The organism is Paenibacillus sp. JJ-223, assembly GCF_927798175.1.
Classification (GTDB): Bacteria; Bacillota; Bacilli; order Paenibacillales; family Paenibacillaceae; genus Paenibacillus; species Paenibacillus hubeiensis.
In genome coordinates this window covers 287,256-344,926 of sequence record NZ_CAKMMP010000005.1, presented here as the reverse complement: position 1 = coordinate 344,926, position 57,671 = coordinate 287,256, and the positions used below count along the sequence as shown (strand labels likewise).

General features: G+C 52.6%; 56 protein-coding genes (2 of these 56 cut by a window edge). 54 read left to right on the top strand and 2 right to left on the bottom strand.

Annotated features, from left to right (window positions below; translation table 11 throughout):
- From L6H98_RS12015 to L6H98_RS11775, 49 genes are all read left to right on the top strand, one after another.
- Positions 1 to 76 carry the 3' portion of a VOC family protein gene (locus tag L6H98_RS12015; RefSeq protein WP_236415338.1) on the top strand. Its footprint begins 377 nt before the window's first position, so only the last 76 of its 453 coding nucleotides appear in the window; its start codon lies beyond the left edge, outside the window; it ends in the stop codon at positions 74 to 76.
- A 32-nt stretch (positions 77 to 108) separates the two neighbouring features.
- The gene (locus tag L6H98_RS12010; protein ID WP_236415336.1) at positions 109 to 783 is read left to right on the top strand and encodes a VOC family protein; all 675 of its coding nucleotides are present in this window, start codon (positions 109 to 111) and stop codon (positions 781 to 783) included.
- Positions 784 to 1,259: 476 nt separating this feature from the next.
- Positions 1,260 to 3,110, top strand: coding sequence for a DUF4127 family protein (locus tag L6H98_RS12005; protein WP_236415335.1), 1,851 nt, complete (start codon positions 1,260 to 1,262; stop codon positions 3,108 to 3,110).
- 391 nt (positions 3,111 to 3,501) lie between these two features.
- The gene (locus tag L6H98_RS12000) at positions 3,502 to 4,437 is read left to right on the top strand and encodes a hypothetical protein (RefSeq protein ID WP_236415333.1); all 936 of its coding nucleotides are present in this window, start codon (positions 3,502 to 3,504) and stop codon (positions 4,435 to 4,437) included.
- Positions 4,438 to 4,522: 85 nt separating this feature from the next.
- Positions 4,523 to 4,723, top strand: coding sequence for a hypothetical protein (locus L6H98_RS11995; protein WP_236415332.1), 201 nt, complete (start codon positions 4,523 to 4,525; stop codon positions 4,721 to 4,723).
- Positions 4,723 to 6,186 carry a phage tail sheath subtilisin-like domain-containing protein gene (locus L6H98_RS11990; protein ID WP_236415330.1) on the top strand — a complete coding sequence of 488 codons (1,464 nt, stop codon included), beginning with the start codon at positions 4,723 to 4,725 and terminating at the stop codon, positions 6,184 to 6,186. The genes L6H98_RS11995 and L6H98_RS11990 overlap by 1 nt, the downstream gene beginning before the upstream one ends.
- A gap of 330 nt (positions 6,187 to 6,516) precedes the next feature.
- Complete coding sequence (locus L6H98_RS11985) at positions 6,517 to 6,924, top strand: phage tail tube protein (RefSeq protein ID WP_236415328.1); 408 nt, start codon at positions 6,517 to 6,519, stop codon at positions 6,922 to 6,924.
- Positions 6,925 to 7,062: 138 nt separating this feature from the next.
- On the top strand, positions 7,063 to 7,497 hold the full coding sequence (locus L6H98_RS11980) for a hypothetical protein (RefSeq protein WP_236415326.1): 435 nt from the start codon (positions 7,063 to 7,065) through the stop codon (positions 7,495 to 7,497).
- A gap of 188 nt (positions 7,498 to 7,685) precedes the next feature.
- The gene (locus tag L6H98_RS11975) at positions 7,686 to 9,287 is read left to right on the top strand and encodes a hypothetical protein (protein ID WP_236415324.1); all 1,602 of its coding nucleotides are present in this window, start codon (positions 7,686 to 7,688) and stop codon (positions 9,285 to 9,287) included.
- A gap of 54 nt (positions 9,288 to 9,341) precedes the next feature.
- The gene (locus L6H98_RS11970; protein WP_236415404.1) at positions 9,342 to 9,971 is read left to right on the top strand and encodes a LysM peptidoglycan-binding domain-containing protein; all 630 of its coding nucleotides are present in this window, start codon (positions 9,342 to 9,344) and stop codon (positions 9,969 to 9,971) included.
- A complete protein-coding gene (locus L6H98_RS11965; protein WP_236415322.1) occupies positions 9,968 to 10,954 on the top strand; it encodes a phage portal protein in 987 nt (328 codons plus the stop codon). The genes L6H98_RS11970 and L6H98_RS11965 overlap by 4 nt, the downstream gene beginning before the upstream one ends.
- Positions 10,947 to 11,357 (top strand): hypothetical protein, encoded by a 411-nt coding sequence (locus L6H98_RS11960; protein WP_236415320.1) that lies wholly within the window; start codon positions 10,947 to 10,949, stop codon positions 11,355 to 11,357. The genes L6H98_RS11965 and L6H98_RS11960 overlap by 8 nt, the downstream gene beginning before the upstream one ends.
- Complete coding sequence (locus L6H98_RS11955) at positions 11,350 to 11,811, top strand: DUF2634 domain-containing protein (protein WP_236415318.1); 462 nt, start codon at positions 11,350 to 11,352, stop codon at positions 11,809 to 11,811. The genes L6H98_RS11960 and L6H98_RS11955 overlap by 8 nt, the downstream gene beginning before the upstream one ends.
- Before the next feature lie 3 nt (positions 11,812 to 11,814).
- Entirely contained in the window at positions 11,815 to 12,954 is a 1,140-nt protein-coding gene (locus L6H98_RS11950; protein WP_236415316.1) for a baseplate J/gp47 family protein, read from the top strand.
- Positions 12,955 to 13,149: 195 nt separating this feature from the next.
- Positions 13,150 to 13,710, top strand: coding sequence for a YmfQ family protein (locus tag L6H98_RS11945; RefSeq protein ID WP_236415403.1), 561 nt, complete (start codon positions 13,150 to 13,152; stop codon positions 13,708 to 13,710).
- Entirely contained in the window at positions 13,710 to 14,867 is a 1,158-nt protein-coding gene (locus L6H98_RS11940) for a phage tail protein (protein WP_236415314.1), read from the top strand. Before L6H98_RS11945 ends, L6H98_RS11940 begins: the two co-directional genes overlap by 1 nt.
- 12 nt (positions 14,868 to 14,879) lie before the next feature.
- Positions 14,880 to 15,170, top strand: a complete 291-nt coding sequence (locus L6H98_RS11935; RefSeq protein ID WP_236415312.1) for a hypothetical protein — start codon at positions 14,880 to 14,882, stop codon at positions 15,168 to 15,170.
- A complete protein-coding gene (locus L6H98_RS11930) occupies positions 15,170 to 15,316 on the top strand; it encodes a hypothetical protein (protein ID WP_236415310.1) in 147 nt (48 codons plus the stop codon). The genes L6H98_RS11935 and L6H98_RS11930 overlap by 1 nt, the downstream gene beginning before the upstream one ends.
- 82 nt (positions 15,317 to 15,398) lie before the next feature.
- On the top strand, positions 15,399 to 15,884 hold the full coding sequence (locus L6H98_RS11925; RefSeq protein WP_236415308.1) for a phage holin family protein: 486 nt from the start codon (positions 15,399 to 15,401) through the stop codon (positions 15,882 to 15,884).
- An 8-nt stretch (positions 15,885 to 15,892) separates the two neighbouring features.
- Complete coding sequence (locus L6H98_RS11920; protein ID WP_236415306.1) at positions 15,893 to 16,072, top strand: hypothetical protein; 180 nt, start codon at positions 15,893 to 15,895, stop codon at positions 16,070 to 16,072.
- A gap of 128 nt (positions 16,073 to 16,200) precedes the next feature.
- A complete protein-coding gene (locus L6H98_RS11915; protein ID WP_236415304.1) occupies positions 16,201 to 16,629 on the top strand; it encodes a DUF6838 family protein in 429 nt (142 codons plus the stop codon).
- A 47-nt stretch (positions 16,630 to 16,676) separates the two neighbouring features.
- Positions 16,677 to 16,991, top strand: coding sequence for a hypothetical protein (locus L6H98_RS11910; protein WP_236415302.1), 315 nt, complete (start codon positions 16,677 to 16,679; stop codon positions 16,989 to 16,991).
- Positions 16,992 to 18,308 (top strand): phage tail sheath family protein, encoded by a 1,317-nt coding sequence (locus L6H98_RS11905; RefSeq protein WP_236415300.1) that lies wholly within the window; start codon positions 16,992 to 16,994, stop codon positions 18,306 to 18,308.
- A 1-nt stretch (position 18,309) separates the two neighbouring features.
- Complete coding sequence (locus L6H98_RS11900; protein WP_145320645.1) at positions 18,310 to 18,768, top strand: phage tail tube protein; 459 nt, start codon at positions 18,310 to 18,312, stop codon at positions 18,766 to 18,768.
- A 253-nt stretch (positions 18,769 to 19,021) separates the two neighbouring features.
- Entirely contained in the window at positions 19,022 to 19,444 is a 423-nt protein-coding gene (locus tag L6H98_RS11895; protein WP_236415298.1) for a phage portal protein, read from the top strand.
- Positions 19,445 to 19,644: 200 nt separating this feature from the next.
- Positions 19,645 to 21,720, top strand: coding sequence for a hypothetical protein (locus tag L6H98_RS11890; protein ID WP_236415296.1), 2,076 nt, complete (start codon positions 19,645 to 19,647; stop codon positions 21,718 to 21,720).
- Positions 21,721 to 22,422 (top strand): LysM peptidoglycan-binding domain-containing protein, encoded by a 702-nt coding sequence (locus L6H98_RS11885; RefSeq protein WP_236415294.1) that lies wholly within the window; start codon positions 21,721 to 21,723, stop codon positions 22,420 to 22,422.
- 16 nt (positions 22,423 to 22,438) lie between these two features.
- Positions 22,439 to 23,410: a hypothetical protein gene (locus tag L6H98_RS11880; RefSeq protein ID WP_236415292.1), complete on the top strand. Its 972-nt coding sequence runs from the start codon at positions 22,439 to 22,441 to the stop codon at positions 23,408 to 23,410.
- A 5-nt stretch (positions 23,411 to 23,415) separates the two neighbouring features.
- Entirely contained in the window at positions 23,416 to 23,670 is a 255-nt protein-coding gene (locus tag L6H98_RS11875) for a DUF2577 family protein (protein ID WP_236415290.1), read from the top strand.
- Complete coding sequence (locus L6H98_RS11870) at positions 23,667 to 24,083, top strand: DUF2634 domain-containing protein (RefSeq protein ID WP_236415288.1); 417 nt, start codon at positions 23,667 to 23,669, stop codon at positions 24,081 to 24,083. The genes L6H98_RS11875 and L6H98_RS11870 overlap by 4 nt, the downstream gene beginning before the upstream one ends.
- Positions 24,076 to 25,134 (top strand): baseplate J/gp47 family protein, encoded by a 1,059-nt coding sequence (locus L6H98_RS11865; protein WP_236415286.1) that lies wholly within the window; start codon positions 24,076 to 24,078, stop codon positions 25,132 to 25,134. The genes L6H98_RS11870 and L6H98_RS11865 overlap by 8 nt, the downstream gene beginning before the upstream one ends.
- Complete coding sequence (locus tag L6H98_RS11860) at positions 25,131 to 25,676, top strand: putative phage tail protein (protein ID WP_236415284.1); 546 nt, start codon at positions 25,131 to 25,133, stop codon at positions 25,674 to 25,676. The genes L6H98_RS11865 and L6H98_RS11860 overlap by 4 nt, the downstream gene beginning before the upstream one ends.
- A gap of 1 nt (position 25,677) precedes the next feature.
- Positions 25,678 to 28,317 (top strand): hypothetical protein, encoded by a 2,640-nt coding sequence (locus tag L6H98_RS11855; protein ID WP_236415282.1) that lies wholly within the window; start codon positions 25,678 to 25,680, stop codon positions 28,315 to 28,317.
- Between the two features lie 12 nt (positions 28,318 to 28,329).
- Positions 28,330 to 28,848, top strand: a complete 519-nt coding sequence (locus L6H98_RS11850; RefSeq protein WP_236415280.1) for a hypothetical protein — start codon at positions 28,330 to 28,332, stop codon at positions 28,846 to 28,848.
- Positions 28,841 to 28,984: an XkdX family protein gene (locus tag L6H98_RS11845; protein ID WP_236415278.1), complete on the top strand. Its 144-nt coding sequence runs from the start codon at positions 28,841 to 28,843 to the stop codon at positions 28,982 to 28,984. The genes L6H98_RS11850 and L6H98_RS11845 overlap by 8 nt, the downstream gene beginning before the upstream one ends.
- A 183-nt stretch (positions 28,985 to 29,167) precedes the next feature.
- Positions 29,168 to 30,112, top strand: coding sequence for a glycoside hydrolase family 25 protein (locus L6H98_RS11840; RefSeq protein WP_236415277.1), 945 nt, complete (start codon positions 29,168 to 29,170; stop codon positions 30,110 to 30,112).
- 767 nt (positions 30,113 to 30,879) lie between these two features.
- Positions 30,880 to 32,532, top strand: a complete 1,653-nt coding sequence (locus L6H98_RS11835; RefSeq protein ID WP_236415276.1) for an ABC transporter substrate-binding protein — start codon at positions 30,880 to 30,882, stop codon at positions 32,530 to 32,532.
- Between the two features lie 387 nt (positions 32,533 to 32,919).
- A complete protein-coding gene (locus L6H98_RS11830; RefSeq protein WP_236415275.1) occupies positions 32,920 to 33,924 on the top strand; it encodes an ABC transporter permease in 1,005 nt (334 codons plus the stop codon).
- Between the two features lie 24 nt (positions 33,925 to 33,948).
- Positions 33,949 to 34,845, top strand: a complete 897-nt coding sequence (gene nikC / locus L6H98_RS11825; RefSeq protein ID WP_236415274.1) for a nickel transporter permease — start codon at positions 33,949 to 33,951, stop codon at positions 34,843 to 34,845.
- 656 nt (positions 34,846 to 35,501) lie between these two features.
- Positions 35,502 to 37,382 carry a molecular chaperone HtpG gene (gene htpG / locus L6H98_RS11820; RefSeq protein WP_236415273.1) on the top strand — a complete coding sequence of 627 codons (1,881 nt, stop codon included), beginning with the start codon at positions 35,502 to 35,504 and terminating at the stop codon, positions 37,380 to 37,382.
- Positions 37,383 to 37,674: 292 nt separating this feature from the next.
- Entirely contained in the window at positions 37,675 to 38,223 is a 549-nt protein-coding gene (locus L6H98_RS11815) for a MarR family transcriptional regulator (protein ID WP_236415272.1), read from the top strand.
- Positions 38,224 to 38,246: 23 nt separating this feature from the next.
- Positions 38,247 to 39,713: an aryl-sulfate sulfotransferase gene (locus L6H98_RS11810; protein ID WP_236415271.1), complete on the top strand. Its 1,467-nt coding sequence runs from the start codon at positions 38,247 to 38,249 to the stop codon at positions 39,711 to 39,713.
- 34 nt (positions 39,714 to 39,747) lie between these two features.
- Complete coding sequence (locus tag L6H98_RS11805; RefSeq protein ID WP_236415269.1) at positions 39,748 to 40,773, top strand: ABC transporter substrate-binding protein; 1,026 nt, start codon at positions 39,748 to 39,750, stop codon at positions 40,771 to 40,773.
- Between the two features lie 29 nt (positions 40,774 to 40,802).
- Positions 40,803 to 41,579: an ABC transporter ATP-binding protein gene (locus L6H98_RS11800; RefSeq protein ID WP_236415267.1), complete on the top strand. Its 777-nt coding sequence runs from the start codon at positions 40,803 to 40,805 to the stop codon at positions 41,577 to 41,579.
- Between the two features lie 13 nt (positions 41,580 to 41,592).
- A complete protein-coding gene (locus L6H98_RS11795) occupies positions 41,593 to 42,369 on the top strand; it encodes an ABC transporter permease (protein ID WP_236415265.1) in 777 nt (258 codons plus the stop codon).
- 288 nt (positions 42,370 to 42,657) lie between these two features.
- The gene (gene dgt, locus L6H98_RS11790) at positions 42,658 to 44,073 is read left to right on the top strand and encodes a dGTP triphosphohydrolase (protein WP_236415263.1); all 1,416 of its coding nucleotides are present in this window, start codon (positions 42,658 to 42,660) and stop codon (positions 44,071 to 44,073) included.
- A gap of 193 nt (positions 44,074 to 44,266) precedes the next feature.
- Entirely contained in the window at positions 44,267 to 45,295 is a 1,029-nt protein-coding gene (locus L6H98_RS11785) for an MsnO8 family LLM class oxidoreductase (protein ID WP_236415402.1), read from the top strand.
- Between the two features lie 257 nt (positions 45,296 to 45,552).
- Entirely contained in the window at positions 45,553 to 47,265 is a 1,713-nt protein-coding gene (locus L6H98_RS11780; protein WP_236415262.1) for a methyl-accepting chemotaxis protein, read from the top strand.
- A gap of 41 nt (positions 47,266 to 47,306) precedes the next feature.
- Positions 47,307 to 48,284, top strand: a complete 978-nt coding sequence (locus L6H98_RS11775) for an RsmD family RNA methyltransferase (RefSeq protein ID WP_236415260.1) — start codon at positions 47,307 to 47,309, stop codon at positions 48,282 to 48,284.
- 73 nt (positions 48,285 to 48,357) lie between these two features.
- Here L6H98_RS11775 and L6H98_RS11770 read toward each other — a convergent pair whose 3' ends face one another.
- Positions 48,358 to 49,314 carry a D-2-hydroxyacid dehydrogenase gene (locus L6H98_RS11770; RefSeq protein WP_236415258.1) on the bottom strand — a complete coding sequence of 319 codons (957 nt, stop codon included), beginning with the start codon at positions 49,312 to 49,314 and terminating at the stop codon, positions 48,358 to 48,360.
- 238 nt (positions 49,315 to 49,552) lie between these two features.
- Here L6H98_RS11770 and thpR point away from each other — a divergent pair, with 238 nt between their 5' ends.
- Both thpR and L6H98_RS11760 read left to right on the top strand, forming a co-directional pair.
- On the top strand, positions 49,553 to 50,116 hold the full coding sequence (gene thpR / locus L6H98_RS11765) for an RNA 2',3'-cyclic phosphodiesterase (RefSeq protein WP_236415256.1): 564 nt from the start codon (positions 49,553 to 49,555) through the stop codon (positions 50,114 to 50,116).
- Between the two features lie 125 nt (positions 50,117 to 50,241).
- Complete coding sequence (locus L6H98_RS11760) at positions 50,242 to 51,096, top strand: cell wall hydrolase (protein WP_236415254.1); 855 nt, start codon at positions 50,242 to 50,244, stop codon at positions 51,094 to 51,096.
- A gap of 275 nt (positions 51,097 to 51,371) precedes the next feature.
- On the opposite strand, the gene L6H98_RS11755 is transcribed toward L6H98_RS11760, so the two are convergent.
- The gene (locus L6H98_RS11755; RefSeq protein WP_236415252.1) at positions 51,372 to 52,586 is read right to left on the bottom strand and encodes a glycosyltransferase; all 1,215 of its coding nucleotides are present in this window, start codon (positions 52,584 to 52,586) and stop codon (positions 51,372 to 51,374) included.
- Between the two features lie 353 nt (positions 52,587 to 52,939).
- Between L6H98_RS11755 and L6H98_RS11750 the strand changes: the two genes are divergently transcribed.
- From L6H98_RS11750 to gltB, 3 genes are all read left to right on the top strand, one after another.
- Positions 52,940 to 53,521, top strand: a complete 582-nt coding sequence (locus L6H98_RS11750; protein ID WP_236415250.1) for a TetR/AcrR family transcriptional regulator — start codon at positions 52,940 to 52,942, stop codon at positions 53,519 to 53,521.
- Positions 53,522 to 53,719: 198 nt separating this feature from the next.
- Positions 53,720 to 56,005, top strand: coding sequence for a YhgE/Pip domain-containing protein (locus L6H98_RS11745; RefSeq protein ID WP_236415248.1), 2,286 nt, complete (start codon positions 53,720 to 53,722; stop codon positions 56,003 to 56,005).
- A 704-nt stretch (positions 56,006 to 56,709) separates the two neighbouring features.
- Positions 56,710 to 57,671, top strand: partial view of a glutamate synthase large subunit gene (gene gltB, locus L6H98_RS11740; protein WP_236415246.1) — the 5' portion only. Its footprint extends 3,637 nt past the window's final position; only the first 962 of its 4,599 coding nucleotides appear in the window; the start codon lies at positions 56,710 to 56,712; the stop codon falls past the right edge of the window.

The window sequence follows — 57,671 nt, the reverse complement described above, 5'->3', positions numbered from 1 at the left end:
GATGCTGCCTGACGAAGCCAAACCCGAGCTGGGCATGGTGCCCTGGAAGAAATGGGAGCGAATGCACGGACGCTGAAATCTTACAACATTCGATGAGGAGGAGACAGCATGATTATTGAAGAAGTCCGGTTATATACGGCACATATGAAAGAAATGCGGCATTTTTACGAAAACGTGCTTGGCCTGCCAGCGGTGACGATTACGTCGGATTCGTTTTCGCTGCAAATTGGATGGACGCGCATGGTTTTCGTGGAAAGCCCGGCGGCCTATGAGCCGTTTTACCATTTCGCCTGGATGATTCCGTCAAACCGCTTCCGCGAGGCGAAGGCTTGGATCTCGGAGCGTACGACGCTGAATGTTCACGAGGGCCGGGATGAAACGTATTCCGTCAATTGGAACTCCCATTCCTTGTACTTTGAGGACCCTTCCGGCAATATTCTGGAGCTGATCGCGCATCATACGGTTCTGAACGAAAGCGATCATGCCTTCGGGGCAGGGGATTTGGTTAGCGTATGCGAGATTGGGCTGGTGAGCGAAGACGTATCCCAATCCGTGCTTGAACTCGGTCGGCAGGGATTGGAGCCTTGGCGTGAGTGGAGCGATACCTTCGCACCGATCGGCGACGTCAATGGTTTGTTCATCGTGGTGAAAAAGGAACGCATCTGGTTTTTCTCCGATAAACCGGCGCAAATTTTTCCAATGACCGTGACCATTCGAGGTGTGGGCGCGATGCATTTGGGAAGCTGGCAGCAGCTGAAGGAACAGCGGACGATCGAAAAATAAAATAGGTGGAAAAGGGAGGACATGGCTTGATTCGTCAAGCGGGGGTCCTCCTTTTTTTATGTAAAACCCCACGTTTTTCCGACTTGGCCCCGACGATATTCGTACACAATTCAGGCGTCGAAGCGGCAGCGCCAGCGCGGAAAAAAGGTAAGATGGATTTATCCGATCGGCAGGGATGAAGGCATTCCTTAGCTTTTCGGGTAGTAATAGAAGAAAATATTGATTATATAAGTTGAACTATACATTTTACACGATAACGGAGAGGGCAGAACGAATCTGGAGAAGCGAAGCGTTCGTTTAAAAGCTTTCTGAAAGAAAGCTGCATCGGAAGCATGGGTTTATCACCGGATTTTCCCCTTGAACAAAGGGAATCAAAAAAATCTGGGGATAACAGCGATCGGAAGATGGTTCTGACCACGTAGTGGCTCCGTGTAGAAATCATTCGTTCAACTTATATAGACAGGAGGTTTCATGATATGAAAACAGTAGTGTATGTTCCGCTCGATGATCGTCCGGCAAATCTGGATGACGTCATCGTGCAAGGAAAAGCAGCCGGTCTCCATATCGTTGCACCGAACCTGAACGATATTGAAAATCGGCTGGACTCGGAAAAAAGCGTGGATGGATCGATGCTGCTTGGTACATCGACCCCGACGTACGGCAAACCGTCCCGAATTCGCGATTTTATCCGAAAGCATGCGGCAGCGGCCGACGGATTCGTTATTTCTGCCGATATGCTGGCCTATGGCGGATTGATTGGCAGTCGTCAGCTGCGCGACCACGGCGGGGCGAATTACCCGGATTATGATGCAGAAACGACAGCGCTGCTGGACGTGATCCGGGAAATTAAGGAGAAGTATCCTCGCAAGCCCGTTTACGTGATGGATACGATCATGCGGCTGGCGACGACGTCCTTTGCGGATGGTTTGACGTTGGACGCCTATAATGAGTCCCGCACCTTAATGCAGCAGCCGCGCAAGGCGTTCACGTCGTTCGAGGATATTATCGCGGGGTACAACGTGTCGCCGGACGGCGTGGAGTATGGGGACACGACCTATTTTGACAAATCCCGGTACTATAATACGAGACAGCATAAATTCAAAAGCAATCGTTACATTCTGGAACGTTTGGCACGTGAGGGATATATCGATTTCCTAGTGGTCGGCGTAGACGACGCCAACACGCAGGGTGTGCAAATCAATGAAATCCGCTATGTGGAGCAGCGCATTAACGAATGGCTGGGCGGAATCGACGGGCAAAACCCGGAACGCGCCATCATTTTGCCTGACGCGGATGGACTGGGGCATTCCCTTGTCGCCCGCATGGCGAACCAGCTTCATCGCAGGGGAAAGAAGACAACCTATGGCGTCACGTATTACGGGCCGCACGGCTCCACGATCATCAACACGTATGAATACATGGACGTGCATCAAAATTTGGTCCGGCATGTGGACATTGTCGGCGGCAAGCTGGTGACAGACTCCGCTTCTCCCGAGGTTGAGACAGAAACGGAAACGGCCGCCGCAAGCGTAACCAGGGAGAGCGGAGTCGGTAATCCGGGTAACGAAACGGACGGATTCAGCGTAGACAGCGAACTGGATCGGATGACCGGCCAAAGCGCGGGAACGGCGAAGCATCGGTATCCCGATCTTTCGATTATTGCGATCACGGCCGAAAATCGGATTCAAGAGGCCATGGCCCATCTTGCTTCGAACGGCGAAAAGGGTGTACCGACCCTCGTGATCGATTTCGTGGGCAAGGGGCCGGCGAATCCGGCTGTAGCCGAAGCGCTGCTGGATTCGCCGCATACTGGGAAACTGCTCGGTTACAGCGCATGGAACACGCCGGGCAACAAAATCGGCATGGCCGTGGGCATGGGACAGTCCCGATACGCTTTTTTGACCACAGAGTCGCATCCGCGGGCGCTGGCCAAAGCGATGGATGCGCAGGGGTCCCTGCTCTTCAAACGTTTCCTAAAAGATTACTATTACAAGGCGGTAGCCATCGCCGATATCCGGACTTATTCCAGAGCGCATGCGCTGTACACCAATGTGGCGACGTTATCGGACCAGAACATGCTTCTGTTCAATTCGGCTGAGGACTACGCGTATTTGCAGCGGCTGCTGCGCGACCTGATGCAGACGCACACGGCAGCGCTCGGAGCCAAGCCGGCCTTTGCTGCCGGAAGTAAGGCCATCTTCCGAATTTGCCATGGCGACGCTTTTTATGCGGAATATCTCCGCACGGAGCTGGCATACGACAATCCGGATTTTATCTGGTGGCGTGCGTTCGAAATTACGTTAAGCCCTCAGGCCAAGCTGAAGTAAACCCAAGAACCTTGTTTTCCGCAGTACTGCGGGAGACGGGTTCTTTTTTTTGGTTGATCATAATATCGATTTTCCCCTTCCGCAAAGCGTCGTCTTTTTTCCGCCGATCCGCCTGCCGAATCCGCACGGAAGTCGGACGGAACACCATCCGCGCTAGGAACGGAACGGTGTAAGATTGTATTATCGGATCAATAGCAAACGGGCACCACCGAAAGCATATACGCTAAGTATGAGGACCAGCCGGCGGCTGGTCTTTTTCATGCGGTGAGGTTGCCTAACTGTTGATCCGGTACCAAACCAATGCAAGGAGTGAGCCTCCAATGCCCCTTGTTGCTGCGCAATGGGGATTAAGCCAAATCGGCAGCCGAAAGGGGAGAAAACGCATGCAGACATGCAATACAGTATGAGCGATGCAGCATATACAGCAGGCAACCCGGGATCCATGGATACGGGAAACGTCGGCTCGTTGAGCGCACGAATCAGGCAAACCCTCAAGCGCAGACTCGCGGAGGAGATTCCTGCCTGGAACGGTCGTGTCGGGGATATCCCGGCCCCGGGAGAAGTGTTAAGCGGACCTTGCGCGGTGGTTGCTTTTGCCGAGGAGGTGCCGAAGTCGGCCTGGGCGGGTTATCGGCGTATCATCCACGTTTACCCTTATGCCCGTTCGGAAGACGGAGGCGCGGAACAGGTAGAGGCTTGGTCAGCGCAGCTGATCGCAGCTTTACATCAGGCACGGCTTGAGGATGACGAGGGCGGCGCGTTCACCTGCATCTATGTCGGCTCGCGGGAATGCGACCGTATCGATCAGGCCTCCGGCATGATTACGCGCAGCTTGCGCTTCGCCGTTTACGTGCCGGAACCGGCCGATCACGCTCCGGCTATTCCGTCTGATCCGTGGATGCAGGCGATGCTGGATTGGACGAGCAAAGAGCTTGGCAAGGATTGGGCGGTGTATGCGGATGTATGGCCGCGAGGCTATGAGAACCAAACCGTTTTGTGGCGGCTGGCTGGAAGCAGCACGTCTGCGTCAGGGACGAATGCACTGGAACTGCGCAAGCAATGGATCGGCCACATCGTGGCATCGGGGGAAGAAGAGACTCGGCTTGCCGTTACCCGGCTGGTGGAGCAGTTTGGCGTACAGGCGCGCATTCCTTTGTCCATTGCGGGTGGTACGCGGTACGCGACTGTGGATGAAGTATCCGCAGACCTGCAGGCAGATGCCTACCTGAACGGTCAGATCCGGTTGACGCTCCAGCAGCGCATTCGCCGATCTGAGGTAGACGCGCCGCTGATGCAGGCAATTCATCACAAACGTGTGCTGGAATAGTCCCGGTGGCGAGGGACTTCAGCTTCATGAATGCGCAGCGGATCAGGCACGCAATAAAACTTATGGATAACGAGGTGAGATGCCCATGGCAGGCACGGTCAAAAAAAATGCGCAGGCAGCCCCGAAGTATACGCGGGCGGAACTGATGAATCATGCGGAAGCCCTCTTTGCCGTCAAGGCAGAGGTGCTGCATGGTGCGCTGTTTGAAGCGGCGCAGCAAACATTTTCCATCCAAGAGGTTCAGGAAAGCATCAATCAATTTATGAAAGCGAAGGTGAACGGATAATGGCAGGCGGAACTTGGGAGCAAACGAATCGTCCGGTACTTCCGGGCTTGTATATGAATTTTCAGGCGGCAGCGGCATCGGCCATTCAGGCCGGATCGCGGGGGACCGTCGTTGTTCCGGTCAAGGCGAATTGGGGCCCGGCAGGCACGTTTGTGGAAGTGGGCAGCGAAGCGGCGATCGGACAGATTTTCGCGGCAAACGCCTTGGATAACGGGACGGCCTATGCGTCCTTGAAGCTGGCACTGTTGGGCGGGCCGAAGAAGTTATTGGCATACCGCGTAACCGGGGAAACGGCGAAGGCGGCAAGCTTGGTGCTGAAGGATGGCAGCGATGCGGACGTACTGCAGCTGACTGCCAAATATCCGGGCGATCGCGCCAACGGTTTCTACGTGACGATTCAGCCGGGCGTCATCGACAACACGAAGCATGAGGTGCGTCTGTTTGAGGGCAACAAAATGCTGTATGCCTTGCTGACGGCAGACATTTCGGCCGCGGCGCTGGCCGAGCAGATCAATGCGGATGAGAGCAATCTGTGGATTACCGCACAGGCGGTAGGCGATGGAACGGGCACGGTAGCGACGGTGTCGGGAGCTGCTTTCAATGGCGGTGTGAGCGGCAACGAAAGTATTGCCAATGCGGATTACATTGCTTTGCAAGCGGCGCTGGAGGGACAAACGTTCGATGTGCTCGCCCTGGATCATGCGGCGGATGCGTCTTTATTGGCGAGCTTTGCAGCGTGGGTGAAACGTGTGCGCAGCGAAGGCAAACCGGTGATGGCCGTGTTTGGCGGTTCTTCCGCGGACGATACTTCGGCGAGTGCGGCGCAAAAGGCGGCAGCGCGCTCCCTCACGCTGAACCATGAAGGCGTCATTAACGTGGGGACGGGCGTACGTTTGGGCGACGTTGATTACAGTTCGGCGCAAACCTCTGCGTACGTGGCGGGTCTGATCGCCGGGCAGCGTTTGAACGAATCGACGACGTATGCCGCGACTCCGTTTGATGATGTGACGCGCAAATGGACGCGTGCCGAGCAGGAGCAGGCCGTGCAGAACGGGGTGTTCATTTTCATCCATGACGGCCGTCAAGTGAAGGCGCTTCGCGGTGTGAACACGCTGGTTACGCCTGAGTCGGGTCAAAACAATGCCTGGAAAAAAATCCGTTCGATCCGCGTGATGGATGCGATTAACACGGATTTGCAGCGTTCCGCGGAAGACAGCTACATCGGCAAAGTGAACAATACCGAGGAAGGACGCTTGGCGCTGATTTCGGCCATGAAGTCCTACCTGGGGCTATTGGCGCAAAGCAATGTGATCGAAGCGTCCGGTTACGATGTCGTGCTCGACCCGGCATATTACGGCGACTCCCCGGTATTCAAACCGGAGGCGGATCAGGTATACCTCCAGTGGAATGTGAAACTGACCGATGTGATGGAGCAGTTGTTTGGCACATTTTATGTGCAGTAATTGGCGTTGGGATTAGGGCGTGGCGAACCTTATACCACGAGACTGATCGCAGAGGGCATGAGATGGAGCATTCGAATTTTTAATGAACCTGACGCACGTCATTGGCTCCAAATCGATGTGGTTGGCACTTTAACGAACCTCAGACGTCTTAATTGCCCGAAAACGGGCGTTGTTGCTTGTTTCCGGCCCGAATAGCGTGGCTGAGGTTCGTTACATTGTGGCATGCGTGATTTATCTCCAAATAAGGTGTCTACGGTTCGTCAGAACTACGCAAATGAATCAACGAAGAGGTGTGGAGCCTCAACACATATAACCAAGGAGGAATTTTACATGTTGGATGCATCAAGAGTTATTCTCGGTACCCACGGTCAGCTGCATATCGATGGTGTGTGGCAGACTAATATCAACAAACTGGAGGCCAGTGTGGAGATCGAGAAGCGCGAGCTGAACCTGGTCGGCAACGACTGGAAGGTGCACAAAAACGGCGCCAAAAAAGGCACCGGCACCATGACCGGTTACAAAGTGACATCGGACATGATCGTGCGCGGTTTTACCAAATTCGAAATTATTTCCTCGCTGAACGATCCCGAGTCCTATGGTCATGAGCGGGTGCTGCTGAAAGGCTGCATGGTCGACAAAATCCAGTTGGCCAACTGGACGGCCGGCGAGGAAGTGCCGGAGGAGACCGGTTTTACCTTTGAAGGATTCGATCTGCTTGATCCGATTGTAGCCAGATAATTCGAGCGGAATCTGAATGGGCTGGGACGTTTCCCGGCCCTTTCATTGACCATGTGTAAGAGATGAGAAAGTGTGCTGGTGAATGGATCAAGTTGAAACATTGAATTTATACACAGTCAAAAAAAGGAGCTAACAACCATGAGCGTAAACGAACATTTGTCGGAAGAACAGATTTTGGACCAGCTGTTTGAAGCAGCCGAACGGCTGCCGGAGGAAAACGTGCGCATTCAGCGCCTGGATCTGCTGCTGACCCTGCGCGGCCTGACGTCCTCGAAGGTCGATCAGATCCGCGAACGCTGCACGATCCGCAAAACGGTCAAAGGCCGTACCGAGGAAAAAGTAGACACGGAGACATTCAATGCACTGCTGATCTCGGAAGCGACGGTCAAGCTGAAGGTACGCAGCCTGGAATTGTCCGGCTGGGGAGACAGCCGCATCACCGGACGCATGAAGCTGTCCGGCGGGGAGCAGGCGGTTCGCCGCATGCTGCTGGCAGGCGAATTGGATGCGGTCGGCGACAAAGTACTGGAGCTGTCCGGCTTCGGCGTGGAGATTGAAGACCTAAAAAACTGATTCACTCCGGCGGAATGACGACGTATCTGTATCATATGTGGGTGCGCCATCATTTGCGTCCCGGAGAGTTCTGGGCACTGCCAAGAGGAGAGCGGTCATTGCTGCTCGCTTTTAGTGAAGAGGAGATGAACGCTTTGGCCGCGACAGCCAATCGATAGAGGAACAACAATACGTCAGGAGGTGAACGAATGGCAGAAACGATTATTGGTTTGTCCCAATCGAATGCGCAGATGCGAACGACGATTCGTTATCTCGACCAAATCCAGCGTTCCACGGATCGGTTGGGCCGAACGCGATATCAGAGTTTGATCAAGACCAACAACGAGTTGCGGACAACTGGGCGACGTTTGGAGAGCATATATAGCACGGCGGTACGATTGAGCAGGTTACGGATTGCCCCACAAGTTGAATTTGCTGATCGAGCCACGCCAGCTTTAGAAGGATTGTTGAATAAACTCAAGTCTATTCGATCAGGGATTTTGGACGCTTCAGCCAATGTAAACTATAAGGTTAGTCACCAAATCTCAGGTGTATCCGTCGATGTAAACTCACAGCCTTTGATAGATGCCTTACAAGTGAACACGCAATCATTAAACAATCTAACTAATAAGCTGGACTCCATAAATATCGGGGCAGCTGGAGGAGAAGAAAAACCTAAAACATTTTTGCAAAAAATGAAAGGTATGTTTGATCGGGGGAAGTCACTCTCGTCTGGAGTAACGAAAGCTTTCGATGCAAGAAGCAGCGGGAAAAAACTGTGGAAAGAAATAAAAAGACCCTCTACACCAGGAAACAGGTGGAAAAAGGTGTTCAAGGTTACAAAACGCGGAGCTAAGTTTGTCAATGACTTCTCTACAGCAGGCTCTGATTTAATTGGTGGTATTGATGGATTGTGGGGAGATGTAAAGGGATTATTTGGTGGTGGAGGAACAGAAGGCGGCGGGGGCTCGGGCCTTATTAGCAAAATAGGCAGTGGAGTCGTCAAAAAAGCAGGAAAATTTCTGGGTCCTCTCAACACCATGATGAGCGTGGCGGATTTTGCCACCGCTTCACCAGAACAAAGAGGACGTGCCGGTGGATCAATGATCGGTGGTGCTGCTGGAACGGCCATTGGTAGTGCAATCGGCACCGCGCTACTGCCAGGCATTGGAACCTGGGTTGGCGGTGCGGTTGGTGGCTGGGCTGGCAGTGAAGTCGGTGGGTGGATCGGAGATAAGGCGAAAGACATTGGAAACGCTTTGTCCGGCGCTGGTAATTTTGTAGCCGAGAAGGCGAAGAATATCTTCGGCGGTATCACCGATTTCTTTGGAGGCTCCAAAATAGAAGAACCTCCTGTGGCGCCAGCGCAACCAGCCCCCGCTGCCCAACCGATGCCTGCTCCAGCCTATATCCCATCCGCTCTCTCGATAACCGGTCCGAATGCCTACTTGTCCGGCATGGGCGGCGGCCCAACGGCGGCAGCACTCGCTGGACCGAACCTGATGCAAATGCAGGCTATGGGCATGGGGACAGGTGCAGGTGCGCAAGCACAGGCCGCGGGCAACGGCACACCATCCACGATGACCGTGCAAATTTCCGAGGAACAGATGAGCAGTCTGGCTGGTTACCTCACCGATTTCAAAACTGAGGTCACCAACCAAGTCTCTGTCAACGTGCCTGCGGGAGCGGTGCAAGTGACGGTGCGCGAAAACGCGATCGATTACGATGCCCTCGCCCTTCAGATCGGGGGACGCCTCTCGAATGAATTGCGCCGTGCCATGGAAAATCGCCGATCAACGGTGATGGCTTAAAGTGGAAGGAGGTCAATCATGGCATTCATTGAAGATACACCCGAAGGTTTGGACATGCTCTTTACCTTGAAGGACGGATCGACCACTTTCGAGTTTCCGGTCAATCCGGAGGAGGTAAGCATATCCCGTTCCAAAGGGTACGAAACGATCAACATGCTGGAGCATGGCGAGTTTGATTTTGCGATTGGGGAGAAGGTGAAGGAGATCACCTTCTCTTCTTTTTTTCCGAAAGAACATAACCGATCCTTCTGCCAAACGACGACGGTTCCCGATCCGCGTGTGGCGATGAACGTACTGAATACGTTCCTGGTGTCCAAAAAACCGCTGCGCTTCATTATCTCGAACACAGGCGTGAACGTACCGGTATACTTAGTCACCCTGAACACCACCTTCCGGGGAGGCGAGCCGGGGGACATTTATTTCGACCTGACCCTCCGCACTTGGCGGGATTCGAAAGTGGAGAAGCTGGGTGCAGGAAGGGCGAGCAAATCATCGTCCTCCCGGACCGACCTGAAAAAAAACAGCAAAACGTATACCGTCAAATCCGGTGACTCGTTATCGAAAATCGCCAAGCTGGAGCTGGGAAGCAGTTCAAAGTGGAACGAGATCTACCAGCTCAACAAAAAAACGATCGGCAACGATCCTAACCGAATCAAGCCTGGGCAAAAGCTGGTGCTGCCATGACGTACAAAGTCATTGTCGAAGACAAATACGATGTCACCAAGCTGGTCGAGACGATTACGCTTAAGGATTCGCTCGACCAAATTGCCTACCAAGGCAATGTTCGGCTGGCAGTATCGGCAACTTCCGGTTTGCCTGCGATATCGCCGGGCATGGCGGTGCGGATCAACGGGGTTCCTTTTGGCGGCACAGGTATGGCGACGTTGCTGCATCCCGCAGTCATTTGGGAGGCGGAAAGCTCGAACGGCAGCGTCAAACGGTTATCCCTGACGATCTACGACCGGATGATCTATCTGGAAAAATCGGAGGACGAGTTTCTGCTGCCCAAAGACCAGACGGCCACGCAGCGGCTCAAAACGTATGCCAAAGAGTGGAAAATCCCATGCGCCACGCTGCCGAATACGGCGACAAAGCTTAGCAAAGCGGTGTACCGATCGCAGACGATCCTGTCGATGATCTATGCCGATCTGAAAGAGACGGCCAAATCGGGCGGGGACATGTACCATCCCCGGATGACGCCTGCCGGGCTGCAGCTGTTCAAGGTGGGCAGCAATGCCAAAGTGCATGAACTGGACCGGCTGATCGACCTGTCGCAAATGCGTACATTGGAGGGCGCGGTAACCAAAGCAAAAGTCATGGCAGCCTCCGAGTCCAGCAGCGGCAAGGAAGTTCCCTCCAAGGTGTTGGCGATTGAGGAACAGGGCATTGCCGAACTTGGCACACTGCAAAAGCTGTTCCAGGACGATCAAGTCAAAACGGCTGCGGCCGCCAAAAAGCTGGCCAAGAGCAAGCTGACCGGCATCCAGGAGACGTTTACGGTGACGGCGCCGGACATCAATACGATTCGTGCGGGAGACGCGGTGCTCTTGAAAGGGATAAAGCTGATCGTTATGTCGGTCAGCCGGGATTTGTCGGCAGGTCCGGGCACGATGACGCTGGAACTCGGCACGGCCGAACTGGTGAAAAGGAGGTATTACCTTGAATAAAGATGATCCGTATGGGCATTTTGCCGATGTGATGCGCGGCGCGATGAGCAACCATACTCGCCAGGCCGTCAGCGGCCTGGGCGCGGTGCTGGGCACGATCACGTCGTCCGGCGTGAAGCTGGACGATTTCAAACATGAGGTACAGGACTATTTTGTGGCCGAATACCCCGGCACTTTGGAGCTGCCCGAGCGTGAAACGACGGGTTCAATCTCCGGTATCAGCGAGGTGGCGAACGGAGGAACGACGAGCGAGGGACGCTTTCTTTTGCAAAAAGAAGAAGTGGAAGAGGCGATATTATCCCTGGGAAAAGGGATGAAGCCAGGTGACCGGGTGCTCGCGATGCGGGTGAACGGCGGCAACGACGTCGTGGTGCTGTGCAAGGTGGTGAGTGCGGGTGCCTAGTTTGTTTCCGGAAATCGGGATGGTGTGGGGCGACGAAGAAGATTGGTCCGGCCATGAGGCGGAGTCGGTAGAGGTGCAGTTTGGCCGAAGCTGGCGTTTCGATTACGATGCCGGGGAATTCGTGCTGACGCCGAGCGGCAAAGTTGTCGCGGCAGACGGTCATGAAGCGTGGGTGCAATGGTGCAACAAAGCGGTGCGCACGCCACGATACCGACATGTCATTTATTCGCGCAATTACGGCTCGGAGCTGGAGGACCTTATTGGTGGTGGCGACAGCCGGGGCGTGGTGGAAAGCGAAATCGTTCGCATGGTGACGGAAACGCTGCTGGCCGATCCACGCACGGAGACGGTGGACCAGTTTGCGTTTGATTGGGAACGGGAAGTGTGCCGATTCTCTTGCCGGGTGACGAGTGTGCAGGAAGAGTCAATGATTTTGGAAAGCGAGGTGATCTGACGGATGGCAGATTTTCCGAATTATTTGGAAGAACAGACCGAAGAGCAAATCATGCAGCGCATGCTGGATCGGTTGCCCGTCGATTTGGACAAGTCGGAAGGATCGTTCCTGTGGGATGCGCAGGCACCAGTGGCTTTTATGCTGTCGGAGGCGGCAGTTTGGGCGCAGGAGCTTTTGCGGCGAGGGTTCGCGAGTACGGTGGCAAGCGATGACCCGAATTTCCGTGCAGAGGAGCTGGACCTGCGGGCAGGCGAGCATGGCATTACGCGGCGTGCAGCGGTGGCGGCACAGGGAGTGGTGCGTTTTGCGGGAACGCCGGGCAAAGTAGTGCCTGCAGGCACCGTTGTCGCTACGCTCGCGGACGAGATTTCGGGCGAGGCATCGCTGGAATATGAAACGACAGGCAGCGTGGAGCTGGATGCGGATGGTTCAGGAACCGTGGGCGTGCGTGCATTGGTTGCTGGAAAAGAGAGCAACGTGCCCGCAGGCACGGTCGTTGTGCTATCCACGCCTGTGAGTGGCGTGACGTCCGTGGTGAACCCTGATGCGATCAAGGGCGGCGCGGATATTGAAACGGATATGGCGCTGTTGGAGCGCTTTTATGCCAAGATCCGCAACCAGGGGACGAGTGGCAACAAGGCTCAATACATCCAGTGGGCGAGCGAAGTGCCCGGCGTAGGCGCGACACGCGTCATTCCGCTCTGGCAGGGGCCGGGCACGGTTGGGCTGTATTTGCTCGATACGGACAAACGGGCGGCTGGCCCGGATCTGGTGCAGGCGGTGCAGCAGTATATCGATCCGACGCAGGATGGACAAGGCGAAGGCGCTGCGCCCGCAGGACCAATCGTTAGCGTGATGCCGGCCGAGGAAGTGCCGATGAACATTGAAGTCAAACTGACGTTGGCGAGTGATGTCACATTGGCGGAAGTAAAGGAGCAGATCGAGCGCGGGGTGACCGCGTATTTGAAGCAGCTTGCTTTTGCAGATCCATTGGTGCGTTACACCCGCATCGCCGCGATTCTGCTCGACATTCCACCGATCATCGATTATGCGGATCTGACCGTGAACGGCATGAGCGACCAGAATATTGAAATGACGTCAAGCCAGGTTGCTGTGCTAGGGACGGTGGACGTGCATGAGTAAGGTGCTCAAGGAGCAGCAGATCATGGATGACATGTGGACAGCGCTGGAGATGCAGAAGGAATTTTCAAGGCAGGACTCTGGCGGAGCGGAAGGAGGTGGCCGGATGTGAGTGCTGCTGCGATGAGTGACCAAATGGATGGCAAGAGCAAAGAATTTGTTGTTCAGAGTGAAGGGATTGCCTTCAAAAGCGTAGATATTTCGAGTGCCAAAGGGCGTGAGCTTTTTTCCTATCTCCCCGGGTACTATGAAACTTCGCGCGTAATGCGTGCCGATATGCAGGCCAAGGGTGCGGAGATGGACATGCTGTACCAAGCGCTGGAGGAAACGTTGGACCAATTTTTCGTGCGCACGGCGACGTGGGGACTGGACTACTGGGAGCAAGAATTGGGTATTGAGACAGATCGTCTCAAACCCGTGGACCAGCGGCGCGCCGTGGTGGAATCGAAGCTGCGCGGTGCAGGAACGTTTTCGGGCAGGCTCGTGAAAAGTGTAGCGGAAGCCTATGCGGGCGGCAAAGTGGACGTGACGTTTCAGCCAGAGGCGTGGAGTTTTACGGTGAGCTTTGTGGATACGATGGGCATTCCGCCTAATATGGAGGATCTCAAGCGAGCTATCGAAGAACTGAAGCCGGCTCACATGGCTGTAGAGTATGAGTACCGTTATCTGAACTGGGATGATCTGGACCGCAAGCAAGTGACATGGGATGAACTGGATGCTGCGTCATTGACGTGGAATGAACTGGAGGTGTGGGCGTAATGCCAATGGAAACGGATCGATTGAAACTGCCGCTGCCCTTGGGGAACGAGAATGTGACCCGGGAAAGCATTAATGCGATTTTTGAAAAGATTGACGCGGGTGTAGCTACGCAGGAGGAGCTGCATAAAGCGGTAAGTGAGATGGATATACCGGATGCGTCGCTGACGCAAAAAGGGAAGGTGCAGCTGTCGAGTAAGACAAATGGGACATCCGAGACGCTAGCGGCGACGGAGAAGGCGGTTAATGTTGCATTTGCTGAAGCGCAATCGGCAAAGCAGCTTGGAGTTGAGCAGAAAGCCAATGTGGTTGCCGCTCTCAACTCCATTGGGGTAGCGGCATCCACAAGTGAGTCATGGGCGCAGCTCATTACCAAAATGGCATCGGTGATACGGGCCACGGGTAATGCTACGGTTGGACAGGTTTTGGCCGGGGCAACGTTTAGCAATGCTACAAGAAATGGCCTAGTGGGAACCATGCCAAACCGCAGCGCCCAAAGCGCACATCAATTGGCTAAATTGACAGAGGTGTGGGTCGGAGATCGAGCTTTTATGATGCCTCCTGACGGTTATTACGATGGTCAATCGTGGGTATATGCCTTAACGCCTGACCTCCGGCCCGAAAACATATTGCTAGGGAAAAACATACTCGGTGTAGTAGGGTCGTATGCGCCAAATGAGGTCCAGACCTTGGCAGGCTCAATGGGTAAAAACGGTACAACGAATGGGGCTAATTTCGACACTTTTATTACAAACGTTCCAAGCAATAAGCTAACGGTCATGACAAGCGTAGCAGGCATGGTGCTGGAAGTGGTTACAGGTCCATATCCCGATAATATGGCCAGGACGCTGATCGTGCTCAAAGATAATGCTGGCAATGAGATGTGGGTGTTTAATGACATTTTGATAGGTGCAGACCTATCCAGATGGAGTTATGTACTCAAAGTGGTCATCGACCCTATTAACCGTAGAGCTAGAGTATGTTCCTACAATAATACCGACACTACCATACGTGGTACCTCATGGACGGCATTTCCTGCTTCGTTGTCTACCAACGGATTACAGCTATTTCATCGTGCGATAGTTAATGGCACAGACTCATACAGAGGTCGAGCCATGATGAGTTATCCTGACGAGTCCACATGGCTATTAAAATTTTAAGGAGGGTCACCCATGATTTTAATCAAGCACGCACCTGCAAAGGACCAGGCCATGGTCTTGTCCATCACACATGCACCGACCGCGTCAGCAGGGGAAAACGAAATCCTGACTGATAATAACATCCCTGTCGTAGATGAGATTCCTGGCATGACACCGATCCTGTTTATCAACCTGGAATCGAAGGAATTGTATTTCAATTACATCAAACAGCAGACCGTCGAAGACACATTGAATGATTTACAAGACCAGCAAACCATCATCAAAAAGGCGATGGATGACATGATTATAGGAGGTGCATTGTAATGGCAGTATACATGGGACTAAGGATCATAGAAGGGGCCTACTCATACGAATATGTATGTGGGAAGAGGCCTGATCTAAAAGATGGGATTGATGCATATCTGGTGCAACAAGGAAGAGAAGAACTGATTCAGAAAGATAAAGTTTAGTGATGCGTACCCAAGTAGTGCGCTATTTTTTATCTCTGGAGTAGTCAGGGGAATTATCCTATTAAAGAGGTAGGAGATTATAATGGAAAACTTCATTAAATGGCTTCTCGCCTTCCTCACCAGCACCGCCACCTACTTCTATGGAGGCTGGTCAGGCGTACTAGGTGTTCTGCTCGTCTTCGTCATCCTTGATTACGTGACCGGGATGGCGGCGGCTGCGGTGGAGGGCAGGTTGGAGAGTAATGTCGGCATATTCGGCATTGCGCGCAAGGTATTTATTTTTGCCATGGTATCGGTGGCTCATCTGGTGGACGGTGTCCTGGGAGACGGACATATGTTCAGGGATGCGGTCGCCTTTTTTTATATCGCGAATGAGCTGTTGTCCATCATCGAAAACGGGGGCAAGCTCGGCGCACCGATCCCTCCGGCGATCCGTCAGGCGATTGAGGTATTGAAGGGCAAAGGGGGCGAAGGGTTAGCTCCCACAACCCAATCTTCAAATACCAAGAACGCTTCGAACGCGGACAGCGAAAACAAAAACAACGATGCCTCTACCACAAACCAATGACTCTCGCGATGGAAAAGACCAAACCATCCGCCGTGAACCATGCGGTGCAGAATGCCTATTCTTGGCTGGAAGGTAAAGAGAAGAGGGGCAGCGCCCCCAAAGCATCGTCTTTTTTCCGCCCAAGCCTCGGCATCTTTTCGCAGAAACTCAAACCTTCCACCATCCGCGCTAGGATCGAAAAGGTGTAAAGTTATATCATGGCATAACAAGGAAGTTAGCCGTGAACATATCAGCACAATCAAACATCCAAACATCAGCAGACCGGCAGACAAGCTGGTCTTTTTCTGTCCTATGAATATCGCAAAGGAGGTGAATCATGTTTACAGAAAAACTAACGGCTGCCGTCGTCAACGCGCTCTCGCTGAAATTTCCGGATATGCCGATCCGTCCCGCAGCTTCTGCCAAGGAGATTTCCACGGATGTGGAGGCGATCGAATACCGGTTGTTATCTGCGCAAATGACGCGAGAACGCAGCGATCGTTTTGTGCAGTCGTACGCTTACGAAATGGTCTGGTCCACAACAAAGGATATACGAGCCGGCTTGCCGGACGAGCTGTTTGAGGCATTGGAGACGGTCGATGTGGAGGGCACGCCGTATCGGGCGGCGGAATTGCGCTGGGAAAGCCGGGAAGACGGGCTTCCGCGCATGATGGTGTATTACACTGCACGCACAAGCAAGGCATCTCCGCCCGTGGTTGTCATGCAACATTTGGACTCATCCTCTGCCTTGAAAACAGCAACATAACGAGGAATGAGGGATGCACAATGAAAACGATGGGAGGTGTCCTGGCCATGTTTACGAAAAAAGCTCAGGAGCAGAAAAGCTCTAATCCAAGCACGCAAGCAGCCCAACTCAATCCAAGCAATGAACCCATTGCTGGCAATCTGTCTGACCAACAAACTGTTTCGGAGCAGCTGCCTGGAGTGAACCCAACGGATCCGGCAGCTCGGCCGCCTTCGTTCAGCAAAGCGCAATTTGCTCACGCAGAGCATTTTACCCGGATTGAGCGGGATATTTTGATGGCCATGCTGCCGGAACACGGAACATGCACCATGGAAGAAGCGAAACAAACCATTCACCAATTCAAACTCAAGGAGGCGCAATAAATGGCTGGAGGAACATGGACAACGCAAAACAAGGTACGCCCTGGCGTATATATTAACTTTGCATCGGAGGGATCTTTGCCGGGCACCGTTGGAGAACGGGGGACTGTAGCGCTCGCTCTGCCACTGTCCTGGGGACAAGCAGGCAAAATAATGACGATCCAAGCAGGGGAGGACGTGCAGTCCAAACTCGGCTACGACTGGACCTCTCCTCAATTGCTGCTCATTCGCGAAGCGCTCAAGCGCGCCCAAACGCTGCTGCTCTACCGATTGAACGCAGGCACCCAAGCCAAAGCCACGCTCGATAACCTGACTGCTACAGCCAAATTTGGCGGTAAACGAGGGAATGATCTGAGCATTGCCATCGCCGCGAACATTAACGATGCAGAACAATTCGACGTCACCACCCTTCTAGGCAGCAAAGAAGTGGACAAACAAACCGCTGCGACGATCGGCGAACTGGTTTCCAACGATTACGTCGTTTTTGCCGGGACAGGCGAGCTGACGGCAACGGCAGCTCTTCCGCTTACCGGCGGGGAGGATGGGACGGCAACGAACGAAGCGCACGCAGATTTCCTCGCTGCACTGGAAGTGCTTGATTTCAATACGGTCGGCCTGATCTCCGAGGACAATACGCTGAAATCCGTATACACGTCCTACATTCGCCGTTTGCGTGAGACGGAGGGCAAAAAGGTGCAGCTGGTCGTGTCCAACTACCCGGCTGCCGACCATGAGGGCGTGATCAGCGTACGCAACGGCGTTGTGCTGTCTGACGGGACGGAGCTGTCCGCGCAGGAAGCGGTGGCTTGGACGGCTGGCGCGACGGCCGGAGCAAACATCAACGAATCGCTGACGTTCCGTGCCTATGACGATGCGGTGGACGTCAATGGCCGATTGACGCATACCGAGACGGAGGCTGCTCTGCGCAATGGCGAGTTCGTGTTTACGGCGAGCAGCAACCGGGCCGTCGTGGAACAGGACGTGAACACGTTCCGCTCGGTAACGCCGGAGAAGGCGCGCCATTTTGCGAAAAACCGCGTGGTACGCGTCCTTGACGGCATTTCCAATGACCTGAAACGGATCTTCGAATCGTACTTTATCGGCAAAGTGAACAACAACGAGGACGGCCGCAGCCTGTTCCGTTCCCAATGCGTGACGTACCTGAAGCAGCTGCAGGACATCGGCGCCATCCAAAATTTTGACTCCAATGCAGACATTACGGTTGCGGCAGGCAACGAGTCGGACAGCATCGTGATCGACGTTGCCGTGCAGCCTGTGGATTCGGTTGAAAAAGTATATATGAAAGTGAAGGTGGCTTAAGATGGCATTTTTGAAAGCAAGCGATACGATTTCCGGCCAGGAGGGCCGCGCATACGCAACGATTAACGGACAGACGGAAGAGATGTTCTACGTCAAAACGCTTGAAGCTACGGTAGAGAAACAAAAAGCCGAGGTCAAAACGCTGGGCCGCCGCGGCGTGCAGCACAAAGCAACCGGGTGGTCCGGTTCCGGCTCGATGACGATTTTCTATACGACGTCCCGCTTCCGCGAGCTGATGCTGCAGTACATGCAAAACGGCGTGGATACGTATTTCGATATCGAAGTCACCAACGAGGACCCTTCTTCCACGATCGGCAAGCAAACTGTAACGCTGAAAGGCGTCAATCTGGACAGCGTGATCATGGCGTCGCTGGATACCGAGTCCGAGGCGCTGGAGGAGGAAGTAAGCTTTACTTTTGAAGATGTGGACATGCCGGTGTCGTTTAATTTGCCGAAGTAAGATAGCCACCCTTTTGAGTCGAAAAGAAAATCACTTCAACTTCATGCTGTAAAGCAGTCTGGAAAAGTGAATGTATAACCCAACGTACCCGCCATAATAGACGGGTTATTCGTCGTGCCCAGCATGAACAGCCATTTCCGCTGACGATGCTGGGTTTATTTTTTAGAGGAGAGAGGCGGTCTGCTCTCTTTACAACATATGTCCAACAGCTGCACGAATTGCAGCGGGACTATTTTCTGAGGAGGAACCATTCATGAGTGGATTGAGTATGTTTTTTGCGCAAAATGCAGCTTCGGAGGCAACGGTCGATTTCGTCGTGTCCCCGCGTTTCAAAAATGAGGACGGCGAACCGGTCGCTTGGAAGCTGCGCAGCATGACCGAGGACGAAAACCAGGAGTGCCGCAAAGCGGCCACTCGCAAAGTGAAAGGCAAAAACGGCGTCTATACGCCTGATATCGACGCCAATGATTACATGGCCCGCTTGATGACGGCAAGCATCGTGTACCCGGATCTCAAAAATGCGGAGCTGCAGCGTTCCTACGGCGTCATGGGCGCGGAGTCGCTGCTTCGCAAAATGCTGCTTCCGGGCGAGTTTGCCACCTTGGGGGAGCAGGTGCAGAAGCTGAACGGCTTCAACCAGGACATGAACGACATGGTGGATGAAGTAAAAAACTGATCAAAGAGGGCGACCCGGAAGCCAATCTGGCCTATTACGCCCTCCATGAACTGAAGATTCTCCCTCATGAGCTGATGGCGCTCGCTCCAAGGGAGCAGGCGGCCATCTATGCCATGATCTCTGTTCGGGTAGAGGAGGAGAAGAAAGAACGCGCCCGTAGCCGTACCCGCAAGAAATAACAGGGAAAGGAGGAGAAGAAGATGTCTGATACAAGAATAGACGTGATCAACCCTCCGTCAATAAACAATTTGATCAATAATTTGAATCTGGTACAAGTAAAAACGACTGAAATCCTTAATAATTTCAACCAGATCAATCGGATTAATCTCAATCAATTCAACCAGACCAATATATCCAATCATTTTAATCAAGTGAACCAACAGTTGAATGTAACGATTAACCTGATGGACAAACTGGACGACGCCGCTGATGATGCGGGGAAATCTCTAAGTGACAACCTCAGCCAATTATCCAAATGGCTTCAAATGGTGAAGTCCGTCGGGAGCGTTGTGCTAAAAGCTGCTGCTGAGGAAGAAGATTGGAAGTATCGTTACATGATTGCAGCGGAAGATCCGGATCTTGGAAAGGGTGCTTATCATAAGGTTCGGGATCAAGCATTTAAAGGCGGACAAAATGTGAACGATTCGCTTCAGTCTTCACTAGGTTTCCTACCCCTGGTACAAAATATGGGCCAGATTGAACAACTGAATGAGTTGTCCAAACGTCTAAGCGTGCTGTCTCCGGATGGGAAAAGCCTGACAGATGCTTCATCTGCATTAGTCAGTGCTATGAATGGAGACAATTCGAATTTGGCATCTGATTTTAATGTTTCCGAGGGTGCACTTGACAATGCTGGTTTGGAAGGATTCATCGAGACCAAGGATTTGGATGGTTTTATACAGAAAATGCAGACGGTGCTTGAGATGCAGGGGTATACCAAGGAGGCATTCGATACGATGCTCGATTCGCCGCTTCAGAAATGGACGGGGATCGTGAATCAATTTAATGCTGTATTAGCCGAATTGGGAACGAAAGCATTAGAAGTTTTATCACCTGTATTGGATCAATTAAGTGAAGCATTTAGCTCGGGGCAATTCAGTAGTTTTACGGAGTGGATTGGCACAGCCTTTGCCATGATTGCACAGGTCATCGCTTTCATCGTGCAGGGGGTTATCGCTTTTGCCACCGTCGTTCAGGAAAACTGGGATTTGATTGCGCCGATATTAACGGCTATTGCCCTTGTATTGCTTGCAAACATCATCATTCAGTTGAGTGTTGTCATCGTGCAGGTACTGGCACTTGCCGGTGCTTGGTTACTATTAAACTGGCCAATCTTATTGGTTATTGCGGCAATTGCTGCAGTGATAGCGATACTGAATTTATGCGGTGTTTCAGGCACGCAGATCGTCGGATCAATCATTTCTGTATTTCTGATGTTGTTCGAAAATATTCGAGTGAAAATTGCTATGTTGTGGAATCTATTCGCTTCTTTGGCTGAGTTCCTCATCAATTTATTTATTGATCCGGTATATGCCATCAAGAAACTATTCTATGATCTTGGAATGTTCGTGCTTCAAACCTTGTACAACGTAATGGTAGGAATCGAAAGTTTCCTGGGCAAGGCTGTGGGTGCTATTGGCAAAGTTGCTTCATTCATTAATGACACGTTCGGCACCAATCTTGACGTCGTTTCTGAAGCCGATATTAATATCGGAAGCAAAAAGGTAAAGGAATGGATGAATACATTAGAATCCATGGCTCCGGAAAGCGATAAAGACGTTGTATCTTTGTTCAGGATGGATAGTGAATTCGATCCGAATGCTGGAGATAAAGGGCAGCAGCTGGCTGAGGATTTCTTTTCCAAATTTTCTGTCGACGATACCGTTTCAGATGGTGGTTTTCCTGGTAATTTTGGCGATGGTTTCAAACCAGAGACCCCTACAATGCCAACCGTACCATTAGCACCACCAGCCCCATCCGTGCCGACCATGCAAATGCCCAACAACACAAGCAACATCAACAAAATCAACAATGTCGGCAAGGTCGATCAGATCGGGGACGTGTCGGGCACGGTGGACGTGACGAGCGAGGACCTGAAGCTGATGCGCGAGTTGGCTGAAATGCAGGCTATTCAACGTTTCGTCAGCCTTACGCCGACCGTGCAAGTGACGACGGGGGATATCAACAGCGGCCACGACATCGACAGCATCATTACGAAAATCACCGATGGCCTGAACAGCCAAATCGTCTCCAGCGCACAGGGGGTATACGGATAAATGGACTATTACATTCAGCTCAGCTACAACAACCGCGCGGAATATATGTACTTTCCGGTCAACCCGGAGACGATCGAGTTTGCGGATGCGCTGGATGGCAGCACGCATGACGTGACCGGAATCGGGGAGATCAATGTCATCAAATCGCCTCGTTTGAGGGAAGTGAGCTTTAGCGGTATTTTTCCGGCCGATTACAGTCCTTACCACATTTATTACGATGCCAGACATTCTTCTATTAAAGAGCAATACTACGACGATCCCTATGAATACGTGAAAAAAATCATTCGCTGGATGCAGACGGGCAAACGAGCCAGATTGTTTTACTCAAGCGCCCGCTACACGATCAACATGCCCGTGTCCATCGAGAGCTTTGACTGGAAGGAAACGGCCGGGCAGGTCGGCGACATTCAATACGATATCAAGCTGAAGGAATACAAGTTTTATTTGCCCAAAAAGGTGGAGCTCGTCAAGAAGAATGACGCGAAACAGGCATCTGCCGCCAAAACGAAGGATGAAACGACGCGCTCGGACGAAAAGGTGCAGCCGAAAACGGTGACGCTCAAAGCCGGCGATTCGTTATGGTCCATAGCCAAAGCCCATCTGGGAGATGGTGCGCGCTGGAAAGAACTACAGAAGCTGAACGGCATCCAAGATGCTCAGATCAAACGCCTCCCGATTGGGCTTGTACTCAAGCTGCCTTGAAAGGAGGGAAACGAAAATGAAACACCAGCTGCTGCTGGATAACAAGCAGGGACAGGTATGGGACATTACCGGGATCGTGACGGACATTACGCACAAAACGTCGCGCATCGGCAAGCCCGCGTCGCTGGAATTTACGCTGATCCGGAGAAAGCATAACCCCGGCGCCTCATTTACTTATGAAAACGGTTATGTTGTAAGGTATGTATCCGGTGATATCGGCGTTTTCTATGGGTACATTTTCTCGATAGACAGCGGCAAGGATGAGACGGTCTCCATTAAAGCATACGATCAGACGCGGTATTTGACGGCGAACCAAACGTATCAGTTCCTGAACGCAACCGCAGCGGACGTGATCCGCCGGATTGCGACGGATTTTCAGTTGAAAATGGGGGACCTTGGAAAACCGGAGTACGTCATTCCGCGCATGCTTTTCGACAATAAAAAGCTGATCGACATGATCTGCGAAGCGCTGGACCGTACTCTCATTTACAGCGGTAAAAACTATATTTTCTACGACGATTTCGGCCAATTGGTGCTCCGTGAATCGGAGCAGATGCCCTACGGCTTCGTGATCGGGGATGGGAGCCTGCTCACCGATTATTCGCATTCCCGCTCCATCGACGACGAAACGTACAATAAAATCAAGCTTTACCGGGACAACAAGGCGACGGGCAAACGGGAGACCTATGTCGCGCAGAATTCAAGCAGCATCCAGCAATGGGGGCTGCTTTTTCTATATCAGAAGCTGGATGACGACCTGAACGAAGGGCAGATCAACGAGATGCTGAACACGTTAATGACCTTGCGCAATCGGGAAACCCAGAAGCTGAAGGTGGATGCGCTGGGCGACTTTCGGGTGAGGGCAGGGACGTACGTCAATATTCAGATCGAAGATTTGCAGATTAATCAATATTTTCTGGTGGATGAATGCACTCATAAGGTGGAGGGCGGGATGCATACCATGTCGCTGGATTTGAAGGTGGTGTAAACGCAATGCTGGATGTCATCAAAAAGGCGGCGGTGGCCGCCGTGGATGCGCGTGTTCCCGTACAGGTCATGTACGGAACCGTGACGAAAACCGGACCGCTTGAAATCACGGTGGAACAGCGGCTCGTTTTGGAGGAACCGTTTCTCGTGCTGCCCGAATCGATCGTGAATAAATCATGGCAAACGGGAGATCAGGCAATTCTGCTGCGCGTACAGGGCGGAGACAGCTTTGTGGTGCTGGATCGGCTGGTGAAAGCATGATTCCGCAAGGGGCACGGATAACGGAGTCGAAGGACGATGTGGCGCGGACTGCTGCGCCCAGCAAAACCTATGAGCTGGATCTGGCAGGAGGCCGAATCGGGAGATTGGGCACGGATGGCCGGGAGGCGGTCAAGCAAGCCATCCATAAGGCTTTATCTACCCGCCGTTATGAATACCTGATCTATTCATCCGATTACGGCATGGAATGGTCACCCGAGGGACTTGCCGGTCGTTCCATGGTGGAATCGGAGCTGGAACGTTGGATTCGGGAGGCGCTGATGCCGGATGACCGGATCATGGAGGTAGGGGATTTTCGATTCCGCCATGAGGGGGATCAGGTGACGGTTTCTTTTACCGCCCAAACGGACTTCGGCAGCTTGACGGAGGAACTGGAGGTGAACGTGAATGTATGAGCAACAAACGTATGAAACGATTTTGAACCGCATGCTGGACCGCGTACCTGAGGGCATCGATAAAAGGGAGGGCAGCATCATTTATGATGCGTTGGCCCCTGCCGCCGTAGAAATGGCGCAGATGTATATCGAGCTGGACGTGAACGCAAATTTGAAATTTGCGGATACGGCTACCGGTGAATATCTGGATCGGGCAGTGGCTTGGTCAGGCATCTCACGTAAACGTGCGACACCGGCACGGTGGGTTGCTTCTTTCAAGAACAGCCGGAATCAGCCGGTGGATGTGGAAATGGAATCCCGGTTTTCCATGGGAACGCGCGTGTATGTGGCCGTGGAGCGGCTAACGGCGGGGCAAGTTGTGCTGGAGTGCGAAACGGCCGGCGCGATGGGCAATGAATACAAAGGAACGCTGCTTCCGATCGATTATATTCCGGATCTGGCCGCTGCGGAAATGGTGCGTCTGCTGGTGCCCGGTGAAGACGAAGAGACGGATCAGTCGCTATATGACCGTTATCAGGACAAGGTATCTCGCCCGGTAACGAGTGCGAACCGCTATCAATATGAGCTGTGGGCGCGAGAAATTGCGGGTGTGGGCAAAGCCCGGGCATTTCCGCTCTGGGATGGTCCCGGAACCGTGAAGGTTGCATTGCTGGGCAATGACATGCGCCGTCCTGCCGAATCGGTGATCGAAGAGGTTCAGACCTATATCGATCCAACCCAAGATGGCATGGGGGAAGGTGCAGCGCCGATCGGCCCTGTCGTTATGGTGGTTGGCGCAGAAGAGATTCCGATCGATGTCGAGGTCAAAGTGACGCTTGCTGCCGGATCTACGCTGGAGGGGATCAAGACCTTGATTCAGGAAGGCGTAACGGCGTATTTGAAAGGGTTGGCCTTCGATGATCCGCTGGTGCGCTGGACCCGAATCGCCAACGTCATCATGGACATTCCGCCCGTGATCGACTACAGTGATTTGCTTATTAACGGAGGGACCAGCAATGTGGACATTGCGCAGGATGCGGTGGCCGTGCTCGGCACGGTGAAGGTATCATGAGCCGCAAGCCTGACTTGATGACATACCTGCCCCCGCTGTATGAGCAGGTGCTGGAGATGAAGCTGCTTGCCCAGACTGAGGGCGAGGAATTGGGGCAGCTGCTGGGTGGCGTGGACAGCGTGCTGGATCAGTTTTATCCCGAGTCGGCGACGTGGGCGCTCGCGAGATATGAGCAGGACTTGCATATCCCGGTCAATCCGTTAAAGCCCGCGGACCAGCGCCGGTCGGTCATTATTTCGAAGATGCGCGGCAGCGGCAAAGTGTCCGGTTCGATGCTGCGCAATGTGGCGCAGGCGTATGAGAGCGGCGGCATCGAGGTATCCGTTTTGCCAGGGGAGTATGCGATCCTGATTCGCTTCGTGGATACATATGGCTTGCCGCCTAATCTGGATGATTTGAAGGCGGCCATTGAAGAGATCAAACCGGCACACATGAGCGTGGAATTCCATCTGCGCTATTTGACGATTGCCGAAGTCGAAAGCATGACGCTGAGCGAGATCGAACAGACTCGGCAGGATAAATTCATGGGAGGTGGCGCTTGAAATGAGTGAGCCGAAAACACCGAATCTTGCGTTGAATCAGATCGACCGTTCTTCTCCGGCAACGACGTATTTCGATCTGGACCGATATCTGGATCAGAACTGGGGCAAGGTGGACGATTTTGCAGGCGAGATCAAGGAGCAAGTGGATGAAGTAACAACTAAGGCGGAGGGTCTAAAAGAACGTCTGGATACGGAGCAGCGCAAATCGGTTACGCTGAAGCCAGGGCTTCAGGTGATTGAAGCAGAGCGGGCGTCGGCTTTTAGGCTGGAAGGGCTGAAAGGCCGGACGTTGGTGAATTTGTTGGGGCGTGCAGGGAACGGTGAAAAGTTGCCCGAATTGCCTAGTATTGCGTCTACATTAGCAATTGACTCTACAACGAGTGATTTAGGGGGGACATCGTTTAAGGCAACAGCATCGGGGACAGCCTCGGTGGAGCATTACACAGAAATGGCGGTATTAGATGTAACACCTGGCGCTTGTTATGTGCTAGTGGCTGTGATTAAGCCAAACGACAAAGCTAATGGGCGCATGATGGTTTACGGGGCGTTAAATGATGCCCCGAACGATTTTTTTCCAGTTTCAAATCTGGCAGTCGCTACTAACCAATATACTCCCGTATTCTTGAGATTTAACCCTACAACCGCACCAAAGGCAGTTGTCAGACTACAAATCCTTAATTCCGGGGGAGATGCTATTTACAAGCAAGACGGACAATCCGTTAATTGCGACTCTATTCGGGTTTATCAAATCAGCCCTGCCGAATACAATGCGTTGGGGAGTATGACGGCGGAACAGGTAGCGGCCAAGTATCCTTACACGGAGTACATCGCAGGGGTTACGAATCCGTATGTCATCCGGTATGGAACTAATCTGTTGCCGCCATTTTATGAATGGGGCGGGATCAGTTCCTTTAAGGCAAGCAAACCTTATGAGATCAGCATAACCGTCGCCTCTGGTGTCTCCAGTAATACGACGACTGCTTATGCACAGCCGACAGTACCGGGTACTGTTTACACGTTCACTTGTGAACGGAGCGGGGCAGGCATGTTGGGTTTCGACTTTCTGAATGCCACAAAGGATAAAGTTCTCTTGTCCACTGGATTTATCGACGCGGATACCGCAACACTAACAGCGCCAGAAGGGGCTGCATATATGCGAGCGTGGGCAGTCGCACCCCCTACAGCCGGGACATATACATTTACAAACCCAATGCTTAATATCGGTAGTGAACCCTTACCATTCATGCCAGACCAAGATTCAATGCTGGCGTTCCAAACGGAACTACACGCCAATCCAACCACCGGAGCCAACCCGGATACAGTGTTCGAGAGGGATGGACAGTATTTTAAGCTAACGAAATGGAAAAAGATTGTTCTGGATGGAAAATTAATAAGCGATCGCGTAAGTAGTGGTACTGGTTACAAGATTGTGTGCTACAAAGGGTTTGAGCCTGCAGCGAATTATGATGCCCTATTTGTTACTAAGTACAATGGGGCAGTCCTGAGCAAAAATGGAAATATGGACACTTCAGATAATGCATTCTTCCCATCGGCCGACCTTTCTGAGTTTTGGGTATCTATTTCCAGCGCGGACAGCGGATGGGGAGACTTGTATACACCTACAGTCGATGAGATTAAAGCATATTTCATGGGTTGGAGAATGGCGAATAATGGCGATTGGAGTCCTTATAACGGTACAGGGAACAAGGTCTGGAAAAACATTTTGAGATATCAAGATCTAGGGGGAGAGACGGTAGATGTCTTACCAACTGCTAATGTGCCAAACTGGACGCCATATCAACTCCTGTACCAGCTTACAACGCCCACTGTCGAACCGATCACGTCAGAAAGTCAATTGACGTTGATTGAAGGCAAGACTCAGGTGGAAGTAGGAACGGGAATTGTGCTGCGGGAGAGCGTTAAACCTTACGCCAATTCAAGTATCGGTCAAGCCGGTATTAATGCTCCGAGTTCGCCAAACTATCCAGGATCAGGACTAAAAACTAAGGTGAGTAAACTCCTGAAAGTATACAGGGACGGGAGAGTTGACAATGGTTGGTCCTTTAAATCTGGCGCGGGTATTACTGGTGGTGGGTTAGAGTATGCGGATATTGGGCTTTCTCAATACGATCCATCCGCAGCCTACAGCGTCACATACCTGATGCTGGACAAATATCCGGCTGTGGACTTTTCAGGAACCTATGCCGAGAACGAAAAGGCCCTGCTGCTGGATGCAGTCAGGACGTTGCAAGATAACACCACACGGATTTCGGTCCTTGAGAGCAAAAAAGCAGAAAAGGACAGTCCTACATGGATTACGCCGACATTGCTTAACGGATGGGTTCCATACAGCACTGACGGAATATACCCAGCAGCTAGATTTTTAAAGGACTCTATGGGATTTGTCCATTTTGATGGGTTGATCAAAGATGGTGTTGTGGGAACCAATTCTCCTGTTTTCAGGTTGCCGACAGGATTCAGACCTAAGATGTCCATTACTTGTGTAACAGTATCTTACGATGGTGGTAGCGAGGAAGTGCCGTCCCGTATTCGTATTCATCCTAGCGGAGATGTCTTTTGTGTCGCAGGCAGTAATCTTTATTTCTCGCTGGTTATCCCACCATTCCCAGCAGAACAATAAAGGAGGGATCACATGAAAGCCGTACCTAAAGTAAATACAGACGGACTCTATATCGAGGACGTGTTGGTGGACGATGCCTTTTTCGGTGTCGTCCCTTTTTATGCTGGATCTGAACGAGCCGAGTTGAATCCGAAAACCAATCTGCCTGAAACCATGGAAGCCGAAGAAGGACAGAACCCGGAGATTGCCGGGTATATCGTTGGCATACCGGTACCTGCTGGCCTTTTCCGGCCACGCTTTGACCTAGCAGCTTGGGAAGCATACCAGGAAGCATTGAAAGAAAGACCGCAGGAACAGCTTCCTGACCTTTGGGCTGAGGGGCTAAGCCAGGAAGAGATTGACGTACTGACCAAGACACAGCCTATGGAACCTTCCGAAATGGACAAGATCGGGGAGCAGCTGGTTCAACGCGAACTGGAGGCATTGGAATTGAAACAACAAAACGAAGCTTTGGGCGCACAAATCGTAGGTCTGGAATTGCGAGTATTATCCATGGAAATACAACCGAAGGGAGACGGGGCAAATGTTTAATTCCGATTTCGAAAGACTCCAATACTACTATGAGAAAAAGTGGGCAAAAGAACAACAACTCAAGCAGTATGTTTCCTTTGGCGTTATTTCGAGTGACCAATATGAGCAGATTACAGGAAAAAAGTACGAGATATGAGTATTTCTATGAGTGTTTCTCGGACATATTTTAAGAATATAGTACCTAAACCATAGAACTTACTGGTTCCCTGCACCATAACCCAACATACCCCAAACCGGGACATGCATACAAGCCAACCTATCGCTATACGCATCAACTATAGTACAAACGGCGATATGCCGCATAAAGGAAGTGAGACACATGCAGACGAGAAGCTCGGGCAACGCGCAGGGCATTGACGTATCCCGGTACCAAGGCAGCATCGATTGGGCCAAAGTGAAGGCAAGCGGCATGACGTTTGTGTTCATCAAGGCGACCGAGGGGCAGACGTACACCGATCCGAACTTCCAGACCAACGTGAAAGGCGCGCTGGCGGCGGGCATGCTGGTCGGAACGTATCACTTTTTCCGGGCCACATCGACTGACGGAGCCAAAGCCGAAGCTGCGCATTATGCCAATACATTGCAAAAAGTGGGCGGAGCCCAGACGCTGCAGCTGCCGCCCGTCATGGACTATGAGAACAACCCCGGCAATCTGAGCAAAGCCCGGATCAACGCGGTAGCCAAAGTCTTTCTGACCGAATTGGAGCGCCTCACCGGGCGCAAACCGATCATTTATACAGGCAATTCCTTTGCCGGCAATTTCGATGTCTCGCTCGGAGCGTACGATCTATGGATCGCGCGTTACAGCACGTCCCGTGTGCCGGACGGCCAACCGGCGTGGAAGCGCTGGACATTCTGGCAGTACACGGACTCGGGCAAAGTAGACGGCATTAGCGGCAACGTGGACATGAACGAGTTCGAGGGATCGGCCGCAGAGCTGCGGGCGAGATATGCTCCGGCAACCGTGCCGATACCAACCCCGACACCGTCCAATCCGAATCCGCCATCCAATGCAAGCGAACCGCCGAAAGGAGATGAACCGATGACAGCCGAGGAAAAAGCAGCGTTTGATGCGCTCAAAGCACAGGTAGACCGCCTCCAGGCACGTCAGCAGATGGAGGTTCCGTCATGGGCGAAAGCAGCCGTGGATGCTGCACTGGCGTATGACACGAAGAACCCGCTGTTCAGCATCGAAAATGGGGCGAGCTATGATTTTTATCGTTTCATTACGGTGATGCACCGTCGGGGTTTGTTCAAAAAATAACGCGGCATGCACGCTGAACACAGTTCCAAATGCCAGCGGAAAGACGTCTCTCCACCAATGGAGCAGGCGTCTTTTAGTTTTTACAAAAAGGTGAAACGGCGTATTCCAAATCCAACTCCAAATCCAACTCCAATTCCAATTGCCAGCTCTCCCAAACTCGCAATGGAAACTGTCCAAAAGTTATACCATTTTCGCATTTTGTGTAAGGGATGTTGACATAACGCATAAAGTTGAGGACGAATATCTGCAAATCTCTTGTCTAAATGATCAATGTAATGTAAAGTAAAGTACACCAAATGGTTTTATCCCCTACAATGTTTTACACAAACCCTCTTACCATGACATCACCTTAACATTGCAAAGTTATTGGAATGTCGTCCCGTTGGACATGTTCACACCTCAGCGATCACGCAGCCATTTCGTACGTTCCGTTTATACACACCAATTCACTTGAACACTTCCATTTCCCAGTTTGATACTATCGCTGTATCTAATGGGCAATTCGTTTTCCCTTTAGGACAAGCTATCTTCAACCCCACAAAATCGCTCTTGCAGACAGGATCGTTTATGTTCTGATCTTCTGTTAACCACCACTATGCTGTTACTAATTGACCTTTGTTCAATTTTTTACAACCTTATCGTTCATGGTGCCACTCCATTTAGCGGTATCACAGGCATTCAAAGCCTATAAAGATACATATCGATTTCATGCCTTTGGTCTATGCGGCAGCGCGCAAAATTTTGAGACGGGAAAGGGTGTTGGTTGTATGAGGAGCAGAAAAAAATGGTTATCCGGCTTGATGATGCTGGCGTTAAGTACGGTGGTCGTTTTGTCGGGATGTACCGGGGGAGAGAGCGGACAGAACAAGCCTGCACCTGCGGAAGGCAGCGACCCGCCGACGGAAACGGCTGCTCAGGATACGCTGATCATGGGACGCGGCGGAGATTCCGTGTCGCTGGACCCGTCAATCGTGACGGATGGGGAATCGCTGAAGATCGGGCACCAGGTGTTCGATTCATTGCTCGATTACACGGAGGGCGGCACGGAAGTCGTTCCGGGGTTGGCGGAGAGCTGGGAAATTTCCGAGAACGGCTTGACGTATACGTTCAAGCTGAAGTCCGGCGTGAAGTTCCATGACGGCACCGATTTTAATGCCGAAGCGGTTGTATTCAACTTCAATCGTTGGGGCGATCCGAACAGCGAGTTCAAATTCGAGGGCGATTCCTTCGACTACTACGATTCGATGTTCGGCCCGCCGGAAGGAAGGGTGATCAAGGAAGTGAAGGCAATCGACGAAACGACGGTCGAATTCACTTTGAACCAGCCGCAGGCGCCATTCCTGCAAAATATCGCGATGACGCCGTTTGGCATTGCCAGTCCGGCCGCGGTGCAGGAGAAAAAGGAAAACTTCAAGAACGAGCCGGTGGGCACGGGACCGTTCGTCTTTGTGGAGTGGAAGCGGAACGATTCCATCACTTTGGACAAAAATCCAAACTACTGGAAAGAAGGCCTGCCGAAGCTGAACAAGGTGATCGTGCGTTCCATCCCGGACAACACGGCCCGATTCAACGCCTTGCAGAACGGCGAGATCGACGTCATGGAAGACCTGAACCCGGACGATCTGTCGATTCTGGAATCCAACGCCGAGCTGCAAAAAATCGAGCGTCCGCCATTCAACGTGGCCTATCTCGGCTTTAATTTCAAGAAAAAACCGTTCGATAACGTGCTGGTACGCCAAGCGCTCAACCATGCGGTGAACAAGCAGGCCCTCATCGATGCCTTCTTTGCCGGACAGGCGCAGCCTGCCGTGAACCCGATGCCGCCGACGCTGTGGGGATATAACGACGCCATAGAGGATTATCCGTACGACCTGGAAAAAGCGAAAGCGTTGCTGGCGGAAGCGGGCTATCCGGACGGTTTGCCTGATCCGATCACGTTCTATGCGATGCCGGTATCCCGGCCGTACATGCCGGATGGGCGCAAGGTGGCCGAAGCGATCCAGGCGGATTTCGAAAAAATCGGCGTGACCGCCAACATCGAATCCCCGGAATGGGCGACGTATCTGGATGATGCGAAGGCTGGCGAGAAGGACGACATTTACATGCTCGGCTGGACGGGCGACAATGGTGACCCGGACAACTTCCTGTACACCTTGCTGGACAAGGATGCGATCCCCGGCAACAACCGCAGTTTTTACGTGAACGAGGATTTGCACAAGCTGCTGACCGACGCTCAGAAAGAGACGGACCAAGAGAAACGGGCCGAGCTTTACAAACAGGCGCAGGTCATCATTAAAGAAGACGCGCCGTGGATTCCGCTGGTGCACACGACGCCGATTCTCGCAGGCAAAGCTAACCTGAAGGGCTTTACGCCTTCGCCGCTGGGCAGCGAATCCTATGCCAATGCCTATTTTGAATAACAAGTTTCGCAGCTATATAGGTTGAACTAGATAAATACACAAATACGGAAGGGTCAGAAAGAATCTGGAGAAGCGGAGCGTTCTAAAAGCTATCTGAAGGAAAGCTGCATCGGAAGCATAGGCTTATCACCGGATTTTCCTCTTTGGAGAAGAAAATCAGTAAATCTGGGGATAACAGCGATCGGAAGATGGTACTGCACTCGTAGTGGCCTGTGTGATTGATTAGTGCTGTTTATATAGCTAGCGCATAACCGAATCATTCCAAGAGCGCAGGCGGGCCTGCCATGCTTACCAGAACCGACACCCGGAACCGACTTCTCAAGCCATGTAGGCCCGACGGGCGCTTTGAAATCCAATCAGCCACAAAGCAAAGGCGGTGAATGAGGATTGAGCAGTTACATCGTCAAACGCGTACTTGTACTGCTGCCCGTGCTGCTCGGCATGAGCATTATCGTGTTTTCCATAATTCATGCGATCCCCGGCGATCCGGCTGAAACCATCCTGGGGCAAAAAGCGACCGAACAGTCCAAACAGGCGCTCCGCGAGCAGCTCGGACTGGACAAGCCCTGGCTTCAACAGTATTTCGCCTATCTTGGCGACCTGTTACAAGGCGACCTCGGCACATCCATCCGCACCAAGGTACCCATTGCCCAGGAAATTATGCCATATCTGACGGCCACGCTGGAGCTGACGATGGCAAGCATGCTGTTTGCAGTTATCATTGGGGTCAACGCCGGGATTATCAGCGCATGGAAGCACAACTCCTGGTTTGATTACTGCTGCATGGTCATTGCTTTGGTCGGGGTTTCGATGCCGATCTTTTGGCTGGGATTGATGGAACAATGGCTGTTCGCCAACCAATTGCAATGGCTGCCTTCCATCGGCCGTATGAACCCGCGCGATCCGGTGGATGCGGTGACAGGCCTGTACGTGCTCGATACGATGATCGCCGGGCGCTGGGACCAGCTGTGGACGGTCACCAAACATTTGATTCTGCCAAGCATCGCGCTGGGTACGATTCCGATGGCGGTCATCGCGCGTATGACGCGCTCCAGCATGCTGGAGGTGATGAGCTCGGATTATATCCGGACGGCCAAAGCCAAAGGGCTCGGTCCTTTTTTCGTCGTATACGGGCATGCGCTCAAAAATGCGTTCATTCCGGTGCTGACGGTTATCGGCATTCAGACGGGCTCGCTTCTGGGCGGCGCGGTGCTGACAGAAACGATCTTTGCCTGGCCGGGCGTCGGCCGTTATATATATGAAGCAATCAGTTCAAGGGATTATCCGGTCATTCAGAGCGGCATCTTGATCATTGCGTTCTTTTTTGTCGTCATCAACCTGATCGTGGATCTGCTGTACGCCGTCTTCGATCCGCGCATCAACTACAAATGAAGCTGAACCGAAAGGAGATGCCGCATGGCCAAATTATCGACGAATACCGGGCATGCATTTGAGGTGGCAAACGTGCCGAAATCCGGTCCATGGCGGGATGCCTGGCGAACGTTTCGCCGAAATCGGCTTGCGCTGGCGGGAATGGTCATTATTACGGTTTTTATTGTGCTGGCATTTCTGGCCCCGGTGATCGCGCCCTACGATTATAAGGAACAGGTGCTGGCAGACCGGTTGCAGTCGCCTTCGGCCGGGCATTGGTTCGGGACGGACGATCTCGGGCGCGACATCTTTTCGCGGGTGCTGTATGGAGCGCGCATATCGCTGTGGGTCGGATTTTTTTCGGTCATCGGTTCGATCGTTGCGGGGGCACTGCTGGGATTAATCGCGGGATTTTACGGCAAATGGGCCGACATGGTCATCTCACGCCTGTTCGATATTTTGCTGGCTTTTCCGGGCATTCTGCTGGCGATTGCGATTGTAGCCATTCTCGGACCTTCCTTGCAAAACGCTTTGCTTGCCATCGCCATCGTCAATGTGCCGACATATGGGCGATTGGTGCGCTCCCGTGTCCTCAGCCTGCGGCAGGAGGAGTTTATCACGTCCGCGCGAACGCTGGGGGCCGGCAATAGCCGGATTTTGTTCCGGCATATCCTGCCGAACAGCCTGACGCCCCTGATCGTGCAGGGCACGCTGGGCATCGGCACAGCCATTATCGAAGCCGCCGCGCTCGGCTTCCTGGGCATGGGCGCCCAGCCGCCCGACCCCGAGTGGGGCAAAATGCTGTCCGACTCGCGCCAATTCATCCAAAAGGCGCCGTGGACGCTCATTTTTCCCGGCTTGTCCATCATGCTGACGGTGCTGGGCTTCAACCTGCTGGGAGACGGCCTGCGCGACACGCTCGATCCCAAAATGGTGAAGTAGGTATCGTGAGAGTTGGGCTGGTGATGTCGTTTGAAGTGGTGGTAAACAGCAGCGAAGTTTGTTGTATCGGCAGCGGTGGACCGTGTGAGTGAGTGGTGTGCTTCATATAGAGAAGGTTGCATTAAAAAACAATGCCGGGAACGGACGGATAAGGGGTGGTCGCATTGGAGACCAGCCCTTTTGGCGCGTGATGGGCAGCCGGCGAAATTTAACGAACATTAAACGTCTTATTAGGGCCAAAAGGCACACTCCCACACGCTAACGAACCTCAGTATCGTTATTCGGGGTGCCAAGGCACCAAACGATCGATTTTCGGCCGATTAAGGTGTCTCAGGTTCGTTACAGTTTGCAAGCGCTTGATTTCTCTATAATAGGGTGTTTAATGTTCGTTAGAATTTAAGGTAGCCTGGAGGGTTGCAGAAAGGGAGAGCGTTTTTCGCCCATCAATCCGCACGCCACCCACCTTTTCGTCTAAAAACCACTCGCCAGGTTGACACCCAAATTTCCCATATGTTATATAAAAGAAAGGGATTAGCACTCCAATGTAACGAGTGCTAACAGTTAATCGTTGCCATCGTTGCATGAACTGCGATACGATGGGCCAGGGCATAGTCCCAAGCCAACCATTTCCTATTCTGAAAGGAGACCCATTCTTCATGACCAAGAAACAGTTTCAGGCGGAATCCAAACGTTTGCTGGATATGATGATCAACTCCATTTACACTCAGCGCGAAATTTTCCTGAGAGAATTGATCTCCAACGCCAGTGACGCGATTGACAAAATATATTACAAAGCCCTCACTGACGATCAACTCGTCTTCAACAAAGAGGACTATTACATTAAGCTTACCATCGACAAGGACAACCGCACGCTGACCATTACGGATACAGGCATCGGGATGACCGAGGAAGAGCTGGAAAACAACCTCGGCGTTATCGCGAAGAGCGGCTCCCTGGCGTTCAAAAAAGAGAACGAAGCGAAAGACGGCCACAACATTATTGGCCAATTCGGCGTAGGTTTCTATTCTGCGTTCATGGTGGCGGATAAGCTCACCGTCACGAGTAAAGCGCTGGGCAGCGACCAGGCGTGGAGATGGGAATCCGAAGGCGCGGACGGATACACGATCTCGCCGGCCGAGAAAGATTCCGTCGGCACGGAAATCGTGCTGACCATCAAAGCGAACACCGAAGAAGACTCCTACGACGAGTTTCTGGAAGAGTATCGCCTGAGATCGATCATCAAGAAGTACTCCGACTTCATCCGTTATCCGATCAAAATGGACATTACCAGTTCCCGTCCGAAGGAAGGCGCGGAGAACGAGTTCGAGGAGTATACTGAAGAACAGACGATCAACAGCATGGTGCCGATCTGGCGCAAAAACAAAAGCGAGTTGACTGAAGAAGACTACAACAACTTTTACATGGAGAAGCGTTACGGCTTCGACAAACCGCTGAAACACGTACATATCAGCGCAGACGGCGCGGTGGTGTACAACGCGATTCTGTTCATTCCCGAGCATACGCCGTTCGACTATTACACCAAGGAGTACGAAAAAGGGCTGGAGCTCTACTCCAACGGCGTGCTGATCATGGACAAATGCGGCGACTTGCTGCCGGACTACTTCGGCTTTGTGAAAGGCATGGTCGATTCCGAGGACCTGTCCCTGAACATCTCCCGCGAAATGCTGCAGCATGACCGCCAGCTCAGCCTGATTGCGAAAAACATCAAAAACAAAATCAAGAGCCAGCTGCTCAGCATGCTCAAGGACGAGCGCGAGAAATACGAGAAGTTCTACGAGGCATTCGGCCGCCAGTTGAAGTACGGCGTATACAGCGACTACGGCACGCACAAGGACGTGCTGCAGGATTTGCTAATGTTCACGTCTTCCAAAGAAAAGAAATTGGTGAGCCTGGACGAGTACGTCTCCAGAATGCCGGAAGACCAGAAGTACATCTACTACGCAACTGGCGAATCCGTGGAGCGCATCGAGAAGCTGCCGCAGATCGAAGGCGTGCTGGATAAAGGATACGAAGTCCTGTACTTCACCGACGACATCGACGAGTTCGCGATCAAGATGATCATGAGCTACAAGGAAAAAGAATTCAAATCCGTGTCCAGCGGCGACCTGGGCATCGAAGACGCGGCGGACGAGAACGAGAAGGACGCTTCCGAGAACGACAACAAAGAGCTCTTCGAAGCGATGCAGGCCCAACTGGCAGGCAAGGTCAAATCCGTTAAAGCCTCCAAACGGCTGAAAAGCCATCCGGTATGCTTGTCCGCCGAAGGCGACCTGTCCATCGAGATGGAGAAAGTGCTGAAAGCCATGCCGAACAGCCAGGACGTGCAGGCCGATAAAGTGCTTGAAATCAACGTGAACCATGACGTGTTCAAATCGTTGAAGGAAGCCTTCGCGCAGGATCAGGACAAATTGAAGCTGTACACCAGCTTGCTTTACAATCAAGCTTTGCTGATCGAAGGTTTGCCGATCCAGGATCCGGTAGAGTTCACCAACGATATTTGCAAAGTGATGGTATAATGTCACGAGCGGAAGCGGCAGGACGAGGATGTCCTGCCGTTTTTGCGTTTAATGATGTGCAGCCAACATGAAATATTTTGTTTTAAAACACACTTGACAGGTAGGGATAAGGGGTTTATAGTTATCTCAAACCTTCAACACTAATTAAATGAACAGTGAAATAATGTTGAGCTCATTGGACCGCCAAAGGCTCCTGTATACCAACCCGATTAGGGGTGGTATGCCGGATGCCTTTTTTTATTGCCCAAAACCGACCAGAGAGGCCGAATTTATGGAAAGGCAGGCAAATTGAATGGAAAAAGAGACTTGGGAACAGCTGACGCGGGCGGATGACCTGTTCCGCAAAATGGTGCGCAGATTCGTGAAGGAACGGGACCGCGTCAGCGTGGAGGGCGTGACATTGCCTGCCATGCTGGTCCTGCAAAAGATCATTCGCGACGGTGAGCAGCGGCTTGGCGATCTGGCCGAACAGATGGATTTCACCTCTGGCGCGATCACTGCGCTCAGCGACAAACTGGAAGCGGCTGGGTATACGGTGCGCCGCCGCAAGGAGGACGACCGCCGTACGGTACTGCTGGACATCACCGCCAAAGGGCGGGAGATGGTGGCGCGCAACAACAACATCGGTGACCGATGTATCACGCTTCTGTTTCAAGGATTCACGGCAGAGGAGCTGGAGCAGCAGAGCCGTTTCTACGAACGGATTTTTGCCAATCTGGAGGGGTTCTCCGAAACGCTGCTGGGGCTGGCCGAACAGAATGCGGCAGTTCCGGTGCCTGTGGATCAGGAACAGAAGCAGAAGCCGGCACGAAGCAATGACCAAAATTATTTGAGTTATTAACCAACATATAAGGAGCGATCACTATGGGACATTCAACGATTTATCCGACAGGAGCAACGGTGTATCAGCCGGAGAAGGCTTGGAGCGGTTATACGATTTTTCAAGCCGGGGACGAGGGCGTTGTTTTGATCGACATGAACGGCAGGGAAGTGCGTCTGTGGAAAGGCTTGATCGGTTTTCCGGCCAAATTGTTCCCGGGCGGTTACGTGCTCGGCAGCACCGGGCGCCGAGATCCGAAGTTCGGCATTCAGGATAACCTTGACCTGGTGCAGGTGGATTGGGACGGCAACATCGTTTGGAAATACGATGGCTACGAACATATCGAGGACCCTGGATACGAGCCGCTCTGGTATGCAAGACAGCATCATGACTACCAACGGGAAGGCAATCCGGTCGGGTACTATGCTCCGGGATTGGTACCGAAGGTGGGCAGCGGCACCACGCTGATCTTGTCCCACAAAAACGTGAACAATCCGAAAATTTCCGATAAACCGCTGCTCGATGACACGATCCTCGAAGTGGATTGGCAGGGAAATATCATCTGGGAATGGGCTGCGAACGAGCATTTCGAAGAGCTGGGCTTCGATGAAGCTGCTCGCAACGTATTGTTCCGTGATCCGAATACCCGTTCGTTCGGCAATCTGGGAGGAGGCGTAGGCGACTGGCTGCACATCAACTCCGCATCTTATGTCGGCCCGAACCGCTTCTATGATGCCGGGGACGAACGTTTCCATCCGGACAATATCATTTGGGATGCGCGCGAAGCGAACATTATCGCGATCACCGACAAACGAACAGGAAAGATCGTCTGGCAGCTTGGGCCGGACTACTCCCTTCCCGAAGTGAAGCATATCGGGTGGATCATCGGCCAGCATCATGCCCATATCATCCCAAGAGGCCTGCCGGGCGAAGGCAACCTGCTTGTGTTCGACAACGGCGGCTGGGCCGGATATGGCCTGCCGAATCCCGCTTCCCCATATGGACTGAAGTCGGCGGTGCGCGATCATTCCCGGGTGCTGGAGATCGATCCGGTCACGCTGGAGATCGTGTGGCAGTATACCCCGGCGGAAGCGGGATTTTCGGTGCCGACCGATTCCTATAAATTTTATAGCCCATATATCAGCTCGGCCCAACGGCTCGCCAATGGCAATACGCTCATTACCGAAGGTTCGAACGGACGACTGTTTGAGGTGACGCGCGAGCACGAGCTGGTGTGGGAATACATTTCGCCGTATTGGAACACGCGCAACACCAACATGGTGTATCGTTCTTACCGGGTTCCTTATAACTGGGTGCCACAGCTGGACAAACCGGAGGAAGCGGCGATCGAACCGATCCGCGTAGAGGATTATCGCGTCCCTGGAGCCGCGCCCAGAGGAGCGGAATCGGTCGTGAACGTTGCGGCTACGCTGCCATTTGTCGAGGAAGCCGCCTGCGTAGCTACTTCGGACGACGTCAAATCCGACGAAGACGGGCAGGCAAACGAATAGGCAATCATTCCAATAGACGAAGAGGTGGGTCCTCGTGAAAAAAACATTCATTCATACATCCATGCTGCTCCTTGTAACGGCAATGCTGGTGCTGTCCGGTTGCGCGCCGGGAGAAAAGGCTGAAGCCCAAACAGGCGGTGCTGAAACCGGCGGGGCCAAGGTGAAAATCCGGATTGCCGATACGGCAAGCAACCCGACGTTTCGCGTCGGTATCGCCAAAGGATTCTTTGCAGAGCAAGGCATTGACGCTGAGAGCATTACGTTCGGCACACCTGCTGAAGGTGTCAACGCCTTGTTCATCAACCAGGTCGATATTGCATACGGCGCGGACTTTCCCGTATTAAACGCCATATCCAAGGGTGACTACTCCATCATCGCCTCGGCCGGGCAGGCAACGGATCAGGCGGCCGCGGCCTGGAAGCTGTACGTGAACAACGACATCCAATCTGCCGCCGATCTGAAAGGCAAAAAGCTGAGTTTTTTGAGGGGCACGTTCATTCCGTATCTATGGGATGAATATTTGAAGGATAACGGCGTGGCGGTTCAGGATGCCACGCAGGTGGGGCAGGGCTCTTTTGACGAAGCATACATTGCGTTGAAGCAAGGCGATTTGGATGCGTCCTGGGTCATCGGTTCGGCGCTGACCGACAAATTCGATGCACTGGACAACGTGCACCAACTGACGGATATGTCGCAAACGTCGGTGCGGCTGGGCATGGGGCTTGTGGCGAGCGATGCATTCATCGAATCGAACCCTGAAGCGATTAGCGGTTTCCTGAAGGCGCTCAGCCAAGCTTCGGAATATGCGCAGGCCCATCCGGATGAAGTGGCCGATTTGCTGTACAAGGAAACCAAGCAGCCGAAGGAAGCAACGCTGAAAGATCTGCCGATCAATCCGTGGGAGGTCGGTTTCACGCAAGCGGCCTATGACAGCCTGGCTGGCCAGAAGCAATACATGGTCGATAACGGCATCATTCAACAGGATTTCGATCTCGGAAGCAAATTGAATCTGGAACCGCTGCGCAGGGCGCTGCCGGACCAGGTCACTTACGGAAAATAGATGAATCGTATATGAAGGAGGGCTTGCACATGTCAACATCGGCGACGGTATCGGCCATTGAGATCGAGCAGCTTCGCAAAAGCTACAACGACGTGGCGGCAGGGGATGTCCATTTTATTATTAAAGACGTGAACCTGGTCATTCGGGGAGGAGAGTTCTTTGTCCTGCTTGGACCGAGCGGCTGCGGCAAATCGACGCTGCTTAACATGATCGCAGGGTTTGTTTCGAAATCGGGCGGACAGCTGAAGGTCAATGCACGGGAGGTCGTCAAACCGGGCAAAGACCGGGCCATGGTGTTCCAGCAGGCGGATTCCTCGCTGTTCCCATGGTTGACCGTCAGGGAGAACGTGGAATTCGGCCTGCGCATGGCACATGTGCCCAAGGGAGATCGCCGGGCGATATCGGATCGGTTCATTGCGATGGTTGGCCTGAGCGGCCACGAAACGAAATTTCCGAGAGAGCTGTCCGGCGGCATGAAACAGCGCGTGCAGCTTGCCCGGGTGCTGGCAAACGATCCGGCCATCCTGTTGATGGATGAACCGTTCGGCGCGCTCGACGCGATGACGCGCCGGACGATGCAGAAGGAACTGGTCAACATTTGGCGGGAGACGAACAAGACGGTTATTTTCGTTACCCATGACATTCAGGAAGCGCTGCTGCTCGGCGATCGGATCGGCATTATGTCTGTGGGGCCATCCTCCAACATTACGGATATCTATGACGTGAATTTGCCTTATCCGCGCAATATCGCCTCCGAGGAATTCGGGGCGCTCTATGAGCGGATCGGCAGCCATTTTGGGGAATAGGAGGAAGGATGCCATGAAATGGTTGGAACGCAAATGGGTGACGGTCCCGATATTGTGGTTGGTTGTGCTCGGCATCTGGCAGACGGGGGCGTTGATCTACGGACCGGACGTCATTCCCGGACCGTGGGCCACTGTGCTGGGCGCCAAGGAATTGATTGCCGACGGCACGTTGGTGCATTACATTGCCATCAGTTTTCAACGCGTGCTGATCGGATGGGTTCTCGGCAGTCTGATTGCCATTCCGATCGGACTGCTCATCGGCCAGGTGCACGTCATTCGCGTGTTCGCAGAGCCGTTCCTGAACTTTATCCGCTTTATTCCGCCGATCGCGTTTATTACGTTGTTCCTGGTCTGGTTCGGCATTGGCGAGCAGTCGAAGATCGCGCTGATCATGTATGCGACCTTTTTTATCGTCATTCTTAATACGTTAACCGGCGTGCTTGCCGTGGAGGAAGACAAAATCCGATCCGCCCGCAGCATGGGCGCTAGTGAGTGGCAGATTTTGCTGCATGTGGTAGTACCGGCCACAACGCCATATATTTTTACCGGAGTAAGGCTCGCCATGGGGACTTCTTACATGGCCATCATCGGGGCGGAGATGATTGCTTCTAATGAAGGTGTCGGTTATCTGATCTGGAATTCGCGTCTCTTTTTCCGCACGGACTGGATCTTCGTTGGTTTGATCTGCCTGGGCTTTATGGGGTTTGCCACCGACAGGCTGTTCAACTGGTTTGGACGCAGAGCCCTCCGCAGATACGGCGTCGTCAGTTCGCCGGCATGGAAAAGGTAAGCTCCTCCGAGTTTGGCACAAATGATCACATGGGCGACTCGCAGACGACACGGTTTGCGGATCGCTTTTTTTTGTGCATTGGCTGTAATCAACGTACCATGGCATGAGTTGTTTGTACGATGGAAGGTGCACGCATGATAGACTGACAGGGTATAATGGAAGGAGATGAGTGTATTTCACAAAATGATGTGAGAAGAGATGACAATCTCAGATAGGTTTTGCTTTTCGAAACCGCTGATGTTGTGTATAATCACTCAAAATAGAGACAGTCGGCTAGGAGTGATCAACATGCAATGGAACGATCTGAGAGAACATAGACAGTATCCCGAGCTTGCGAAACAGGATGGTGCCCGAGCGGCGTATGAACGGGACTATTCCCGCTTGATCCATTCGCCTACCTTTCGCCGTTTGCAGGGTAAATCGCAGGTGTTTGGCGCAGGAACGGGCGATTATTACCGGACGCGCCTGACCCATTCGCTGGAAGTGGCGCAGATTGCGCGCGAAGCGGCCCGCAGCCTGTTGCGTCGGTATCCCGAGGTGGATCTGGGACAGGCGGACAGCCCCGGCCTGATCATCGATTCGGAAGTGGTGGAATGTGCGGCGATCGCGCATGATTTCGGACATCCTCCGTTTGGGCATAAAGGGGAGGAAGTGCTGGATGGCATTTTGGATGATCTCATCAACGCCGAGGTCAAACGAATCATGAAGAAAAGCCGTGGCGCCAAATCGCCGCAGCAGGAGCCGGAAATCCGGGCCGAGCTAAAACGCAAGTATGAGCATTTCGAGGGAAATGCACACAATTTCCGGCTGATCATGTTTTTGGAGAAGCGCGAAGATATCGACGGGCTGAACCTGTCCGACGCGGTGCTGCTCGGCATCAACAAGTACCCGTACCCGGGCACGGAAAGCAAGAAGGGCATGTATCACCATGAATGGCAGTACATCCGCGAGGTGCGGAACCGCTGGGATATCCCGGCAGGCAAAAAAACGCTGGAAGCGCAGCTCATGGACTTGTGCGACGACATCGCGTACTCTGCGCATGATTTGGAAGACGGCATCAAGGCCGGCAAAATCGAGGTGCATGAGCACTTTTTGCAAGATCCGCACATCAAAAAGCTGATCGTGGACAAAATTACGACGCTGGAGGATTCGTTCTGGAGCGGCTGGACCCGCGAAGCGATTGCGCAAAAAGTAGATGAGGTGCTGGTGACGTTCCTGCGCGTCTGGAATGAGAAAATGCCTTTCTGCGAGCATGATTATTCGCGCACCCGCCGCGAGGTCAAGGCGTATTGGGTCAGTCTCTTCGTGGGCAGCCTGGGCGTCATCGATGACGGGGATTGGAAGAAAGTAACCTTCGTGCGCGAAGGGACCGAGGATCTCGACATGCTGCGCACGGTGAGTGTGCTGAAAAGCTTTGCCTGGGTAACGATGATTCGCGACCTGCGGGTACAACGGCTGCAGAAACGCAGCGAATGGATGATTAAGCGGCTGTGGGATGCGTTCCTTGATCCCGAAACGTCGAAATCGATCATTCCTTCCGATTGGCTGCAGCGCTATGAGAAGGATCAGGCCAAGGCACAGCCGATCTGGACTTGGGAGCATATGGTGATCGATTACATCGCGGGCATGACGGATGCCTTTGCCGAGAAAATATATAATGAATTGTACGGACTGAAAGTGGGCTCCATTTACGATCTGGACTAATCTGCTGCCAACAGCATGGGGCGGTTGTATGCTGCGAGTGAATTGCACAAATGCGAATCAGTTTGGAATTAATTGCGCAAATGCGAATATGGTTGAACTCGTTGCATAAATGCGAATGTGCTTGAGATCGTTGCACAAATGCGAATGCTAATGTGTTTAAAGTTTAGTATGGGAGGGAGGGAACGATTTGACTATAGACAGATCTGTGGGGGCAGAAAGAAGTACTGGTGCGAGCGTTCGCGAGAAGGCTCGTCTCGGCGTGCTTGACCTGGTGCCGAGGCTGGGCGGAGCGTCGGCAGAAGAGGCGCTGCGCCAGGCCGTCATGTTGGCGCAGCATGCCGAAGCATGGGGGTATTCGCGGTATTGGACGTCGGAGCACCACGATATGGAGGAGCTGGCCTCGGCATCGCCGGAGGTGCTGCTCGCCCATGTCGGGGCGCTGACCAAGAGCATCCGCCTTGGTTCCGGGGCGGTGCTGCTGCCGCATTACAGCCCGCTGAAGGTCGCCGAATCGTTTCGGCTGCTGTCTGCGCTTTACCCTGGACGCGTCGAGCTTGGCCTCGGCCGGGCCCCTGGCGGAGGTCCTCATGCGGCGATGGCGCTAAGCGGCAATTATTTGCAGCACGTATCAAAGCTTCCGGAATCGTTAACCGCCCTGACCCAGCTGCTCGAGGACCGTTATGCTTACGAGGAGCATCCCGTACGGGCAAGACCGATTCCGGGCAAATCGCCATCCTTGTGGATGCTGGGCACGAATATGAAGAGTGCCGAATATGCGGCGCGTTTCGGCATGGGTTACGCCTTTGGCCAATTCATGAGCGATACGGACGGCCTGGAGGCGGTTCGTCGTTATCGGGATGGATTCATCCCTAGTGCCGACCGGACAGAGCCAGAGGTCATGGTTGCCGTTAGCGTGCTGTGTGCCGAGACGGAACAAGAGGCGCTCGATTGGAGCATGGAGATGGAGCGGAAACGTCAATCCCGCGGAGCCGATTCGAAAGCAGTCCCTTCGGCTGATGAAGCTCCCCCTTCCGGAGGACAAGGCCCGAAACGGCATTATGCCGGTACGGCGGATCAGGTATGGACGGAGCTGAAAGGGCTCGCAAGCCGGTTGGGAACCCATCAGCTGCTTGCCGTCACGGGCGGGCCGGATTATGAACGCAGACTGTCTTCCTACCGATTGTTGGCTGAATGCGTGTTTGCTCATTCATGCAAGGCTTAACGATCCATTTTCAGGCAACCGGATTGCCGATTTGTGATACTATTAGAGGAGCTGCAGGACGCGATTTCCCGTGTGCTGCAGCTCTTTAACATGCAGGCATAGATTTAACAAAACCAAGCATGTCTTGCAAAATATCATGTTATAATTTTTTGCGTCTAATATATGTTTTTTTTGCAAGATGACCATAGTAGGGTAAATCAATGACAAAAGGTTCGAAAACGAATTCATGGCCACATCAAACACAAGGGGGAAACCAAATGTTCGGCAGATTCAGGATCAAGAGCATCGGCCTGCGCATCAGCATCGCGTTTTATCTGTTACTCCTCTGTTTAATCGTTCTAAGCGTCACGGTGATTGGCCGCTTGAATTCGATGGAGGCGAATACGAACGATATAACGGACAAATGGATGCCGGCGATCCAGCAGATCAACCATCTGAATTATACGACAGAGCATATCCTGTCGCTCAGCTACCGCCATTTTGATGCACGGGCAGAGGAAAAAAAGTCATTGTCCGAAGAACGGACCACATATATACGCGAAACGGCCCAGACGATCAAAATTTATGATCAGAAGGCGAAAAGCGATGAGGAGCAGCAGCATTGGTCCGATTTCAAAGCCGAATGGGAGGCCTACCTTAAACTGAACGTGCAGGCGATCAAGCTAAGCGATGAAGGACAGACGGAATTGGCGAAGGAAGTATCTGAAAAAGGGGCTGCCTCTTTCGATGATTTGCAGGTGAACCTGAATTACCTGGTGGAGTATAACCGGGAACAATCGGATATCGCTGCGGCGCGAACCATCCGCATCGTGCAGGATGGCAGAATCACCATCATGCTTGGAGTGCTGGCCATGATCCTGATTACCGCCGTGTCCATCCCGATCATTCGTTCGCAGGTCGTCAGACCGCTTCTCCGGGTGATCAGCGCGGTTAAACTGATCGCTGAAGGCCAATTGAATGTGCAGGACGTACATACCAAATACGAGGATGAAGTGGGCGCTTTGGCAAAAGCCGTGAATGTAATGAAAAGCAATCTGACGTCCATGGTCTTGAACGTCAGACGGATCGCGGAGTCGGTCAATCGTCAGAGCATTGATCTTACGGTTGCATCCGAGGAGGTCAAAATCGGCAGCAGGCAAATCGCCGCAACGATGGAAGAGTCGGCCAGGGCGGCCGAAAGCCAGGCGATGACTGCCGTGGAATCGACACGGGCGGTGACGGGGCTGAACAGCCATATTCAACAGCATGCCGAGCAGGGACGACGGCTTCAGGCCATGTCGGATCAGGTGCTTGAGCAAGGTTTGAATGGCCGTATGGTGATGGAGCAATCGGTGCAGCAGATGCGGCTGATCGCCGGTACCGTCTTTGCTTCGATGAGCAAAATGGAACAACTGGATCGAAAAAACGAGGATATTTCCAAGTTGGTCCAGGTCATTCGTGACATTGCCCGCCAAACCAATCTGCTTGCATTGAATGCCTCGATCGAGGCTGCGCGTGCAGGTGAGAGCGGACGAGGGTTCGCGGTTGTGGCAGCAGAGGTGCGCAGCCTGTCCGAAGCCGTTCAAGCCTCGGTGGAGGAGATTACGGCCATTACGGAAGATATTCAACAGGATTCGCAGGGTGTTGTGGCAGAGCTGCGCCTGGGCGTGCAGGAGACGGAGCGCGGACAGGAACAGGTTCAGGCGACGGGCGAATTGTTCCGGAACATTAGCGAATCGGTGGAAAGCATGGTCGTTGTGATCGCCAAGATGACGGAAGGCCTGAAGGGCATGCAGGAAGCCAGTGCAAGGATGAACGGGTTCAGTCAACAGATTTCGGCGGTCTCCGAGCAAACGGCAGCGAGCGTGGAGGAAGTATCGGCTTCGGCCGAGGAACAGGTGAGCTCAATGGAAACGATCAGCGGCAATGTTCAGCAATTGAAGGCGTTGTCCGGCGATCTGCTCACTTCCATCGAAAAACTGAAAATATAATCTTCTTATTATAGAAGAAGTATGAAGGACGGATAAACATTGTGAAAGAGAAGCTTGCCGATGTCGGCGCCAATACCCCGTATTTGTATACTTTTGCCTGTCATGAAAACGAGCGTGAAATTTGTGCGCTTGAACTGGAAACGATGCTGCTTTCCGGAGTAGAAATGGAGGATTCTGCCCGCTCTTATGTGCGCTCCGCGATTCGCATTGCATCTGGGCGAAGCCCGTTTATCCGGGGCAGGCTGGATATTATCGCCGAAAAGAGAACGGTGTCCGAACTGCGGCCGATCGCTGCAGCGATTCGTCTGGCCGAGGGTGAGACGTTCAAGGTGGTTTGCTTGAAAGAAGGGGACGACATGCCCGATTTCGGGCAAGCGCGTTTGTTGGAAAGGGAAATCGGCATGTGCATTCGCGGAACGGCTAGGATGAAACACCCAAAAATGACTTTTGGCCTAATACAGGCTGGCGGAAAATGGCTCTTCGGTCGATGGACGGAAGCAGACCGGGATTGGTACGATCACCGGCATAAGCCGCAAAATTACTCCACAGGGCTCCCTGTCCATCTCGCCAGGGCGCTTGTCAACATTGCGCTTCCCGAAACGGAAAACCGCCGTTTGCTCGACCCGTGCTGCGGGATGGGCACGGTGATGATCGAAGCTTTATCGATGGGCATCGAAACCGAAGGCAATGATCTGAACCCGCTTGCGGTTCAGGGGGCCCGGGTCAATCTGTCCCATTACGGCTACGATTCGGAACTCGTTGCACTCGGGGACATGAACGACCTCCAGGGAAGATACGATGCGGCGATTCTGGACATGCCGTACAATCTTTGCTCGGTGCTGCCGGATGAGGAACAACGGATGATGCTGACGAGCCTGCGCCGATTGTCGGGACGAGCAGTCATCGTTTCCACCGAAAGGGTGGAACATCGCCTGGAGCAGGCGGGATGGAGGGTGCTGCAGCATCGAACCGTCAGGAAAGGCACGTTTATCCGTCACGTCTGGTTGTGCAGCGAATAACGACCAAATAAAAGAACCTCCGATCCGAGGCAGGACGCCGCAGCGGATTCGGAGGTTCTTTGTGCTGCCTGATTCAATACTTGTGCTCGTAATCCACCAGATTGCGGTGCAAAGACCCGTCTTCCAGATACGTTTGCAGGTTGTCGATAAAAATATCCAATGCCCGGTCGGTGTATAGCTCCGTGCTGCCGGCAATATGCGGCGTGATCAGCACGTTCTCCTTGCTCCACAACGGATGGTCGGCGGGCAGCGGTTCTTCTTCAAAGACGTCCAGTGCCGCGAAAGCCAGTGATCCGTTATCCAATGCGCGAAGAAGGGCGGCGGTGTCCACGCTGGGACCGCGTCCCACGTTGACGAAGCATGCTCCCGGTTTGCAGCGCGCGAACGCGGCATCATTGTATGCATGATGCGTTTCGTCGGTAAGCGGCAAAATGTTAATGATGTAGTCGCCCTGTGCCAACGCTTCGTGGAAGCCGGACATATCGTACATCCGATCCACATGGGGAGCGTCCTTGCCTGAACGGCGCACGCCAATGACTTTCATGCCGAGGGCCTTGAGGATTCTCGCGGTTTCCGTTCCGATTTCCCCGACGCCGGCGATGACGGCCGTTTTGCCATTCAATTCGGGCAGCGGCTTGCCTGGGGATGTCCATTCGGCATGCTGTTGATGCAGCATAGCTTGTCTTAACCAACGGCTATGGGAAAGCATCATGCCCAAAATGATTTCGGTGATGGGAACGGCATGTACGCCGTTGGCGCTGGTGACCCGAATGTTCTTTTGTTCCAATTGGGCAAAGGGAAGGCTGTCGACACCCGCGGACCACACCTGAATCCACTTCAACGGACTGTCCTGCGACAAAACGTGTTCAGTGATCAATGGGGACCAGCCGACAATGATCTCGGCTTCCGCCAATTGTTTGGGATCCAGTTCTTTGGCTTTGCCGACAATGAGCGAATAACCAGGTGCAGCATCCGTAATCCGTTGTTTCTGTTCCTTGGATAATGTTGGAAAACATACGATTTTACCCATGATTGCCCTCCTGAATTTGAATGTAGTCTGATTTAATTTTAACAAATTTGAGCAGAATGTGCAGAGAAGGCAGGTATGAAGCCTCATGAATATCGCTCTGTTCTATGTCAATCTGGACGTAGGCGACTTGAAAGAATCTCTTTGAATATGGAATAATAGATCATACTTTAGCGGGGTGGATACAATGAGTAATGATTTACATAATAGTTTTGGTGGTGTGTCCCATGGGAGGGAAAGATTGTTCACAGCGATTCGTTTGCCGTCCAAACTTCAGGAATTTCTTCGGTTGGAGGCGGAATGGGCGCAGACCAGGCTCGATTTTCGCAAATGGACCGATCATAGGGACTACCATATTACCTTGCAATTTTTGGGAGATACGCCTTCTGCCGAAATCGGGAAGTTGAAGAAAGTGCTGAGGGAGGCAAGCTTGGCATTCCAACCGTTTTCCTTGAACATATCCGACTGGGGGACATTCGGGCTTGAACGTGCACCGAAGGTTTTGTGGAAGGGTGTTAGCGGAGACGTGGAGCGATTGCACTCTCTGCAAAAACATATCGTGGAGTCAACGGCCCAACTGGGTTTTCAGGCAGAGCTGAGACCGTATCGCCCGCACATCACGATGGCGCGCAAATTTGTGGGTCAGGTTCCAGAACATACGCAAAATGGCATTTTCGACCTGCTCCCTGGACATTCCTCTCCTGTGAATTCATGGACGGTAGATGGGTTTGTACTTTATGTGACAAGGCTTGGACAAATCCCCATGTACGAGGTCGTGGATACGTTTTCATTTTCCTGTAAATAAGTATTTTTACATAAAATCACATTGACATTACGTTTATCCCTATGTAATATTAGCCAACGTTATTCAATTTCTTTTTTTGAGGTTACTTAGTTTAGGGAATTGCTGCGACAGGAGGAATCTTCGAGATGGATCTTATAAACAAAAATCGTTGGGTAGCACCGATGTTATCTGTGCTGCTTGTGTGCATATTGGGGGTAAATTTAGTTCAGGCATCCGGGAAATGGAATGAGGCGAGTGAAAGCAAACAAATGAGCGAAGTGGCGGCGCCAGGGCCTGACGGACAATCCGTTGCCGCAGGAGATAGGCGAGTGATGGAAGACAGGACCAGTCTGTCCGCAAGCACGTCCCTCCAGTCCGATTGGAAACATGCGACACCTGCGCAAAAATGGTTCACGGCTGCCTTGGACAAGCAGGAGAAAGAGGAAGCCAAGGCCAAACGACAGGTTCAGGCTGCAGCTCAGGCCAAAGCGAAGAAAGAAGCTGCGTTAAAGCTGGCCGGAACGAAAAAGGCCAAAGCGGCTGCTGCAACGACAACTCCCCCCCACAAACTATACTTTACGCGGACCAAACTGCTCAGTCAGGAAGACCGGAAATCAGCCACCTGGTCGTATACTGTGTCCGATAAAGAGCTGTTTCTGCTGCAGAAAATCGTCATGGCAGAAGCGGAAGGCGAACCGTACGAAGGCAAAGTGGCAGTGGCCAACGTTGTCTTGAACCGGCTGCGGTCAGCCAATTTTCCCGATACCATTCACAAGGTTATCTATCAAAAATCCCAATTCAGTCCTGTGGCTAACGGGCGCCTGGATCGCGTAACTCCGAACGAGGAGTGTGTCAGGGCCGTGAATGCCGCGTTGAATGGAACGAAGGAAGTACCGGATAATACGTATTATTTTCTTTCGTTGACGCTGGCGGACGACTTGACGGTCGCCAAATCGCAAAAAAAAGTCAAGACCATCGGAAATCATACTTTTTATAAATAAAGGCCCTTTAATTCTGCAAACAGGCAGGGTAGTTCACTACTCGATGTTTTTTGCAACGATTTTCCCTCGGGAAAAAAGCGAATTTGCAGGGCGTTATTTCGAATATTCACCGTTAAGTATTTCCTTTTTTGCGGTAGTTATTCGGTGATCGTTCATTAAAATGACAAGGTCCCCGTCCATGCTGATGGACGAGGACCTTATTTATCTGTACAAATTTATTTCGTGCATATTCTTCTAATGTCCTCTCAGATCGATTCTAAGGGGTCATAGAGAGGTTAATACGGCAAACGGGTACCTGACAAAGATCTGGCTGTAATTCCGGCTGAAACGAGCTCCTTGGGCGCTGATATGAATTCTGCTGCCATCGGGAACAATAAGTCATGAACCGTTTGGGCACAGCACGTCGGATCATAGCTTTGTGTTTTCGGAGAATGAATCGTTTTCTGGCTTGAAGGCTCTGGCGATAACGTGCCTCCCGTGCTTAATTGCCCGAAATAATTCGCGATGACTTCAGGTGAGTGAATGACTTGGCCGTATCCTGCTTGTACGAAATACTCGCAATTCTCCTCTTCCTGTCCGGGAAGGGGCGGCACGAACAGCATGGGCAATTTTTTGGCCATCGCTTCCGTGCAGGTCATGCCGCCAGGCTTCGTGATGAGCACGTCAGACGCATCCATCAGCTTGCTGACTTCCCGGGTGTATCCGATAATGCGGATATTGGGATGCTGGAAGCAAGGCATTTCCTTCATTTTCGCCATCATTTTGGCATTGCTGCCCAGACAGAAGAGCAGCTGGATGCGATCTGCCCAGGATGCGAGCGACTTTAGATGGTCTTCGTCAAAGGAGAGTCCCCATCCTCCGCCCATGAGCAGGGCCGTGGGCATTTGCTCCAGGCCAAGCTCGCGCCGGATCAGCGTTTTGTCGCCCTGCTCCCAAAAATCGGGATGCACGGGAATGCCTGTGACCCGAATGCGGGCCGGATCAACGCCGCGAATTTCAAGCAGTGCTTTGACCTGAGAGGTAGGGACCAGAAAATGGTTTACTTCAGGCGTAATCCAGGTACCATGGGCATCGTAATCCGTGACAAGCGTATACAGCGGAATATTGAGCCCCTGGCGCTTGAGCCGGGAAATGACCGCATTCGGGAAAGGATGGGTACAGATCACGGCATCCGGCTTCAATTGGGAAATGACCTGGGCCGTCTGCGTATAAAAAATGCGGTGCAAAGCAAGCCTGGTGAAGCCGTTCAGCGATTTATTATATTGTGTCCGGTAAAGCAGGCTGACCAGCTTGGGCTGGACGGACAACGTCTTGCGGTATGCCGAGAAGATCAGCGGAGCCATCGTAGGGTTAAGAAACTTTCCGAGTTCGATGACGCGGCTATGAACCTGGGGGTTGAGTTGTTTGATGCCGCTCGCAAGTGCATGGGCGGCTTGAGTGTGACCGGTGCCGAAACCTTCCGATAGCAAGAGTACTCTTGGTTTTCGCATGAGTTCACCTTTATTCATAAGTTTTCATATATAACGATTATCGCTGTGCCTAAGGCTTGTTACTACATGGATATACAGTGGAATGATGAATGATGTTCATTCATTAATGTTTACACGTTTTTACGATTCTGATACCACTAGACTTCATGTCTGCCTGTGTTGAGTATGACACCATAACTATAGACGACGACAGGAACGGTTTCCACTGCATTTCGGTTAAAAAAAATTAACACAAATTTGGGATGTTAGTCTTGCAATCTGTTCAATATGGTGGTATTGTAACTTTTGACCGAATGACTAAATTGTATTTTTGGTCATTCATAAGTGGAATAACATGCAAAGGAGGGGGAGAGATGGCTCCGATCGACCGGAGACAACAGGTGATACAGGCGGCTGCGCAGTCGTTTTCCATGTTCGGCTATAAGGCAACCACGATGGATCAGGTGGCGAAGATCGCTAATGTCGGCAAAGGGACGATCTACACTTTTTTCACGAATAAAGAGCAGTTGTTCGACCAGATTCTGGTGGAAGTGATCCAGGAAATGAAGAACATTGCCCACAGGGAGGTCCACCGGGAGAGCACGTTTTTTGATAATTTGTTTCGGGTGCTGGACTCGTTGCTGGAATTCCGACGCGATCATGAGCTGCTTGTGAAGCTTTCCCAGGAGTTGAAGGATTTCGGGACGCTGCAGGCCAAGGACGGCTTGGAAAAAGTAGAGAAGGTCATTTCCGACTTTTTGGCCAGTCACTTGGAGAAGGCAAAGGAGCGCGGGGAAATCAAGGACTGCGATCCGAACATCGTGTCTTTTATGATGATCCGCTTGTACATTGCGCTGACCTCGGATTGGAACAAACAGCATGAACCTCTTGGCAAAGAGGAAATCAAGAATCATTTTCGCCTTTTTTTAATGGAAGGAATTGCTGCAGCAACGTAAACCATACTTGTTCTATAATAGTAGAATGACGTTTGAGGAGCATGATCCATGCATAGGTTGCGGCAGTGAGGCTTGTCGGGAGACAGGTTGTTTTTTTGCTCTGGATTGACCGTTTGGGGAAAGTGGTCATTCCGTATTTCTGAAAATTTCATAATAAGTCCTGCTCCATGAGCAGAGAGAAGTAAGGGGAGAAACCAATTGAAATCATTATCCGTGTTTTTCAAGGATGTGGGATCGGCCGTGAGAAACCCGAAGGTGTTGATCCCCGTCATTGCTGTCATGTTTATTCCTATTTTGTATAGCGGTATCTACCTTGCCGCATACTGGGACCCATACGGTAAAGTGGATCAGATGCCGGTTGCGGTGGTCAATCTCGACAAAGGAGCTGAGCTTGAAGGCAAATCCCTTCATATCGGCAACGATCTGATCGACGAGCTCAAAAAGAACGATGACTTCAAGTGGGACTTCGTATCCGCGGAGCAAGCCAAAAAAGGCATCCAGGATGACAAGTACTACATGCAGATCACGATTCCGCAAAATTTCTCGTCCCAGGCGACAACGCTGCTGGACGACAAACCGCAGCCTGCGGAGTTGATCTACGAGCCGAACGGCAATTACAGCTTCGTCGGTGCGCAGATCGGCAAAACGGCCATCAAGGACCTGAAATCGAAGGTGTCCGCCAAAGTGACCGAGGCCTATGCGGAGACGCTGCTCGACAAGTTCTCCGAAGTATCGGACGGATTGGCTGATGCAGGCGAAGGCGCAGGCAAGCTGACGGACGGTGCTGGCGAACTGGACGACGGCGCAGTGAAGCTCAAGGATAATTTGGCGAAGCTGGCCGACGGGACATTGGAACTCCAAAAAGGATTGTCTCCGCTGAGCGATGGCGTCAGTGCGCTGCATACCGGCGCAAGTAAGCTCGAAACAGGAACGGCGAGCCTGGTGTCCGGATTGAATCAACTTCACACAGCGGCCCAAACGCAGCTGCAAAGCGGTGCGGACCAGTTGAAAGAAGGCAGCGACAAGCTGGCTGCAGGACTTAAGTCCTCCCTGGATGGAACGAGCAAGCTGCAAACCGGGCTCCAATCGTCCGAACAGGGAAGCGCCCAGTTGTCCGAAGGGCTGCAAAGCGCAGTGGAGGGCAGCAGCAAGCTGTCAAACGGACTGCAGTCTGCGGTGGACGGCAGCGAAAAGGTGGCCGGCGGAGCGAAAAGCGTTGCCGACGGCTTGAAGCAGCTTGCGGCGTCGAATCCGGAACTGGCCGCAAGCGAGGATGTGCAGAAGCTGCTGGCTGCAAGTGAGGCCGTAGCCGACGGCAGCGCGCAGCTGCACGAGAGCGAGCAGCAGCTGGCCGCAGGGGCAGCGCAATTGCATGAGGGCAACCAGAAGCTTGCCGCAGGAGCTGCCCAATTGCATGACGGCCAGAAACAATTGCTTGCCGGTGCAGACCAACTGGTGAACGGTCAGCAGCAGCTGCTGACAGGAGCCGGTCAACTTAGCCAAGGCGGCGCGAAGTTGTCCGACGGGCTGAAACAATTCACCGCCAAGCTGGGCGAAGCCGCGAGCGGCGGCACGCAGCTGGCGGACGGTGCCAAACAGCTGGGTACAGGCACAAGCGCGCTGCAAACGGGTGTGAGCAAGCTCAGTAACGGTGTCAGCACGCTGACCGATGGATCGAAACAGCTCGGCGATGGTGCAGGCAAGCTGTCAAACGGCTTGTCCGAACTGAAGGACGGTTCTAGCGAGCTTGCCACCAAACTGAATGACGCTGCCGACAAAACGTCGGAAGTGAAGAAAACGGATGATGTGGTTAGCATGTTCGCCGAACCGGTGAACTCTTCGGAGAACGAAGCCGAAGGGGTATCCAACTATGGTACCGGACTGACGCCGTTCTTCCTGTCGATCGGGTTGTTCGTTGGATCGCTCATTTCCACGATCATTCTAAAAATGCGTGACACGTCCGTGCCGAACGCATCCGGTTGGAGCCGGTTTGTCAGCCGTACACTTGTCTTTGGTGGCATGAGCGTGTTCCAGTCGGTCATTGTGGCCAGCTTTATGCTCTATGGTCTCGGTCTGGAAACGCACAGCGTGCCGCTGTTCTACCTGTTCACGATCATTACGGGCCTGACCTTCATGTTTATCGTGCAGGCGCTCGTAACCTGGCTCGACCTGCCTGGGCGTTACGTGGTCATCCTGCTGCTGGTATTCCAGTTGGCGGCAAGCGCCGGAACATTCCCGGTGGAATTGATTCCAGGCTGGCTGCAATCGTTCAGCCCTTGGCTGCCGATGACGCATAGCATCATGGGCTTCAAAGCCGTCGTTTCCAGCGGCAACTTTGACGTGATGTGGCATCAGGCCGGAATACTCGCCATCTATGCGGGTGCATCGGTGCTGCTCACATTGGGCTTCTTCCTTTGGAACGGCAAACGTCGCACGAAAAAAGCGGCAGAAGCAGCGGAATCGGGTCAAGTCGTGACGGCATAATATTGAAGTGAACCGGAGTTTGGAACCGGCCTTTGGTGGTTCGTTCGAAACCGGGATGTGAAAGTGGTTGAAAAACGATCAATTCACTATCGAAATTATGCAATATAGTGTACAAAAAGTGCAAATAGCTTATGCCCCCTAAAAGGGCATAAGCTATTTTTGCATAGGATTGCATGCCTGGCGCGCGATTTGCTGGACCGCCGGATCCGATTTTGGCGAAAAGAGGGGGAAATGCAGGCCCCATATGGAATGTTTTTCTTTTGTCAGCAGATAAAATCAGTTGTACTCTTGCGCGAAATGTGTATAATTATTCGAAAAAGAGTTGGATTTTAGCGTTACCGCACTAACGCTTCACTGCAAAACAATTCTTATCAGAGGTATTAAAAAGTTTAAATTGCGCTGATGTTAGGTCGGTGTTAAAATGATAGAACTTATTAAACACGTCGCTCCATTTTTAACGGCCATGCCAGTGGCCGAAAATGCCAATCATCATGCATTCGTGCCCGCCCGGGCCGCGGACGGCATGTAACCTTCAAGGCATATACCGAACTACGACAGCGCTCTTGAATCGGACGGCCATTGTGCCGCCACTCCGCAATTTTGGCAGGCACTTGCATCAAGTCGCCGGCTCCTCCCGTCTCAATGTTGCTTGTCGCCAAAGTCTGGATCTCCGAAATACTTCATTAATAGAAAGGTTGCGTTCCATGAAACAGATCGGATTACCACCCAAACAGGGTCTGTATGACCCGCAATTCGAAAAAGATGCATGCGGAATGGGCTTTGTGGCCCATATCAAAGGTGTAGCTTCACACGATATCGTTAGCCAGGCGCTGACCATGCTCAGTAACATGGAGCACCGTGGCGGACAGGGCAGTGAACCGAATTCCGGTGACGGAGCCGGTATTTTGATCCAGATTCCTCATCGCTTTTTTGCGAAGGAGGCGGAACGTCTCGGTTTTGCTTTGCCAGAACAAGGACATTATGGCGTAGGTATGCTCTTCCTTTCCCATGATCCGGCCATTCGCAGCGCCCATGAGGAAGGCCTCAAAAAAATCATTGAAGAAGAAGGCCAAACGGTGCTCGGATTCCGCGATGTGCCTACCTACGATGGCATGCTGGGGCGTTCCGCGCTTGCAGCGAAACCTCATGTCCGTCAGGTATTCATCGGCAAGTCCGAGGACATCAAGGACGAGATGGCTTTCGAGCGCAAGCTGTACGTCATTCGCAGACGCGCGGAGCTGGCGATCCGTTATTCGCCTGAGGCGCAAGCCGGCGATTCCTTCTATCTGCCAAGCTTGTCTTGCCGCAAAGTGGTATATAAAGGAATGCTTACGACAGAGCAGGTCGGAGAATTTTACCTGGATCTGCAGGAGGACCTGGTGGAATCCGCGATCGCGCTCGTGCACTCCCGTTTCAGCACGAACACGTTCCCGAGCTGGGAACGCGCGCATCCGTACCGCTTCATGATCCACAACGGCGAGATCAATACGATGCGCGGCAACGTGAACTGGATGCATGCTCGCCAGTCGCTGTTCGAGAGCGAAGTGTTCGGCAGCGACATCGACAAAGTGAAACCGATCATCAACCCGGACGGCTCGGATACCGCGATGTTCGACAATACGCTGGAGTTCCTTTATTTGAGCGGACGTTCCCTGCCTCAGGTGGC

Coding starts and splice junctions, on each gene's coding strand:
- L6H98_RS12010 (WP_236415336.1), top strand. CDS start 109: ATGATTATTGAAGAAGTCCGGTTATATACGGCACATATGAAAGAAATG.
- L6H98_RS12005 (WP_236415335.1), top strand. CDS start 1,260: ATGAAAACAGTAGTGTATGTTCCGCTCGATGATCGTCCGGCAAATCTG.
- L6H98_RS12000 (WP_236415333.1), top strand. CDS start 3,502: ATGCAATACAGTATGAGCGATGCAGCATATACAGCAGGCAACCCGGGA.
- L6H98_RS11995 (WP_236415332.1), top strand. CDS start 4,523: ATGGCAGGCACGGTCAAAAAAAATGCGCAGGCAGCCCCGAAGTATACG.
- L6H98_RS11990 (WP_236415330.1), top strand. CDS start 4,723: ATGGCAGGCGGAACTTGGGAGCAAACGAATCGTCCGGTACTTCCGGGC.
- L6H98_RS11985 (WP_236415328.1), top strand. CDS start 6,517: ATGTTGGATGCATCAAGAGTTATTCTCGGTACCCACGGTCAGCTGCAT.
- L6H98_RS11980 (WP_236415326.1), top strand. CDS start 7,063: ATGAGCGTAAACGAACATTTGTCGGAAGAACAGATTTTGGACCAGCTG.
- L6H98_RS11975 (WP_236415324.1), top strand. CDS start 7,686: ATGGCAGAAACGATTATTGGTTTGTCCCAATCGAATGCGCAGATGCGA.
- L6H98_RS11970 (WP_236415404.1), top strand. CDS start 9,342: ATGCTCTTTACCTTGAAGGACGGATCGACCACTTTCGAGTTTCCGGTC.
- L6H98_RS11965 (WP_236415322.1), top strand. CDS start 9,968: ATGACGTACAAAGTCATTGTCGAAGACAAATACGATGTCACCAAGCTG.
- L6H98_RS11950 (WP_236415316.1), top strand. CDS start 11,815: ATGGCAGATTTTCCGAATTATTTGGAAGAACAGACCGAAGAGCAAATC.
- L6H98_RS11940 (WP_236415314.1), top strand. CDS start 13,710: ATGCCAATGGAAACGGATCGATTGAAACTGCCGCTGCCCTTGGGGAAC.
- L6H98_RS11935 (WP_236415312.1), top strand. CDS start 14,880: ATGATTTTAATCAAGCACGCACCTGCAAAGGACCAGGCCATGGTCTTG.
- L6H98_RS11930 (WP_236415310.1), top strand. CDS start 15,170: ATGGCAGTATACATGGGACTAAGGATCATAGAAGGGGCCTACTCATAC.
- L6H98_RS11925 (WP_236415308.1), top strand. CDS start 15,399: ATGGAAAACTTCATTAAATGGCTTCTCGCCTTCCTCACCAGCACCGCC.
- L6H98_RS11920 (WP_236415306.1), top strand. CDS start 15,893: ATGGAAAAGACCAAACCATCCGCCGTGAACCATGCGGTGCAGAATGCC.
- L6H98_RS11915 (WP_236415304.1), top strand. CDS start 16,201: ATGTTTACAGAAAAACTAACGGCTGCCGTCGTCAACGCGCTCTCGCTG.
- L6H98_RS11910 (WP_236415302.1), top strand. CDS start 16,677: ATGTTTACGAAAAAAGCTCAGGAGCAGAAAAGCTCTAATCCAAGCACG.
- L6H98_RS11905 (WP_236415300.1), top strand. CDS start 16,992: ATGGCTGGAGGAACATGGACAACGCAAAACAAGGTACGCCCTGGCGTA.
- L6H98_RS11900 (WP_145320645.1), top strand. CDS start 18,310: ATGGCATTTTTGAAAGCAAGCGATACGATTTCCGGCCAGGAGGGCCGC.
- L6H98_RS11895 (WP_236415298.1), top strand. CDS start 19,022: ATGAGTGGATTGAGTATGTTTTTTGCGCAAAATGCAGCTTCGGAGGCA.
- L6H98_RS11890 (WP_236415296.1), top strand. CDS start 19,645: ATGTCTGATACAAGAATAGACGTGATCAACCCTCCGTCAATAAACAAT.
- L6H98_RS11885 (WP_236415294.1), top strand. CDS start 21,721: ATGGACTATTACATTCAGCTCAGCTACAACAACCGCGCGGAATATATG.
- L6H98_RS11880 (WP_236415292.1), top strand. CDS start 22,439: ATGAAACACCAGCTGCTGCTGGATAACAAGCAGGGACAGGTATGGGAC.
- L6H98_RS11875 (WP_236415290.1), top strand. CDS start 23,416: ATGCTGGATGTCATCAAAAAGGCGGCGGTGGCCGCCGTGGATGCGCGT.
- L6H98_RS11870 (WP_236415288.1), top strand. CDS start 23,667: ATGATTCCGCAAGGGGCACGGATAACGGAGTCGAAGGACGATGTGGCG.
- L6H98_RS11865 (WP_236415286.1), top strand. CDS start 24,076: ATGTATGAGCAACAAACGTATGAAACGATTTTGAACCGCATGCTGGAC.
- L6H98_RS11860 (WP_236415284.1), top strand. CDS start 25,131: ATGAGCCGCAAGCCTGACTTGATGACATACCTGCCCCCGCTGTATGAG.
- L6H98_RS11855 (WP_236415282.1), top strand. CDS start 25,678: ATGAGTGAGCCGAAAACACCGAATCTTGCGTTGAATCAGATCGACCGT.
- L6H98_RS11850 (WP_236415280.1), top strand. CDS start 28,330: ATGAAAGCCGTACCTAAAGTAAATACAGACGGACTCTATATCGAGGAC.
- L6H98_RS11845 (WP_236415278.1), top strand. CDS start 28,841: ATGTTTAATTCCGATTTCGAAAGACTCCAATACTACTATGAGAAAAAG.
- L6H98_RS11840 (WP_236415277.1), top strand. CDS start 29,168: ATGCAGACGAGAAGCTCGGGCAACGCGCAGGGCATTGACGTATCCCGG.
- L6H98_RS11835 (WP_236415276.1), top strand. CDS start 30,880: ATGAGGAGCAGAAAAAAATGGTTATCCGGCTTGATGATGCTGGCGTTA.
- nikC (WP_236415274.1), top strand. CDS start 33,949: ATGGCCAAATTATCGACGAATACCGGGCATGCATTTGAGGTGGCAAAC.
- htpG (WP_236415273.1), top strand. CDS start 35,502: ATGACCAAGAAACAGTTTCAGGCGGAATCCAAACGTTTGCTGGATATG.
- L6H98_RS11815 (WP_236415272.1), top strand. CDS start 37,675: ATGGAAAAAGAGACTTGGGAACAGCTGACGCGGGCGGATGACCTGTTC.
- L6H98_RS11810 (WP_236415271.1), top strand. CDS start 38,247: ATGGGACATTCAACGATTTATCCGACAGGAGCAACGGTGTATCAGCCG.
- L6H98_RS11800 (WP_236415267.1), top strand. CDS start 40,803: ATGTCAACATCGGCGACGGTATCGGCCATTGAGATCGAGCAGCTTCGC.
- L6H98_RS11795 (WP_236415265.1), top strand. CDS start 41,593: ATGAAATGGTTGGAACGCAAATGGGTGACGGTCCCGATATTGTGGTTG.
- dgt (WP_236415263.1), top strand. CDS start 42,658: ATGCAATGGAACGATCTGAGAGAACATAGACAGTATCCCGAGCTTGCG.
- L6H98_RS11780 (WP_236415262.1), top strand. CDS start 45,553: ATGTTCGGCAGATTCAGGATCAAGAGCATCGGCCTGCGCATCAGCATC.
- L6H98_RS11770 (WP_236415258.1), bottom strand. CDS start 49,314: ATGGGTAAAATCGTATGTTTTCCAACATTATCCAAGGAACAGAAACAA.
- L6H98_RS11760 (WP_236415254.1), top strand. CDS start 50,242: ATGGATCTTATAAACAAAAATCGTTGGGTAGCACCGATGTTATCTGTG.
- L6H98_RS11755 (WP_236415252.1), bottom strand. CDS start 52,586: ATGCGAAAACCAAGAGTACTCTTGCTATCGGAAGGTTTCGGCACCGGT.
- L6H98_RS11750 (WP_236415250.1), top strand. CDS start 52,940: ATGGCTCCGATCGACCGGAGACAACAGGTGATACAGGCGGCTGCGCAG.